This window comes from Nitrospirota bacterium (assembly GCA_016235245.1).
Classification (GTDB): Bacteria; Nitrospirota; Thermodesulfovibrionia; order Thermodesulfovibrionales; family UBA6898; genus UBA6898.
On sequence record JACRLO010000021.1, the window covers coordinates 1 to 57,538 of the forward strand.

The window sequence follows — 57,538 nt, forward strand, 5'->3', positions numbered from 1 at the left end:
ACTGCTGCTGATACTCTTTCTGTTTTTTTGTCCAATCCCCAGTCTCCAACCCCCAATTACCGTATTTATGCCTGCGGCCCCAATCTGCTGCTTAAGGCTATCGCAGAGATGGCCGGGGAATTCAGGATACCGGCGTACATCTCTATGGAGGAGCATATGGCCTGCGGCATCGGCGCCTGCCTCGGCTGTGTTGTAAAAACCCGTGACGGCTACACAAGAGTCTGCAAGGAGGGACCGGTGTTTGAGGGCAGGGAGATAATCTGGTGACGCCGGACCTCAGCGTCAGAATAGGCAGCCTTGAACTGAAAAATCCGGTCATGACAGCATCAGGCACCTTTGGATATGGCGAAGAATATGCTGAATTCCTTGATCTGGGAAGTCTGGGCGCTGTGGTCGTAAAAGGTCTTTCGCTTCTGCCAAAAGAAGGCAACCCGCCGCCGCGCATTGTCGAAACGGCCTCGGGCATGCTCAATGCCATCGGGCTTCAGAATATTGGCATTCAGCGCTTCATTGAGGAGAAGGTCCCCTTTCTCAGAACCTATGACACAAAGGTAATCGTCAATTTTTTTGGAGACTCGATCGATGAATATGTCGCTGCCGCAGAAAGGCTGAGCTCGGTGGAGGGCATCCATGCGCTTGAGATGAACATCTCCTGCCCCAACAAGCAGGCCGGATGGTGTATATTCGGCACTGACCCCAAGGTGACGACCCAGGTTGTCGGTGCCGTGAGGAAGGCGACGAAACTCCCGCTTATTGTGAAACTTTCCCCGAATGTGACCGATATATCGCTCATGGCCAGGGCCGCGGTGGATGCGGGCGCGGATGCCCTTTCCGTGATCAATACCCTGACCGGTATGGCAATCGATATCAGGACGCGAAGGCCGAAGCTTGCCAACAGAACCGGCGGCCTTTCAGGACCTGCGATCAAGCCGGTTGCAATCCGCATGGTATACGAGGTCTTTAAGGCGGTTACGGTCCCTGTCATCGGGATGGGAGGGATTATGCATGCTGAAGACGCGATCGAGTTCATCCTGGCAGGAGCTGCCGCTGTGGCGGTCGGCACCGCAAATTTTGTGAACCCAACGGCAACAATTGAGATCCTTGATGGTATAATGGCGTATATGAAGGACGAGAAGATGGGGGATATTAACCTTTTAAGAGGAGCTGCGCATGCAACCTAATTCAGTCATAACGCTCACGACGGACTTCGGACTCAACGACCCCTATGTAGGTGTCATGAAGGGGGCCATACTCAGCATCAACCCCGCAGCAAATGTCATTGACCTCAGCCATGGAATTGCCTCTCATGATATCAGGGAGGCGACTTTTACGATCGGCATGAACTATAAGTTTTTCCCTGAACGGACTGCCCATGTGGTTGTGGTAGATCCCGGTGTGGGCTCGCGGAGGCGGCCTCTCCTTGTGGTTACCGAACGGCAATATTTTATCGGTCCGGATAACGGGGTATTCTCATACATTTATAAGAAGGAAGCGAGAACGCTTCAGGTGTTCCATGTCACCGCAGACCACTATTTCCTTAAATCCACGAGTTCTACCTTCCAGGGGAGGGATGTTTTCGCCCCAGTTGCAGCGTGGCTTACCGGCGGCAAGAACGTTCAGAATTTCGGCGAAGTCGTCACCGATTATTATGCTATAGATCTTCAGATGCCGACGGTCGGCAGGGATGTGATAAAAGGCGAAATTATCCATATTGACAAGTTCGGCAATGCCACGACAAACATCAGCCAGACAGAGATCGACTCCCTTGTCAGTCAGCGCCCTGGGACATCGCTGAAAGTATTGCTCTCGGGAAAAGAGGTCCCCATGAAGATGTATTATGGCGAGGCCCTGGATAAGGAGCTTCATTCCGTGATCAACAGTTCTGAATATATCGAATTTTTTGTGAATCGGGGCTGTGCTGCTGCGCTTTTCAATATCTCGATCGGCAATCCGGTTGAGATACAGCTTATTCCGTAATCTCCTCTTTGTTTGCCACCGTGTGGTGCTTCTGAAGAATACTTGACAGATTTACTAAACTTTTATAAGGTAAATCATGCTCAGGTTATCCACAAAGGGACAGTATGGCGTCCGCGCGATGTATGAGATTGCAAAGGCCGGCAGTATTGGGCCGGTCACGATAAAGCAGATCTCCGAACGGCAGGACGTTTCAGTCTCATATCTCGAGCAGATACTCAATACACTCCGTAAATCAGGGATTATCCAGAGTGTGAAGGGGCCGGGCGGCGGCTATGTCCTTTCCCGGGAGCCGGAGAAGATCAGCATCGCCGAGATCCTCAGGGAACTGGAAGGGCCGGTAGCGATCACCTCCTGCCTTGATCCTGCCGAGGGCTGCATCCGCATTGACAGTTGCGTAACACACCTTCTCTGGAAATCGCTCGGCGAGAATATCGAGAGGTTTCTTGACAGCATGTCTCTTGACGATCTGCTTGCGGGTAATCAGCTCATGACGATACCGAAGAGGCCCAGGAAAGTCAGGCAGGGACACGCATCAGGGCGGCCCGGCAGAGCATGAAATTTGTCCAGGACGTAAAGCCTGATGTAACTACAGACATTGTTTATATGATGTGCCCCATGCATCTTCTGAAACTCGAGGAGCAGATGAAGGAACTGGAGCCGGGCCAGATACTTGAGATCATGACTGACTATGACGGCGCGCTTGAAGATATCCCTGCGTGGTGCGACAAAACAGGTAATGAATTTTTGGGAATTGACGAGACACCGGATTTCTTTAAATTTTATATAAGGAAGGGCACGAGGTGATCATGAAGAAATACTATGTTGACCATGTTGCGACAAACCCCCTTCACCCTGATGTACTTACGGCGATGATGCCGTATTTCACGGAAGAGTTTGGCAACCCCCTCAGCGTCTATGCGTATGGTATGAAGGCCAAGGAGGCGATCGAGTCGGCCCGCGGACAGGTCGCCGCACTGGTGAATGCAAAGCCTGCTGAAATTATTTTTACGGCCAGCGGTGCCGAGGCGAACAACTTTGCCCTGCGGGGCATTGCCCTTGCGCGGCAGAACGAGGGCAAGCATATTTTGGTATCGAGGATGGAGCATCATTCTATTCTCAATGCTGCGCGGTTCCTCGAAAAGAGCGGCTTTACCGTAACGTATCTGCCGGTGGACAAACAGGGTTTTGTTGATCCTGAAACCGTGAAGAAGATGATAACCAAAGAGACCACCCTGATTTCAGTCACGCATGCGAGCAGCGAAGTCGGCACGATCGAGCCGATAAAGGAGATTGTGAAGATCGCGAAAGATCAGAATATCTCTGTCCATACCGACGCAGTCGCCACAACCGGCAATATACCGGTTGATATGCCTGATCTTGGCGTTGACCTGCTGAGCATGGCTGCTCATCAGTTTTATGGACCAAAAGGCGCTGCAGCGCTCGTGGTGAAACAGGGGACGCGCATCGTTCCGCTGATCTACGGCGGCATACAGGAGTCAGGCAGGCGTGCAGGCACCGAAAATGTACCGGCGATTGTCGGTATGGGAAAAGCTGCCGAGCTTGCAAAGGCGGAACTGCAGGGCAGGATGGACTATCTCAGACCTCTCCGTGACAAGATCATTGATGTCATGGCGAATGTCGAGAGGGTCTACCTGACCGGCGACAGGAACAACAGGCTTCCGGCGCATGCGAGCTTCTGCGCGGAATATATTGAGGGGGAGGCAATGCTCCTGCTACTGGCCGCAAAAGGCATCTTTTCGGCAAGCGGGTCTGCCTGCTCTTCAAAGGCGTTAAAGGCATCGCCGGTCTTGCTCTCGATGGGCATACCGTCCGGTCTTGCTCAGGGTTCGATTGTGTTCAGTCTGGGCATGGGTAATACCCCTGAAGATATCGACTATGTTGCAGCGGAGTTCCCTGCAGTTATCAAACGGCTCAGAGAAATCTCTCCCTATTCCCAGGGGTGGGGAGATAACCAGGAAGGTGGATCATGTACAGTGACAAAGTAATGGATCATTTCACCAATCCCCGCAACGTAGGGGACATGGAAGATGCGGATGGTGTCGGCACAGAGGGAAATCCCACGTGCGGGGATGCCATGAAGATCTACATCAAAGTACAGGATGACCGCATCGTTGATGCGAAGTTCAAGACCTTTGGCTGCGGCGCAGCCATTGCCGTCAGCAGCATGGTGACCGCGATGGTGAAGGGCAAGACGCTTGATGAAGCGCTTGCCATATCCAAAGAGGCTGTTGCCAATGAACTTGGCGGACTTCCTCCTCAGAAGATGCACTGTTCCAACCTTGGCGCGGATGCACTGAAGAAGGCGATTGAGGATTACCGCTCAAAGAAGAAACCGTAGTGCATCGTTTTCCATTTTTTCGCTGCAGGCATTCTTTACAAAAGGCGAAGTGAACTGGTAAAATCCGTTGTTTGGGAGAGGTGGCCGAGTCGGTCGAAGGCAACCGCCTGCTAAGCGGTTGAATGGGTAACACCGTTCCCAGGGTTCGAATCCCTGCCTCTCCGCCATTTTTGGTTTGGAGAAAAAATTTATTTTATTTTTTTTAAGGAGGAGTCGTACATGAAAAAGCAGATTTTAGTGGCGGTATGTGGCGTCGCACTTGTATTAAGTTTTGGTGCGTGCAAAAAGAAAGAAGATAAGCCTCAGGTTCCTCAGGCCGGCGCACCAGGACAGCAGCTTCCTGCCGGTCATCAGCAGCCGGGAGCTCCCGGAGGAGAGCAGGTTACCATGCCTAAGGGTCAGACGACTGTTTCTCTCCCGGATGCCGTTAAGGGCAAGTGGAAAGCAGTTGTTGTCGTAGTTGAGGAGAAGGCCAGCAAGAAGAAGTCTGAGTACACGATTAATGTTAATAGTGACTTCAAAATACCGGGCTCAAACATCAAGCTTGCAGTCGGCGAGTTTATCCCTGATTTCAAGATGGACGGTCTTACCATCACGTCTCTCTCGAATGAGCCGAATAATCCGGCTGTCGGTCTGAAGGTAATGGAAGATGAAAAGGAAGTATTCAAGGGATGGCTGTATTCAAAGTTCCCTGCAATCCATCCGTTTGAACACCCCAAGTATGCGGTTCTGCTGAAAAGCGGCGTCAAGAAATAAGCAGTCGTTACAGGACGTGCGCCCTTAGCTCAGCTGGATAGAGCGTCAGACTACGAATCTGTAGGCCGGGGGTTCGAATCCCTCAGGGCGCGCCAGTTGAAATCCTAAGGGATTCAGAGTTGCATAGGAGCTGCAGGCAGGAAACATTGCCTTCAGCTCCTATTTTTTTATCTCTGGTCAAGCTCGTGTTATTATTACCCGATGCAGCGCGAAGAAGATATCATATATATGAGAATCGCCCTGGAAGAGGCTGTTTTTGCATTTGACAAGGGAGAGGTCCCGGTCGGTGCACTGGTCGTGCGCGGCGGGGATATCATTGGCAGTGCCCACAATCTCAGAGAAGAGACCAAAGACCCCTCGGCGCATGCAGAAATACTTGCGTTGCGCGCTGCAACCCGTGTATCAGACTCCTGGCGTCTTCTTGATGCCACCCTTTATGTCACAAAAGAGCCCTGTATCATGTGTGCAGGTGCGATTATAAATTCCCGAATCTCCCGTCTTGTGTACGGCTGCAGGGACAGCAAGGCCGGCGGCGTCGACAGTGTGTATCACCTTTTGACTGATGATCGTCTCAACCACCAGGTCGAGGTTGTTTCAGGCGTCCTTGATAACGAGGCCGCTGCATTGCTTCAGAGATTCTTCAGGGAACGAAGGTAGTTATCTTCAGTGCATTCTCTCGTGATACAATAAGCAACAATCCATGGAAGAACTGCCAAAAAGCGAAATAGAGACCATCCTTGATTCCACCTATGACGGCATGATAGCGGTGGGTCATGACGGTGTGGTTACGCTGTTCAATAAGGCCGCCGAGAGGACCACCGGGCTGAGCGCAAAGGAGATCATCGGCAGGCCTGCGGTTGAGGTGATACCCAATACCCGCCTTCATATCGTGCTTGCCGGTGGGAAACCGGAGATCGGGCAGGAGCAGAATCTCGGCAATGCAGTGATTATCACCAACAGGGTTCCCGTGCGGGATGCGGAAGGCAGGGTGAGGGGAGCCGTTGCCGTCTTCCGTGACATTACGGAAATAAAGAGACTTTCAAGCACGGTAAGCGATCTCTGGAATGTGCGCAGCCTGCTGGAGGCCGTGCTTGACTCAACATCCGACGCCATTTCCGTTGCTGACGGGCTGGGCAATAATATTATCGTCAACCCTGCGTACACGCGCATAACCGGGCTTCCGCCCGAGGCGGTCATCGGCAAGCATGCCACGGTCGATATTGCCGAGGGAGAAAGCATGCATATGAAAGTCCTCAAAACGGGAAAGCCTGTGAAAAATGTGCATATGAAGGTCGGCCCTGCCAAAAAAGAAGTTATCGTCAATGTTGCTCCGGTCTATATTGATGGAGAGATGCGGGGCAGTGTCGGCGTTATACGGGATATTTCCGAGGTTATCGCCCTTACTGAAGAGCTTGCCCACGCAAAAAAACTTATCCGACAGCTCAAGGCGCGCTACACCTGGGATGATATAATCGGCATGAGCCCGGCCATAGAACTGGCAAAGGAGCAGGCGAAAAGGGCGGCCGAGACGCCGGCAACCGTGCTTTTGCGGGGAGAAAGCGGTACAGGCAAGGAACTCTTTGCTCACGCAATTCATAATGCAAGCAGCAGGAAGAAGGGACAGTTTGTCCGGATCAACTGTGCGGCCCTGTCCGAGAATCTGCTCGAAAGTGAACTCTTCGGCTACGAAGAAGGCGCATTTACCGGCGCCATAAAGGGCGGCAGGAGAGGCCTGTTCGAGGAGGCAAGCAGGGGGACGATATTTCTCGATGAGATTGGCGAGATAAGCCTTTCGCTCCAGAAGAAACTCTTGCGTGTCCTTCAGGAAAAAGAGGTGACAAGGGTCGGCAGTGCAGTTCCCCTGCCGATTGACCTGCGGGTTATTGCAGCAACGAATGCCGATCTCGAGCGGAACGTAAGAGACGGCAGTTTCCGCGAAGACCTTTATTACCGTCTGAACGTTCTTCCCATACAGATCCCTCCCCTGAGGAATATCATAACGGATATCCCGTTTTTGGCAGGGCATATTATTTTCAAGCTTAACCAGAACTATGGCAGAGAAGTGCTGAAGATCTCTGATGAGGCCATGGAAGTCCTTCTCCATTACAACTGGCCGGGCAATGTGCGGGAGCTCGAAAACGTTATCGGCAGGGCGATGATCAATATGAGGCTCAACGAGAAAGTGATCGAGACCGAGCATCTTCCCCTGCTGGGCTGCGAAAAAATCAACCAGGCCTTCTTTACCGCAGAGCAGGGCGGCTTGCGGACCCTCGATCAGGCTGTCTCCGAAGCAGAAAGAACTGCCATCGTGAGGGCCCTTTCCCAGGCCGGAGGTAATCGTCAAAAGGCTGCCGGACTGCTCGATACTGCCCTCAGAAATCTCTATTATAAAATAAAAAAATACCGGATCAGCTAGTCTCCGGGATACGGCATCATTTCCTGCTGTCGGATATTCCTGCTGCGTTGCACGCAACGCATCGTCTTTTCCTCCCGGCCCGGTTCAGCGGTACAAGCCTTCAGAAAAGATGTATATTGACGTTGCCGCTCAAACGTGCTATCTGTAAAGAAGAATATGCGTTTAAGGATGATGGATTATGAAACCTGTGCGTATTACGGTCTCCTTTGCGATAGCTGCCATACTCTGCCTGCCGGTCTATATTCTTTTTGTTTTTTCACCTGCTGTTACACGACTTATTGAAAAGAACGCACGGGAGGAGGCTCTCAGCGTTGCTACCCACCTTACCGGCATGTTGCTGCGCGATAATGTCGTGCCGGGCCGCGATTTGCTCCCGGCCGATTTCTCCGCTGAAGTTGAAACAGTGCGAAAAGATTTCCGGATCATTATGGTCAAGGTCTATTCATCTGCGGGTGAGGTGATCTATTCATCTGATCCTTCCTTTCTCGGACAGGTTAACCGTGAGGACTATTTCAGAAATACGGTAGCCAACGGCAAGGTCTATAGCAGCATTGTAAGACAGAAAACAAAGACGCTTGAAGGCCAGACTGCTGATATTGATGTGGCAGAGACCTATGTGCCTCTTATGAATGCAGGAGTCTTTAGCGGTGCATTCGAAATATATTATGACGTCTCAGACAGGATCAATAATCTTAACGGAGTCATGTCGCATGCCTATGCTATCCTCTTTGCCGTAGTGACCCTGCTGCTTGCAGTAGCAGGGTCTGCCCTTAACAGGGCGGTCAAGAGCATGAAGGAGCGGGATATGGCGAGGAAGGAGTGGGAAAATACCTTCGATGCGGTTACAGACCCCATTATGATACTCGATCGGGAGTTCCGTATGCTTCGGGTCAACAGGGCGATGGGACAACTGCTGGACGTTGCGCCGGAGAAGGCCGTGGGAATGACCTGTTACCGTCATATCCATTGCACAGAGGAGCCGCTTGCCGACTGTCCTCACCGTAAGCTGCTGCAGGACCGCAAGGTCCACACGGAAGAGGTCTATGAAGCCCGCACGGACACTCATCATGCGGTCACCGTCTTTCCCATTTTCGATGAGAACGGTGATCTTGCTGCCTCAGTGCATTATGCGAAAGACATTACCATGAGCAAGAAAGCGGAACAGGAACTGCTCAATGCTGAGGCCAAATACCGGATTGTTGCGGATAATGCGTACGCCTGGGAGTTCTGGATGGCCCCGGATGGCAGGTACATTTATACATCTCCCTCCTGCATGAGAATAACCGGATACCAGCCGGATGAATTTACCTCTGATTCGGGACTGTTGCTGCGGATCATACACCCCGAAGACCAGGAGCGCGTTGCGGCACATCAGGCAACGGCCCAGAATCAGGCAACGGCGGACGAGATCCAGTTCCGCATTGTATGCCGTGACGGAACCATACGCTGGATGTCCCACGTCTGTCAGCCGATATACGATGAGCAGGGTAAGCACCTCGGGGTAAGAGGAAGCAATTACGATATTTCGGGGCGTAAAGAAACAGAGGCCGCACTACGGGAGAGCGAGAAGCTGTTGCGCACTATCGTTGAGTCAGAACCTGAGTGTGTGACTCTTCTGTCAAGGGAAGGGGCGATTATAATGATGAATCCTGCCGGACTTGCCATGCTGGATGCCGAATCCCTCGACGCTGTCAGGGGACATAACATCTCCGCGCTGGTCAATCCTGAATACCGCGAACCATTCAGAGGATTACTAGGGGATGTCTTTCTTGGCAGAAGCGGCAAGCTGGAATTTGAGGTTACCGGGTTCAAGGGGAGACAGTGCTGGTTCGATACCCATGCAGTGCCGCTTCGCAACGACAGAGATGAAATTATTGCACTGCTCGGCATAACACGGGATATTACAGAGCGTAAGCGCAGTGAAGAGGCGACTGAGCGTCAGCTGAAGTTTGTTACGGCACTGACTGATATCGGGATGGCGATCAGCTCCAGTCTGGATATGAGAGTCACTCTCAATATACTGCTTGACCGTCTGACCTCACAATTGGGAGTCGACGCTGCAGATGTGATGCTGCTCGATCAGGACACCCTCTATCTCAGCTGCGCAGCCGCTCTGGGGTTCGAAACATCTGCCATCCGGAAGATCAGCCTCCGGATTGGCATGGGCCATGCCGGGCGGGCAGCAATGGAGCGGCGAACGCTTATCATTACCGATCTAGGCGACACCCTTACCCACTCACTCAGGGGGGAGGGGTTCATTTCCTACATTGCGGTCCCTCTGATTTCGCAGGGCAAGATCAAGGGTGTGCTTGAAATTTTTCAGCGACAGCACTTTGAGCCTAGTGATGAATGGCTTGGCTATCTTGAACTTATCTCAGCCCATGCCTCTATTGCTATTGACAATGCGTCCATGTTCGACAGTCTTCAGCGCTCGAACATGGAACTGACGCTCTCTTATGATGCGACGCTGGAAGGGTGGGGCCGCACCCTTGAGTTCAGAGATGAGGACACTATGGGACATACGGCACGGGTTGCAGGCATGACCGTTCGTTTTGCACGGAAAATGGGCCTTGAAGAACGGGAGATCGTGCATGTCAGGAGGGGTGCTCTTCTCCATGATATCGGCAAAATCGGCATTTCAGACAACATTCTGCTGAAGCCGGGTCGTTTGAGCGATGGTGAGCGCGAGATTATGCAGCGTCATCCCGATTATGCATATCGTCTTCTGTCGCCGATTCCATTTCTTCGTCCTTCACTGGATATTCCTTACTGTCACCATGAGAAGTGGGACGGCACCGGATACCCAAGGGGCCTGAAAGGCGAGGAGATTCCTCTTTCTGCGCGCATCTTCTCCGTTGTGGATGTCTGGGACGCCCTTCTTTCTGCACGCTCCTATCGTGAGGCATGGCCGCTTGAGAAGGTTAAGGAGTATATTCGGTCCCGTTCCGGCTCAGAGTTCGACCCTGCCGTAGTGGACTGCTTCATGAAAATTCTGGATGAACAGGGACCTGATGAAATAACTAATCAGATAGATGAAGGCAATATATTGCATGCAATTAATTGCAATTATGATAATTATTGCATCTGAAGGTCAAGGAGATATGTTGATAGTAGTTTAAATTAGTCAAGTAATTTGAGTGGTTACTCATATAATTTAATCCTATTGTTTAAGTTTGCATATCTGGAACACGTCTTGCAAAGAGGTTTGCAATCAAAATCATTCAAAGCATATAATCAAATACGGTATGCTGAATCTGGCTGGCAGATAGGCCACGAAAATGCATGTACTGCCGGCATGCAGCTATCAGGTCTTCGTGTTTCAGACTCATCTGCCCGCAGCAGCGGGAACTCAGACAACGCAGGTTGAGGAGGCATCACATGGCATATCCGCTCTCACAGGGTGCCCGGTTTCGGGCAGCAGTAAAGGAAGAACGTCCGCTCCAGGTTGTTGGTGCGATCAACGCCTACGCAGCCCGTATGGCAGAGCGTTCCGGTTTTAAGGCGCTCTATCTTTCCGGCGGCGGCGTAGCTGCAAGTTCTCTTGGTGTTCCGGATCTCGGCATCAGCACCATGGACGATGTACTTACTGATCTCCGCCGCATAACTGATATCTCCGAGCTTCCTGTGCTGGTGGATATCGATACCGGCTGGGGCGGGGCATTCAATATCGCGCGGACTGTCCGCTCCATGATTACGTTTGGCGCTGCTGCCGTGCATATCGAGGACCAGGTTCAGGCCAAGCGCTGCGGCCATCGGCCAGGCAAGGCAATCGTCAGCAGGGAAGAGATGGTGGACCGCATTAAAGCAGCAGTTGATGCAAAGACTGATCCTGATTTTGTGATCATGGCGAGAACTGATGCGCTTGCGGTCGAAGGCCTTCAATCAGCGATCGACCGGGCCTGTGCCTGTGTGGAGGCCGGAGCGGATATGATATTCCCCGAGGCCATGACGGAACTGGCGATGTATAAGGAGTTCGCCGCGGCAGTGAAGGTCCCTGTCCTTGCGAATATCACCGAGTTCGGTTCAACAGAGCTTTACACGGTTGACGAACTCCGGCAGGCCGATGTTGCCCTGGTGCTCTATCCGCTTTCGGCATTCAGGGCGATGAGCAGGGCAGCACTTGCTGTGTATAACTCGATCCGCAAAGACGGAACGCAGAAGAGCACGCTGCCGATGATGCAGACACGTGCAGAACTATATGATTTTCTTGATTACCATGCTTTTGAGCAGAAGCTCGACACTATATTTTCCCGGGAGGAGACGAAATGAGCGCAGCGGAGGCAATTGAAACTGCAGCACCAAGGGTGAAGAAATCGGTCGCACTCTCAGGCGTATGCGCAGGCAATACCGCTGTCTGCACCGTAGGCCGGACCGGCAATGACCTGCATTACCGCGGGTATGACATCGTGGAGCTCGCGATGCATTCTACTTTCGAGGAAGTTTCTTTTCTCCTTGTGCATGGCGAATTGCCGACGGTGTCAGAACTAAAGGACTACAAGAAGAAACTCAGGAGCATGCGCGGTCTGCCTGCAGAACTAAAGACAGTGCTGGAACATATTCCTGCTGCTGCACATCCGATGGATGTGCTCAGGACAGGCTGTTCAGTGATCGGCACGGTCCTGCCCGAAAAAGAGGACCGCAATATTCAGGGTGCACGTGACATTATCGACCGGCTGGTTGCTTCTTTCGGGTCGATGCTTCTTTACTGGTGGCATTACAGTCAGAACGGCCGCCGCATCGAGGTAGAGACCGACGATGATACGGTCGCTGGTCATTTCCTGCATCTGCTGCACGGCAGGAAGCCGTCACCGCTTCAGGAGAAGGCCCTTGACCAGTCGCTCATCCTGTATGCCGAGCATGAATATACTGCCTCCACCTTTGCAGCCCGTGTCATCACCGGAACGCTATCGGACGTGCATTCTGCAATTACCGGGGCTATCGGCGCGCTTCGCGGGCCGAAGCACGGCGGTGCGAATGAGGCGGCCATAGAGATCCAGCGGCGCTATCGCACCCCCGACGAAGCTGAAGACGATATCAGGGTGCGCGTTGCGAACAAGGAGATCATTATCGGTTTCGGTCATCCGGTCTATACGGTCGGCGATCCGAGGAATCCGATCATTAAGGAGATTGCACGCAGACTCTGTAAGGACGGGGACAATATGAACCTGCATGCTGTTGCTGACCGTATTGAAACGGTCATGAAAAGGGAAAAGAACATGTTCCCGAACCTCGACTGGTATTCAGCGGTCTCATACCATATGATGGGAGTCCCTATTCCGATGTTCACCCCGATCTTCGTGATATCGAGGACAACGGGGTGGGGCGCTCATGTCATTGAGCAGCGTCTGGACAACAAGATCATCAGGCCGTCTGCCAACTACATCGGGATGGAGGACCGCACGTATCTGCCGATCGAAAAAAGATAAGAATACTGCTAAGCAGGGCTGAGGCTGAATATGTCTGCGTACTTCTGCCTGCAGGGAACTGATTCGTATTAAATAAATCAAGGAAAGATAACGAGGTATAACGATGAGCTCACAACTGTCAAATGTCCGCCCTGAGCCTGACAAGGTTCTGGTTGATATTGCGGAGTACGTATGCAGCTATGAAATTACGTCTGATGAGGCGTTTGAGACCGCGCGCTACTGCCTGATCGATACGCTCGGCTGCGGCCTGGAGGCATTAGGGTATCCCGCATGCACGAAACTGCTCGGCCCGATCGTTCCCGGCACTGTTGTGCCGGACGGAGCACGCGTCCCCGGCACACAGTTTCAGCTCGATCCTGTCCAGGCGGCATTCAATATTGGCGCTATGGTCCGCTGGCTCGACTTTAACGATACCTGGCTTGCTGCTGAATGGGGCCATCCTTCAGACAACCTCGGAGGAATACTTGCCGTAGCCGATTACCTGTCACGTAAGGCTGTCAGCCAGGGGAAGAAACCGCTTACGATGCGCGACGTTTTGTCTGCCATGATCAAGGCCCATGAGATCCAGGGCGTGATCGCCCTAGAAAATGCCTTTAACCGCGTTGGCCTTGACCATGTGGTACTGGTGAAGGTGGCATCTGCTGCAGTCTGCACCAGGCTTATGGGCGGCACTAGGGACGAGGTCATCGACGCCGTGTCGCAGGCGTTTGTGGATGGCCAGTCATTGAGAACATACCGACATGCTCCCAATACCGGTTCACGCAAGTCCTGGGCTGCAGGGGACGCAACCAGCAGGGCAGTACGTCTTGCCCTCTTTACGATGAAGGGCGAAATGGGCATTCCCGGGGTGCTGACCGCCAAGGGTTGGGGCTTCTATGACGCGCTTTTCAGGGGAAGTGCGTTCAGGTTTCAGCGTCCCTACGGCTCCTATGTTATGGAGCAGATACTCTTTAAGATATCCTTCCCTGCAGAATTCCATTCCCAGACCGCGGTGGAGTGTGCGATGGCACTGCATGCAACGCTGAAGGCATCGGGCAGGACTGTTGACGATATTGCCAAAATCACGATCCGCACCCATGAGGCTGCGGTGCGCATCATTGATAAAAAAGGTCCGCTCAATAATCCTGCAGACCGCGATCATTGCATACAGTATATGGTTGCAGTGCCTTTGATTTTCGGCCGGCTTACCGCATCGGACTACGAGGAGAGCATTGCAGTAGATCCCCGCATTGATGCACTTCGCGACAAGATTATATGCGTAGAGGACCCCCAGTTTACGAAGGACTATCACGATCCGGAGAAACGCTCTATCGCCAACGGTATTACGGTAGAACTGCGTAATGGCACCGTGCTCCCGGAGATGGTCATCGAATATCCGATCGGCCACCGCCGCCGCCGTACAGAAGGGATGCCGGTTCTGGTCGATAAGTTCAGGACCAACCTTACCCGTCGTTTCCCGGCAAAACAGCAGATGGCGATACTCGATGTATCTCTCGACCAGGCAAGGCTTGAGGAGATGCCGGTCAATGAATATGTCGATATGTTTGTCATATGATGTCCCGCCGGTGTTTTGCTGAAGCCCTGAAGGCTGATGCATAACCTTTTCGGTACGCTCAGGCAGTTCGATCCCGGCAATGGCAGGGTAGGGAGATACTTTTCCCTGCCCGCTCTTGCGGAAGCAGGCTTTAACAACGTTTGCCGTCTTCCTGTCTCGCTCCGTATCCTTCTTGAATCTCTGCTCAGAAACTACGACAATAAAAAAATAACAGAAGCTCATGTCAGGCAGCTTGCCGGATGGAAGCCCGATTCAGTCCGAACAGAGGAGATCCCGTTTGCCGTTGCCCGGATCCTATTGCAGGACTTCACCGGAGTGCCTCTTCTTTGTGATATGGCTGCAATGCGTGGTGTTGCCCTGCGGCAGGGAAAAGACCCTGGCATTATAGAGCCTCTTGTCCCTGTTGATCTTGTGGTGGACCATTCGGTACAGGTGGACTACTACGGCGGGACGTCTGCGCTACAGAAGAACATGGTGCTGGAGTTTGAGCGCAACAAAGAGCGCTATCAGTTTCTGAAATGGGGCATGAATGCCTTTAAGACCTTCAGGGTGGTCCCTCCCGGTATTGGCATTGTGCATCAGGTGAATCTCGAATATCTGGCGCGCGGACTTCATCAGAAGGACGGGCTGTATTATCCTGATACCCTTGTCGGCACTGACAGCCACACTACCATGATCAACAGCATAGGCGTCGTTGGCTGGGGTGTTGGCGGCATAGAGGCAGAGGCAGGTATGTTAGGCCAGCCGGTCTCTTTCCTTACGCCGGATGTTGCGGGTGTTCATCTCAGAGGCAGACTGCAGGAAGGCGTGACCGCAACGGATCTCGCACTGAGCATAACGGAGCTGCTGCGCCGGGAAAAGGTGGTAGGCAAATTCGTTGAGTTTTTCGGTGAGGGAGCCTCAGCCCTTGCACTCCCTGACCGGGCGACTGTGGCCAACATGGCTCCTGAATACGGTGCGACAATCGGCTTTTTCCCGATAGATGGCGTGACGGTCGATTTCTTCAGGTGCAGCGGCCGCACGGACGAGGAAGTATCTGCGATCGAATCATATTTCAGGGCGCAGGAACTGTTCGGGATGCCGAAGCCCGGGGAGATTGATTACTCAAGGGTGATCGACGTCGATCTTTCCGCGATTAGACCTTCTGTGGCAGGGCCGCGGCGGCCTCAGGACCGCATCGATCTTTCGGCCCTCGGAACCCGGTTTACGGAACTTTTCAGCCGGCCGGTCGAGGAAAACGGTTTTGCAAAAAAAAGCGCTGACCTGTCCCGGCGTTTCAGAACTGAGGACGGCAGCGAAATAGGCTCCGGTGATGTTATTATCGCAGCGATCACGTCCTGCACAAACACCTCTAATCCGGCAGTACTGCTTGCTGCAGGCCTGCTTGCAAAGAAAGCGGTCGAAAAGGGTCTCGTCATCGGCAAGCATGTAAAGACCTCTCTTGCACCAGGGTCCCGGATCGTTACCGACTATCTCAGGAGGGCAGGACTTCTGTCGTATCTCGAAGCATTGGGTTTCGCTGTTGCAGCATACGGCTGCACCACCTGCATTGGCAATGCAGGCCCTCTGGATGAGAGCGTTGAGGAGGCCATTGTAGCCAACGACCTTGTCTGTGCCGCAGTGCTGTCAGGCAACCGGAATTTCGAGGCCCGCATCCATGCCAACCTGCGTGCCAATTTTCTGATGAGTCCGCCGCTTGTCGTGGCCTTTGCCATTGCCGGTACGGTAATCAAGGACCTGGTTAACGAGCCTCTCGGTATTGGGAGCGACGGATCTGCCGTCTATCTGAGGGACCTCTGGCCCGGCAATGAAGAAGTTGCTGCAGTGATGAAGTATGCCACAGACCCCGATGCATTTCGACGCCTGTATGCTGACTTTACGAAGGACCATGATTTATGGAACAATGTATCGTCTGTTACTGACGAGGTCTATGACTGGCCGTCATCGACGTACATTGCAGAGCCGCCGTTCTTTGAGGATTTTACGATGCATACCGGCCGTATACCGGACATCAGGGCTGCACGGGCATTGGGCATCTTCGGAGATTCTGTCACGACCGATCATATCAGTCCTGCAGGCGCGATTCGGGCCGATTCTCCTGCGGGCAGATACCTTATCGAAAGGGGCGTTGAGAAGGCTGACTTTCAGAGCTACGGCACCCGGAGGGGCAACCACGAGGTGATGCTGCGCGGGACGTTTGCCAATGTGAGGATAAAGAACCTGATGCTGCCGCTCAGGGAAGACGGCAGTCCACAGGAAGGGGGCTATACGCTGTATCAGCCCTCAGGAGAACTGATGTCTATCTATGACGCCGCAATGAAATATGCTGCTCAGGGCACTCCGGCCATTGTGTTTGGAGGCGAGGAATATGGAACAGGTTCCTCGAGAGACTGGGCCGCCAAGGGTACTCAACTCCTTGGCATTAAGGCAGTTATTGCGAAGAGCTTTGAACGCATTCACCGCTCGAACCTCGTAGGCATGGGTATACTGCCGCTTCAGTTCGAAGGTGATTTTTCCGTCAAGTCCCTCGGCATCAGGGGCGATGAGGAGTTCGATATTGCAGGGCTGGAAGCTATCAGGCCGCAGCAGAAGATTTCGCTTGTTGTGCGTCGCAAAGACGGCAGCAGGCAGGAAGCAAGTCTGCTCTGCCGAATAGATACGCCCATAGAGGCAGATTACTTCAGGCACGGCGGGATACTTCCCTGCGTGCTGAGGGAGATTTTATCAGATCATACTGTATGATCCGTTAAGGTCCTGATAAGCAGGTCTTTGCGGTAAAGACCCTTCATAGAGTATAGGAAGAGAGTGGGAAGAAGATGAGGTTTCTGAGCAACCCGACTGGCAGAAAGATTGTGATGTCCCTTACCGGACTGATGATGATATTTTTTGCCGTAATCCATCTGCTGGGTAATATTTCGTTTTATAAGGGCCCTCAGGGCATCAACGCCTATGCAAACGTCCTGCAGGGTCTCGGCCCGCTGCTCTGGACCTCCCGGTTCGCCATGCTGACGGCCATCTTCCTGCATGGATTTTTCGGCATCCGTCTTACGCTTGAAAACAGAAGGGCAAAGTCACCGAAATACGCTGTCAATAATAACCTCAGCACGACCTTTGCAGGCAGAAGCATGATATGGACCGGGCTGCTCATAGCTTTTTATCTCGGTTATCACCTTCTTCATTTCACGCTGCAGATAATCTTCCCCGAGACTTCAGCCGCCCGGAACCCCGATGCCCTGGGCAGGCCGGATGTTTACCTGATGATGATACAGAGTTTTCATAAGCCGGCGATTGTCTTTATCTATTTTTCCGGCCTGGCTGCTCTGTCACTGCATCTCAGCCATGGCATACAGAGCATGGTTCAGACAGTGGGACTGAACAGTGAAAAGACCGTACCTTTGATGATGAAGGTTGCCGCAGTTGTTGCTGCAATCGTCTTTCTCGCCTACATATCCATCCCTGCGGGCATCATCGCCAATGCGGTGGGGAAATAGGAGTAACGATGATCCTTAACGGAAATAGCCCTTCGGGGCCGCTGGCGCAGATGTGGGACAGACGCAGGCAGGAGCTGAAGCTCGTGAATCCTGCCAACAAACGCAAATATAAGATCATTGTCGTCGGACTGGGGCTTGCGGGCGCCTCTGCCGCAGCTACCCTCGGTGAACTCGGCTATCAGGTTGAGGCGTTTTGCTTTCAGGACAGCCCCAGAAGAGGGCACAGCATTGCGGCCCAGGGTGGTATCAACGCGGCCAAGAACTATCCCAGTGACGGCGACAGCATATTCCGCCTTTTCCATGACACGATAAAAGGTGGAGACTTCAGGGCGCGTGAGTCAAACGTATACCGGCTTGCTACGCTCAGCAACCTTATCATTGACCAGTGCGTGGCGCAGGGTGTTCCCTTTGCCCGGGACTATGCAGGTTATCTTGACAACCGGTCCTTTGGTGGAGCACAGGTATCGAGGACCTTCTATGCAAGGGGGCAGACAGGACAGCAGCTCCTGCTTGGCGCATATGGCGCACTTTCCCGCCAGATACATGCCGGTACCGTCAGACTTTTTCCCAGATCTGAGATGCTCGACCTTGTGGTTGTCAACGGACAGGCCAGGGGCATAATAGTGAGGGACCTGGTCACCGGCATGGTCAACAGTTTCGCTGCTGATGCCGTATGCCTCTGCACTGGGGGTTACACAAACGTATTTAACCTCTCGACCAATGCCATGGGCTCCAACGTAACCGCGACCTTCCGCGCCTACATGAAGGGGGCCTATTTTGCGAATCCCTGCTACACGCAGATACATCCGACCTGCATACCGGTTACCGGAGAGCATCAGTCAAAACTGACGCTCATGTCCGAGTCGCTCCGCAACGACGGACGGGTCTGGGTGCCGAAGACCGGAGGGGACAAAAGAGCTCCGCGGGACATACCGGAGGGAGAGAGGGATTATTTCCTCGAAAGAAAATACCCCAGTTTCGGCAATCTTGCGCCGCGGGACATAGCCTCCCGCGCAGCGAAGGAAGTCTGCGATGAAGGCAGGGGAGTGGGGCCGGGGGGAAGAGGCGTATACCTTGATTTCGCCGATTCTATTGCACGGCTCGGGAAAGAGAAAATAGCAGAGCGATACGGCAACCTCTTTGAGATGTATCAGAAGATCACGGCAGAAAATGCGTATGACAGACCGATGCGCATCTATCCCGCGCCTCACTATGCCATGGGCGGACTCTGGGTGGACTATAACCTCCAGAGCAGCATCCCCGGACTCTTTGTCCTTGGAGAGGCCAACTTCTCGGACCATGGCGCAAACCGCCTTGGAGCCAGCGCTCTGATGCAGGGGCTTGCGGACGGGTATTTCATCATCTCCCATACCATCGCTGACCACCTTGCGCGCACAGAGCCCGGCAAGGTCAGGCCGGAGCACGAGGAGTTCAAAAGAGCGGAGGAAGGGGTCAATAGCCGCACAAAAAAACTGCTCTCGATCAAAGGGGGAAAGACGGCAAGCGATTTCCACCGGCAGCTTGGCAGTATCATGTGGGAGCATGTCGGTATGGCAAGAACCAGAGAGAGCCTTGGCATCGCCCTAGGTCGGATACCCGAGCTCAGAGCGGAGTTTTGGGAGAACGTGGCAATACCCGGCAGCGGGGCTCAACTGAACCAGGAACTCGAAAAAGCGGGGCGTGTTGCTGACTTCCTCGAGTTTGCGGAACTGATGGCCCTTGATGCGCTTCAGCGTGAAGAGTCCTGTGGCGGCCATTTTCGGGTTGAGCATCAGATGCCTGACGGAGAAGCCAGGCGCGACGACGAAAACTTCTGCTACGTGGCGGCGTGGCAGTTCAGGGGAAGAGACGGCAGCCCCGAGCTTCACAAGGAGCCGCTCATCTTTGAGAATATACCGCTTGCAACAAGGAGCTACAAGTAATGGACCTTATCTTATATATCTGGAGGCAAAACGGTCCTGAGGATATGGGCAGGCTGGAGCAGCATCGGGCGTTACATATAAGCCCTGACATGTCATTCCTTGAGATGCTCGATCAGGTAAACGAAGCCCTCATCAAAGAAGGCAGAGAACCGGTTGCTTTTGACCATGACTGCAGGGAAGGCATCTGCGGCATGTGTTCGCAGGTGATTAACGGCATTCCCCACGGCCCCCAGAAAAAAACGACGGTCTGCCAGCTCCATATGCGCAACTTCAAAGATGGCGATACTATCTATATTGAACCCTGGAAGGCGCGTGCCTTCCCGGTGATCAGAGACCTGATCGTCGACCGGAGCAGTCTTGACCGAATCGTCCAGTCGGGTGGATATGTCTCAGTGCATACCGGCGGTGTGCCTGACGCAAACGCAATCCTGATACCAAAGGAAGACGCAGACAGCGCCATGGACGCCTCAGAATGCATCGGCTGCGGCGCCTGTGTGGCTGCCTGCCCCAATGGCTCGGCCATGCTCTTTACCGCTGCAAAGGTATCTCACCTTGCGGCGCTGCCGCAGGGAAGAGTTGAGGCTGCGCGCCGGGTATGTGCCATGACTGAGGCCATGCTTCGTGAGGGGTTCGGAAACTGCAGCAACCATTATGCGTGCGAGGCGGCATGTCCCAAGGGGATCAAGGTGAAGTTCATTGCAAAACTAAACAGGGAGTACATAAAAGCTCAATTCAATACAGGGAGAAATACATGAAAAAAAAGGTGACTGTCATAGGTGCAGGCAACGTTGGTGCTTCACTGTCGCAGATGATCGTGCAGCAGGGCGGCGCTGACGTTGTGCTCTTCGATATTGCAGAGGGGGTTCCGCAGGGCAAGGCACTCGACCTTGCTGAGGCCTGTCCTCTGTGGGGTTCTTCGTCCCGCATTACCGGCACAAACGACTATGCAGAGACGGCTGGATCAGATGTAATTGTGGTAACAGCCGGTTTTCCGAGAAAGCCTGGCATGAGCAGAGACGACCTTCTTTCAGCAAATGCAGCGGTGGTCTCCGGCGTTGTCGGCCATACCGCAACGTTGTCTCCCGATGCGGTCATCATTATCGTAACCAACCCCATGGATGTCATGACTCAGTTGAGCCTGAAGGTCTCAGGCTTCGACCCCCGCAGGGTGATCGGGATGGGAGGCATCCTGGATTCAGCGAGGTTCAGGACCTTTGTGGCCTGGGAAATGGGGGCGTCGCCTCAGGATGTTGAAGCCCTTGTGCTGGGGGGCCACGGGGATCTGATGGTCCCGATGCCGCGCTTCACCACGGTTAAAGGCGTGCCTGTCACAACGCTTCTTGGCGGGGAGAGGATTAACGCACTTATTGAGAGGACAAAAAGCGGCGGCGCTGAGGTGGTCTCTCTCTTAAAGACCGGGAGCGCCTATTATGCGCCGGCTGCGGCAACCCACCAGATGGTTATGTCTGTTATCCTTGACGAAAAAAGAATGCTCCCCTGCGCAGCCTATCTGAACGGACAATACGGTACGCAGGGGGTTTATACCGGAGTGCCGGTTTTGCTGGGAGCCGACGGAGTGGAGAAGATTATTGAGCTGCCGCTGAACGATCAGGAAAGAGCAGATTTCGATCGTTCTGTGGAGGCTGTCAGGCAGCTTACGGATAAACTGAAACTGACAACATAATTGCCACAAAATACATAAATAACCAAGGAGGCTTACGATGGGCAGGTACGAGGAAGTTTTTAACAGAAGTATTCAGGACCCGGAGGGTTTCTGGGCAGAGGCTGCTGAAGCAATTGACTGGTACAAGAAGTGGGACAAAGTTCTGGACGATTCGAACAAGCCTTTTTACCGCTGGTTTTCCGGCGGTGAGATGAACACCTGCTACAATGCGGTTGACCGGCATGTCAAAGACGGCCGGGCTGAGCAGACGGCACTTATTTATGACAGTCCTGTTACCGGTTCGATACAGAAATATACCTATCGTGAACTGCTTGAAAAGGTCTCGCGGTTTGCCGGAGCGCTTAAGGATATGGGAGTAGCCAAAGGCGATACGGTCATTATTTATATGCCGATGATCCCGCAGGCAGCAATAGCAATGCTCGCCTGCGCGCGTCTGGGGGCGATTCACTCGGTGGTATTTGGCGGCTTTGCTCCGCACGAGCTTGCCATCCGCATTGACGATGCGAGGCCGCGTGTCATCATCTCCGCCTCCTGCGGCATAGAGGTAAAGAAGATTATCGAGTATAAATCGATGCTCAACAAGGCCATTGAACTTGCCGAACATAAACCGGAAAAATGCGTAATTCTGCAGCGTCCCCAGGTTGCTGCCGAGCTGACACCGGGACGTGATTTTGACTGGGATGACGTATCGGCAAAGGCGGAACCGGCTGACTGCGTACCGGTCAAGGCGACTGACCCGCTCTATATCCTCTACACCTCTGGCACAACCGGCAAGCCTAAAGGCATTGTGCGCGACAACGGCGGTCATGCCGTTGCGCTGCGCTGGAGCATGGAGAACATCTATGATACGAAACCTGGTGAGGTTTTCTGGGCTGCATCTGACGTGGGGTGGGTAGTTGGCCATTCCTACATTGTCTATGCCCCGCTTCTGGCAGGTTGCACGACCATACTGTATGAAGGAAAACCGGTCGGCACGCCTGATCCGGGAGCCTTCTGGAGGGTAATCTCTGAACACGGCGTGAAGACCCTTTTTACGGCGCCGACTGCGTTTCGGGCAATCAAGAGGGACGATCCTCAGGGTGATTACCTGAAAAAGTATGACCTGTCGAATTTCAAATATCTATTTCTGGCCGGTGAACGGCTCGATCCGGATACCTACCACTGGGCCCATAATTTACTTCACAGGCCGGTCATTGACCACTGGTGGCAGACAGAGACCGGCTGGCCGATAACCGCAAACTGCATGGGCATAGAACAGTTTCCCCTCAAACCGGGATCATCGACCATGCCTGTTCCGGGATTCGACGTTCAGATACTCGACAGCAGCGGCAAGGTTCTCGGTCCCACGCAGGAGGGACTTGTTGTTGTGAAACTGCCTCTTCCTCCGGGCACGCTGCCGACGCTCTGGCAGGCTGATGAGAGATTTTTACAGTCATATACAAAGGTATATCCCGGTTACTATTTCACGAGCGACGGGGGGTTCAGGGATGAGGATGGGTATGTCTTTATCATGGGCCGCGTTGACGATGTGATCAATGTAGCAGGTCATCGTCTTTCGACCGGTGAGATGGAAGAGATTATTTCCCAGCACCCGGATGTTGCAGAATGTGCAGTCTTTGGTGTGCATGATTCGCTTAAGGGACAGGTTCCTTTTGGCCTTGTGGTCCTGAAGGCGGGTGTCAAGACAGACAGCAGTGAGATGAAAAAAGGACTGGTGGGAATGATACGGCAGGAAATCGGCCCCATTGCCTGCTTTAACGAGGCTGCGGTTGTCGCAAGACTGCCGAAAACGCGCTCGGGAAAGATCCTGAGAGGCACGATGAGAAAAATCGCTGACGGCGAACCATTTGCCATGCCCTCGACCATCGAGGACCCTGCGGTTCTTGGTGAAATTGAGGAAACGCTCAGAAAAGCGGGGTATGCGAACAAAAAATAGCAGCGACAATGAACGAGATAAAAATGCGGCTTTCGGGCCGCATTTTTTTTATGAAGACTGGATGCCGCGAAAGCTACTTCTTATGAAAAAGGACAATGCGGTTGGTGTTGGTGCCGTCGGTGTTATTGCTGACCCCCCAGATGTTTGAGGTCTTGGTAAATTCCTGCAGGTTAATAACGATCCCTTCGCAGGAGAAGCCCGCAGCAATGCCAAGGGGCACCACAAATTCATCGAGCCTGATCGTCCCTTTTCGTACTTCGCCCACCTCAAAGGCTACCCAACCGCCCTTTTTCGTGATCCGATACAGTTCATGAAAGACCCTGCCCATGATCTCCGACCAATCTGTTATCGATTTCGGCGTAGATATACCTGAGGCGATCTTTTCGGCATCCATGCCATTGAACCAGCATCTGAGCCAGTTGTCCTTTGAATACGTGACAATGTCCAGGAAGGGCGGTGATGTTACGGTCAACTGAACGGTTTTTGATTGTATCTCTGCTGTTTTGGATGCATCACATGCCAGGAATAATGCCGTTTCCCCTGCCTTGTTCAGGTAACTCTTCTGTTCTTCTGTCACATTCCTGAGGAGGCTTTTTGTTTTTTTCAGGATGATCTGTTTAATATCCCTATATTCCGGGATTTGGTCGCGCTTTATATTTATCCTGATCTGTTCATCCTGTGTTATTGCCTGATTGGGCGGAAACGTATAGACCGAGAAAAAGCCTGAGGAGTGGCCGGTCAGGCGGTTCGTGGCAACCATGCGGATCCATCTGTCTGTCATGTCCTCAGATCCGTCCTCTTTTCTTTTCTGCAGATACTGTTTGAGTGAAAGGATTTCTGTCAGCGTATCAGCATGATAGAACATCGATAGATCTGTGTCAGGCTTGATCCGTTTCTTAAATCTGATCTGCTCAACGCGCTCTGCGATATCCTCAAAACGGGGGATGAAAAAACGCGGTATTGCCAGTATTTGATTAAGCGGATTGATGTCGTTTGAGATGATCCTGCGGCAGAGCAGTCCTGCCTCGATAACGGTTGTGCCCCGCCCGCTGAACGGATCATACACAATATCACCCTCTGATGTAAGGAGGTTGATAAAGAAGGCAGGCAACTGCGGCTTAAAGCATGCCCTGTACGATATCTCATGGATTGAAGAGGCCTGCCGCTGTCTTGCAGTCCAGAATTCATTTATATACTGAGGTATGCGGTGACCATCAAGAGAAACGGTTCGGACTATTGTTGCTGATTCATGTTGGTGAGGAACATCTGAAACGTGTATATTTCTGAATTGGCTGATATAGCTTGCAAGAGTTTCTGTATTGCCTTTTGTGCCAATCATGAGGTCAGTCCTAACGCATGGAGATAACTGGCGGAGAGGGGGGGATTCGAACCCCCGATGGAGTTGCCCCCATAACGATTTTCGAGACCGCCGCCTTCAACCGCTCAGCCACCTCTCCAAGGCGTCTATTTTACCGCAAACGTATTTACAATTGAAACCGTGATGAGGGAAAAATGATGAGCAGGCTTCTCCTGTTACTGCCCAATCCTGCGGAATAGTGATGAAATGTCGGCGAGAGCCCTGTGTTGTCAGTGAAATGCCTGTTCTTTGACCTGGATCACGGTCAGGGGCATTGAACTGACCAGTTCCTTGTCGAGATAGTGCTCAATCCAGTATGTGCCGGCTGCCCGGAACTCGATATTCAGATGCAGGGAAACATCGCGGTGTTTGTGATGAGCGTCGTTCATCGCGATCCGTGATACCGTTTCCCTGAGCGTGGTCTTCCGGTCAGGGGACAAAAGTCGTGTAATAATTTCAAATTCTCCCCGGCCTTCAGTCCATTCGGACATGAGGGCAAGACGCGGGTGAAGCACAGGGAAACTCATGGCGTAGATGTTTTCAAAAAGACCCATGAGGCTGATCTTGCCCCCCTGTTCCTGTCTCACATCATCGCAGACGATGGTGTAGCTGAGTGATGGTTTCATTGTCTCTGTCATTGGGAGCCCCTTTGTAATAGCGATAGCAGTAATAGTCTGTATTTTACCGTTCACCGGAAAAAACAACAAGAAGCCGCCGGATACCTTAGAGCGTATTCCTGCCACAATCGGATACGCTCGCAGATCTGCTGATGTATGGAAATACGCTCCGGACAAACGGTAAAATAAGCCCATGATCATTCATACGAAAAATGGAGAAATGACTGACACGTTACTGCAGTTGAGAGAAATGTTCCCCTCCCTTGCCGATGAAGCGGATTCGCTTGAGGTCCTTGTCTGCGTCAGGGAGGATGCGGTGCGGGTCAGGGCCTTTGCTGCCATGTCAGGATTCAGGACCGAACTCTGTCGTGAAGACGACCATTACCGGATCAGCATTAGCGGCAGTTCCTGCGGATGTTGCAGGTAATTCGATGAGTATTCCGTTTCAGGAAAATGAGCATATCGTGGTATTGGGAGGCGGACTGACCGGTCTTTCTGCAGGAGCTGTTCTTGCCCGGGCAGGGTTTGGGGTGCGTGTGCTTGAAGCCGACATGACGGTCGGAGGCCTCTCAAAGACGATTTATCACAACGGCTTCAGGTTTGATCTCGGCGGCCACCGGTTCTTTACGACTGACGAAAAACTGAATTATTTTATTCGGGACCTGATGCAGGATGAACTGATCACCGTGCCCCGCTCCAGCAAGATTTTCATGCGGGATACGTTTCTCGACTATCCTCTCAGACCCGCAAATGCTTTTTTTGGGCTCGGTATATCTACGAGCCTCGGTATCCTTGTTGATTTCGGCATCGAAAAATGCAGAGGCTTATTCGGCCGAAAAGACCCTGTTTCTCTTGAGGACTGGGTGATAAGAAACTTCGGCCGCACCATGTTCGATATTTACTTTAAGGTCTATAGTGAAAAGGTCTGGGGTATCGATTGCAGCAGGATCAGCGCTGAATGGGTTGACCGCAGGATCAGCGGGTTGTCGCTCGGCAGGGCGCTCAAAAATGCATTTTTCAGGGCAGGCGGGAAAAAGATTCCGACCCTCGTGGATGAGTTCTTTTATCCGAAGCTCGGTATCGGCAGGATATCTGACCGGCTTAAAGACGAGATCGAGCTGCATAATGAGGTCAGGCTTGATACCAGGGTCGAGGAGATCCATCACGACCATGGCGAGATCAAAAGCATCGCGGTGCGTCATCAGGGCAAGCGTGAGCTGATAACCGGCAGGCAGTTCATATCGAGTCTGCCCCTGACCCACGTTATCAATATGCTGCGTCCTGCTCCACCGCATCATATCCTTGAGGCGGCATCAAGACTCAGGTTTCGGGACCTTGTCGTTGTCGCCGTTATGATCGACAAAAAACGGGTTACTGATCAGACATGGATCTACATACCGGAGGAGAAAATACCTTTTGGCAGGATTCATGAGCCGACGAACTGGTCTGAGATGATGGCTCCGGAGGGCAAGACCCTGCTTGTGGTCGAATATTTCAGTTTTAAAGGTGACAGGATATGGAGCGAAACGGATGCGCACCTTCTTGAGATTACGGTCGGGCACCTTGAGAAACTCGGCTTTATCGAAAGCAGAGATGTATGCGACAGCATGGTCGTCCGCGTTCCAAAGGCCTATCCGCTTTTTGAAGTCGGCTATCATGGGCTTTGCGATGAACTCTATACGTATCTGGGGCAGTTTAAGAATCTTCATATTGCCGGAAGATCAGGCATGTTTCGCTATTACAATATGGACCATGCGATAGAGTCAGGCATCGGTGCAGCAGAGGCTGTGATACGCAGGGGTGCGCCTTCATCTGCTTCGGCAGAAGCAGATACATTCTATGCAGGCTGCAAATAATGAGATGCGCGCTGGTCATACCATCATGGGTCCCTGAGGATATCTTTTCCTCAAAGACCGCGGCATCCCAGATCAACTACTGGCAGCCACTCGGAACGCTCTATGTTGCGGCAGTGCTGAGACAGGCCGGCCATGAGGTTATCTTTGTTAATGGTGCATTTACCCTGCATGAGCAGCTTTTGAGCGAAATCCGGGCATTCAAACCGGATTTTATCGGTATCTATTCAACTACCTTTGGCTGGAACAAGGCGAAAGCTGCGGCAGCTGACATCCGAAAGATGCTTGGAGATGTTTTTATCTGCGCCGGCGGCCCGTATCCGATTGCGGTTCAGGAGAACTGTCTTCAGGATTCAGGCAATCTCTTTGATGCAATCGTCACAGGGGAGGGTGAGCAGACCTGCCTTGAGATGATCGAGAGACTTGAATCCGGCAAAGGATTTCAGGGAGTTTCAGGCGTAGCATATCGTGAAAAAGGAGAGATCGTTAAGAACCCGCCCCGACCGCTGATAGAAGATCTTGATGCGCTGCCTTTTCCAGCGCGAGACCTCCTTGGCGATTCGATGCTCTATATCCCACCCCCTGCGACGTACAAGAGAAAACCGGTGGCCGTGCTTATGACTTCGCGCGGCTGCAACAGGAAATGCATCTATTGCTTTCAGATAGACAGACAGAGACAGCGGGGTATCAGGTTTCGCAGTGTTGACAGCGTGCTGAAAGAGATCGAGCATTGCCTTGCGCTCGGCTATAAGGAGATCAAATTTATTGACGACACGCTAGCCGCTGATTATGACAGGGCAATGCAGCTTGCGCAGGAGATAAAAAAACGGAAGCTCGACTTTACCTGGTTTGCCTCTGCCTGCGTAAATCAGGTGGACAAGCCGCTGCTCCAGGCGTTCAGAGATGCCGGCTGCTGGGCTATTCTTTTTGGCGCAGAAAGCGGTGTTCAGAAGAACCTCAACACCATCAGGAAGGGCACGACCCTTGACCAGATACGCAGGGCAGTAAAGGCCGCACAGGAAGTCGGCATCCGGGTGAGCACTCCCTTCATGTTCGGCATTCCGGGGGAGACCTTTGAGGAGGGGCTCCAGACCATTGAATTTGCTCTTGACCTGAATCCTGACATTGCCAACTTTCATGCCATAACGCCCTTTCCCGGCACAGAACTTTATGACAACCTTGCCCAGTATGGTACGATCTCGGACGAGCTTTCAGACTTCACCTATCAGGGGGCAGCATTCATCCCCTTTACCATGACCAGGGAAGAGATCCTGAAACTCCGCCAGCTCGCATTTAAGCGGTTTTATTCCCGCCCCTCATTTCTGTTTAAGCGACTGCTTGAATTGAGAAGTCCCCATGAACTCATGATTGCCCTCAAGAGCCTGAGAAGCCTCTTCCATCTCTGGACCAAAAGCGAACTTTTTGAAAAGAAGAAGCGTGATGTCTCTGCATAGCCTTAATTGCTGCGAAGGGTAAACAACGGTTCCTGGATCTTTTCTCCGTGGCAGATGGGGCACCTGCCCGGTTTTTTGAGCCGCTCCCTTTTCCTGAAGATAAAGCCGCATTTCGTGCATTCAGCCGGTATGACGGTAAGATGATGGCCGGTCTTATGTGTCGAACGTCCGATATGTTCAAGGTGTTCAGATACATCCTTCTCTGAAATATGGACCTCAGCCGATAGCTCCATTGCAGAGAGGGTCTGGTCCTTTAGCAAAGACAAAATCTCCTTTCTGATCGTCTCGTGCCGTTCAGCAGGGACCGGCGGCTCCTTGGGTTTCTGCTTCCTTACCACGTGTTGTTATGAATACGCGACTGATTGTACCGGTCAGACCGGGGTGGTTTTTCTTCAGCCGGATGGCCGATTGGGATCAAGGCAAAGGGTATCACCTGCTCAGGGATGCCGAAAAGTTTGCGGAACCCGGTAACGCGATCTTCCCTGGGGTACACCCCTACCCATACTCCTCCAAGCCCGACTGCATGGATTGCCAGAAGAAGGTTCTCCGTGGCCGCCGCACAGTCCTGAACCCAGTATCCGACATGTTTTTCGAGTGACGGATCTCCGCAGACAAGGATTGCCATCGATGATTCCCGGCACATGAGGGAATGGGGGTGCAGAGAAGGTATCTGGTCTAACAGTTTTCTGTCGTTTATGACGATAAAATGCCAGGGCTGCTGGTTGCCTGCTGACGGTGCGCTCATGGCGGCCTCAAGTATGTCATGCAAGGCCTGTCCTGAAACCGCTTCTGTGGTATATTTGCGAATGCTCCTGCGTGAATAGAGTATCTCCATAGCGCTCATGATAGGCCTCCTGACCATGATTTTCGATATGCTTTCAGTATAGCAAAAGAGTATCTGGTTTGCCCTGGCCGGGCATGGAAATAGACCGCTCATAATTGGTATGCTTACATCTATGCGAAAAGAACTGCTCATCAACAAAAAACGTCTGATCTGCACCTTCATGGACCTTATCAATATCAACTCTCCATCCTTTGAAGAGGGACGCATTGGCGACCACCTTGAAGACGCATTTCGTGGCCTTGGATTCAGGGTAACCAGGCAGAGCTATGACAGATCGTTCAATATTATAGCCTTCAAGAAAGGCAGTCTGAAAAAAGCTGCACCGCTTCTGCTCAGCGCACATATGGATACAATCGAGCCGACAGAGGGCATACGCTATGCGATAAAGGGAAATGTCATAAGGTCTGTCGGCGAAACAGTCCTTGGCGCAGACGACAAAAGCGCCATAGCCCAGATTCTCGAGGCAATGACAGTGATGAAGAAGCAGGATATCCCTCATGGTGATATCGAGGTTGTCCTGACTTCAGCAGAAGAGAAGGGACTCTTTGGCGCCAAGGGCCTTGATTTCAGAAAAATAAAAAGCAGATTTGCCCTTGTGCTCGACTCAGGCGGTCCGGTCGGCAGGATCGTTGTTTCTGCTCCGACGCAGATCAGTTATGAGATGCGGGTTGTAGGGAGGCCTGCGCATGCCGGTATCGAGCCGGAGAGAGGCATCAACGCCATACGAGTTGCCGCGGAGATCATTGCGGCAGTCCCTGACGGAAGAATTGATTCAGTGACAACTGCGAATATCGGGTTAATCCGGGGAGGCACTGCGACGAATGTTGTCCCCAAAGAGGTCCTGATCCATGGTGAAGTGAGAAGCCATGATTCCGGTGCGCTGCGAACGGTCAAGAACGCTATCTTCGATTCGGCAAAAAACATTGCAAAAAAGAGAAGTGCAAAGGTGCATATCAAAGCCCGCGAAGAATACCGGACATTCAGGATCAGCGAAAAGGAGCCTTTCCTTGCCTTTATGGATTCGATATTCCTGAAGTCAGGGATAGAGCCGGAGCATACGGCGACCGGCGGCGGCTCTGACGCCAATATCTTTAATCAGCACGGGATCGTAACTCTCAACCTTTCCACCGGTATGCAGAAGGTCCACTCCCACGATGAATTTATCCATATCGACGACCTTCTGAACGGAAGCATTGTTGTTGCTGCTGCGGTCAGAGATTTCGTCGAGTTCAGGAAATAGCTGCGAATACCCGCCCGTTACGTCCGCTGATATGATAAGGAGATAATGATGAGAAAAATGAATGATAAAGAGCCGCAGGGCAAAAACGTCGTCTGGAACCTGAAGCATCTTTTTCTGGGCGACGATGATCCGCGCATTGAAGAGCAGAAGAGGCTGATCAAGAAGAAGAGTTATGCGTTTATCAATAAGTGGAAAGGGCGCAGGGATTACCTGAAAGACCCTGCCGTGCTTAAAGAGGCGCTGGATGAGTATGAGCGCTGGATGAGGAATTACGGTTCAGACGGCAATCCTGGCTATTATTTCTGGCTCAGAAACCAGATCGATCGAAATAATACTGACCTCAAGGCACAGCTCAACAAGATCGAAGAATTCAGCAGGAATATCGGCAATGATATTCAGTTTTTCCACCTCAGAATCGCAAAGATACCCCGCTCCCTGCAGAAGAAATTCCTTGCATATAAGGGTCTCCGCACATATCGTCATTACCTCGACCGTATTTTTGCAGAGTCCCAGTATATGCTCTCCGAACCGGAAGAGAAGATCATGAACCTCAAATCCTCCACTTCTTACGGCAACTGGGTAAGAATGACGTCCGACTTTCTCTCCCGTGAGGAGCGCAAGGTCCTGCTTGAAGACGGCAGTTATGCCGCAAAACCCCTTCCGGATATCTCAAGCCTGACGAAAAGCAGAAACAGGAAAGTGCGTGATACTGCTGCAAAGGCGTTCAATGATATCATGAGCTGCAACGTCGATATCGCAGAGGTCGAGATCAACTCCGTGCTTGCGAACAAGAAAGTTGACGATGAACTGAGAGGGGTCCCCCGGCCGGATCTGCTTAGGCATATCAGCGATGACATGGAGAGTGAGACGGTCGATGCGCTGATACGGGCTGTTTCCGGGCGCTATGATATCTCCCGCCGCTTTTATGAACTGAAGGCCGAACTCATGGGTGTAAGGGTCCTGAAATATCATGAGAGAAATGTTGAATACGGCTCGATAGAGACGAAATATCCGTATGACAGATCAGTGAAACTTACCAGAAAGGTCTTTGCCGGTCTTGATCCGCAGTTTGCCGATATTTTTGACGGGTTTCTCGGCAGCGGGCAGTTCGACGTGTATCCGAGAAAGGGCAAGGGCAGCGGCGCCTTCTGTGTGCATCATCTTATATCCCAGCCGACCTATATCCTTCTGAACCACACGGGTATTCTCTCTGATGTGCTGACGCTTGCTCATGAGCTTGGCCATGGTATCAATAATGAGCTGATCCGGCAGAAGCATCATGCACTGAACTTCGGCACGCCTACTTCGACTGCGGAAGTTGCCAGCACCTTTATGGAAGACTTTGTCTTGAAGGAGATCCTGCGGCAGGCTGATGACGAACTCAGACTGAGCATCATGATGATGAAACTCAACGATGAAGTCTCAACCATCTGCAGGCAGGTTGCCTGCTACCAATTCGAGCAGGAGCTTCACCTTATCTTTAGAGCGAAGGGCTACCTTTCGAAGCTTGAGATCGGCAAGCTCTTCCAGAAGCATATGGCGGCTTATATGGGCGATGCAGTTGAGCAGTCAGCAGGATCCGAGAACTGGTGGGTCTACTGGAGTCATATTCGCCAGTTCTTTTATGTGTATTCCTACGCCGGCGGGCTCCTTATCTCAAAGTCGCTTCAGAACTCTGTTCAGGGGGACCCGAAGTTCATTACGAAGGTAAAGGAATTTCTGTCCGCAGGTCTTTCGGACAGCCCGAAGAATATATTCATGAAGATGGGCATTGATATCACAGACCGCGGGTTCTGGGATAAAGGACTGGATGAGATTGAAGTCCTGCTTCAGGAGACAAGGGAATTAGCATTGAAACTGAAGAAGATCAGAAAGAAACGATAATGCTTGCTGCGGTCGGAGCGTCTGACGTCTGCGCTATTTAAGGACGATATGGAAGCCGATTACCGTACGGAAATCCTTGCTGGTCTTCTTTGTCGGGTCCTGCCGGCTTGGCGCTGTGCAATCCATATAGGTGCTGAGACCATCACCGACAGGGATGCTGAATTCCCGTGCGGTGTTTACTGATTGGGCTTTATTCATCATGAGTCCGGTTGCTTTAAGATTGATGGCGGATGCAAGGTCTTTCGTTGAATCGTCAGCCATTGCAGCGGATGCAAGAAAAAGAGACAGGACGGTAAAAACCAGGAGGGATACGTATCTCAGAAGGGTAATGGTATTCACGACTTTTTTATGTTATCACAATGTTCGTGAAAACACCGTTAAATTTTCTTCATTTTTAATAGTATCTTGGAACTATTCAATCATAAACAAATATTGTCAGGAGCATAAAGATGTGTGAATTCTGCACAAAGCACGGAGAAGGAAAGATCTGGTATAAGAATGCGGCAAACTATGGACAGGATCTCCTGTCTGACCTCAACCGCCGTAACTATATAGAGACTTTCTTGCTGCCGATCGAGGAGATCCGCGAACTGGTGCGGAAGGCCAGGACCGTGGTCCGCATGCCCTGTGCCTGCCGCTGGGATATCGAAAAAAAAGAAGTCCGCTGCTGTTATGCGATCAGCTATGGCCCTGAGCCCTGGTATAACGCCATAGATATGAGCTACTTTGGCACTGCACCAGATCAGGGTCTTGAATCCCTGAACGCTGACCTTGCGCTAAGGCAGATGGAGGAGATGGAAGAGCAGGGGGCGATCCATACCATCTGGACCATGATGACGCCTTTTATCGGTGCCATCTGCAACTGCTCCGCAGAGGGCTGTCTTGCCATGACAACCCTCTCAAAAATTCATGTCGAGACCATGGCTCGGGCTGAATATGCGGCACGGGTCGATGAAACGATCTGCAGCGGATGTGGTCTCTGTGATACGGTCTGTCACTTTGACGCTATCGACAGTATTGAGGTGAGCGGAAGGTCGGTCAGCCGCATTGACAAGGGAAAATGTTTCGGCTGCGGAATATGCCGCAGGTCCTGCAGTCTGAATGCTATCTCGCTGGAATTAAGGTAACGGCAGAGCGTTCCGGCTTATTGCCAAAAACGCTTCTTTTTCAGGATCTGAAAGAGGTTGCTGTAGTCATCGGTCCAGACGCGCATCGCAGGATCTGATTTCAGCGTTCCTGCAGCCTTGGCAATTTCAGGAGATTTCAGCGGCGCTGAGGTCATCAAAACCCAGTCTGAAGAATAGATCTCCTCAGTTTCGTCTTCCGTGCTGCTGATCATGACCGCCTGCTTGCCAAGTGCGCTGCCGAGTTTTTCGACAACCGGTTCCAGATTAAGGTGGGCATTGGAAATGTGCAGCGCAAGGACTCCATCGGGCCCGAGGTGGCGGAAATAAAGCTCAAGCGCCTGTGTGGTAAGCAGATGGGCGGGAATGGAGTCTCCGGAGAACGCATCTACTACCAGCAGGTCATATATCCGGTCCTTTTCCTGCTCAAGAGAAAGACGGGCGTCTCCAAGAATAATCTCTGCAGTGCCGCGGCAATCCGACAGATAGGTAAACTCTTCCCTGGCGAGCTTCTCGACAAGGGGATTGATCTCATAAAAGCGGAAGAGGTCGCCAGGTTCGGCGTATGCTGCCAGAGTTCCGGCGCCGAGGCCTACAACACCGACCTGCAGCGAAGGTTTTCTGAGATGCTTTATCGCCATGCCGACACCGGATTCCGGAGCGTAATAGGCTATCGGATCACGCCGCCACTCAGGATCGATGAACTGAACTCCGTGGGTAATCGAGCCATGGACAAGTCTTCGGGTCTCGATCTCCTCTCCTTTGTCGTATTCGTTGACGCGCAGCATGCCGTAGAAATTTCTGACCATGGCCCGGGCGGTCTGCTGGTAGGTATAGACATAGTAGCCGCAGGCGAGTATGACCCCAACCACCAGAAGGGTGCCTGCCACATTGTACCACCTTCTCCGGATATGAACGATAAAGAGAAGGATCGCGCAGGCAGCAAGTGAAGCCGGCAGTTCATAATATCCTGAAAAGAGCGTGGGGGCTGCAAGACCTACGATAAGGCCTCCCAGTGCACCGCCGGCTGACAGCATGAGGTAGAACGAGGTAAGAAACCGTGAATGGGGCTTCCGCTTTACCAGTTCGCCATGACAGAACATACAGCAGGCGAAGAGTCCGGCGGAAAACGAGATGATGACCAGCATCAGGCTCATCCTGGCATTCCAGTTGACCAGTCCGTATGCCATTACCCCTAATGCCATGGCAATGATCCAGAGATACGCGTTTCTGCTGTACAGGTTCTCATAATCAAAACAGAGAATAAAGCTCAGGAGATAAAGACTTAGCGGCAGTATCCAGAGAAACGGGATAGAAGTGACATTCTGCGTGAGATGATTGGTCACAGCAAGGAGCATGGTCGAGGCGCAGGCGGCAAGGGCAAGCCAGAGCAGTTTTTCCGTAAAGGACGGAGACTGGCATTCGGGATGGTCTGTTGCAGACTGTTCGCTGACCGAACAGATATCATCTGCCCTTACATGCCTGCTGATCCAAGCCGTGGCGATGGCAATAATCACAAATACGGCATATGCCGACGACCAGCCGGTTGACTGCTGCCTGATCGTAATTGTCGGTTCAACAAGAAAAGGATAGACAAGCAGTCCCAGCAGTGATGCCAGGTTGGAAAGGGCAAAGAGGCGATAGGGCAGCGCTGTCTTATATTTTCTGCTGTACCAGGCCTGAAGAAGCGGGCTTGTCGTGGAGAGCAGGAAATACGGGAGTCCGACAGAGACGGTCAGCAGGCCAAGGATGCGCAGAATCGGAGCTTCACTGCCCGTCGGCTTCCAGCCGGAAGCAGGAACAATGGGCAATATAAGAAGGCTTGTGCAGAGCAGAACTGCATGAGTCAGCATCTGGAGCCTGGGCTTCAGATAACGCACGAGGATGTGTGCATAGATATAACCTGCCAGCAGCCAGGTCTGAAAAAATAGCATACAGGTGATCCAGACTGCGGCAGAGCCACCAAACCAGGGGAGGATCATCTTGGCGATCATCGGCTGTATCTGGAAGAGCAGAAAAGCACCAATAAATATTGTTCCGGCATACATAAGCATGGCACCTATATTATACGAAGTGAATACCAAACGCTAACTTCGCAGAGCGCTGCCGCACAAATCAATGGCTAAACCGCACAACTGATGGGGTGACCTAGCGGTCTAATATTTCGCGGACTTTACGGAGGAGGTCTATGGGAGACAGAGGTTTCATGATAAAATCGAGATGAGAGTCCAGAAGGGTCTCTTTATTTATAATGTCCGCAGTATAGCCGCTTGCAAACAGCGCACGAATATCCGGGTTGAGCGCTTTTATGTCGTCATAGGCTTCCTTGCCGTTTTTGACCGGCATCAGCATATCGAGGATCACCAGCCGTATTGCATCGTTATTGGCCCTGAATTTCTCGATGGCATCAGCACCGTCTTCAGCAAGAATCACTGTATAGCCAAACTCAGACAAAACAGTGCTGGCCAGCCTTCTGAGAGCTTCGTCATCCTCGGCAACTAATATGGTTTCGCAGCCGCCCTTGGGCAAATCATTCATTGATCAGCAACTTCCCTTATGGAGAATTGATGGTTTACGACAAAACAGATCGTATCTCTGAGAACTGAATCATTTTACTGCTCTAAGCAGCATTATCTCAAGCAGACTGAGCAGGATTCCCCAAAAAAAAAGAGCCCCCTGCAGAATTCAGGGGGCTCTTTTAAAAAATAAGGAAAGGTATTTAGAACAGCCCGCTCACCTTTCCGGTGTCAGTGTCCACGTCAATTCTCCTGAATGCCGGGTTGGATGCTGTTCCGGGCATCAGGGTGATGGTGCCTGCGCACGGGCAGAGGAACTTGGCGCCGGAGTAAATCAGGATATCTCTGATCGGCAGCGTCCAGCCCTTCGGAACTCCCTTGAGCGTTGGGTCGTGTGACAGGCTCAGGTGTGTCTTGACCATCATGGTGGCATAGTCGGCATACTGGGGATCGTCTTCAAGCATCTTGGCCTTTGCCTCGGCTTCAGGCAGCCAGGAAACGCCGTCAGCGCCGTAGACCTCTTTGGCGATAAGCGCTACGCGGTCGCGCAGCTTCATCTCAAGCGGATAGAGGAACCTGAAGTCGTTGTCTTCCTTGCAGGCGTCAATGACTGCGTCGGCCAGTTCCAGCGCGCCGTCACCACCTTTGAGCCAGTGCTGTGATTCAGCGCAGCGGGCTCCGGCAGCTTCAGCAGCCCTCTTGACAGCGGCAACTTCGGCATCGGTGTCCGTATAGAACCGGTTTACGCAGACAACCGGATTGATGCCTGATTTGCGGATAACATTGATCATATGGACCATGTTGGCGCAGCCTTTTTCGACCAGTCCGATATTCTCCTTCGTGTATTCGTCTGACAAAGCCTTGCCGGCAACTACCTTGGGGCCGCCGCCATGCATCTTCAGGGCGCGGACCGTGGTGGTGAGCACCGAGACATTAGGCTTGAGGCCGCCTATGCGCGCCTTGACGTTCCAGAACTTCTCGAAACCGATGTCTGCGGCAAAGCCTGACTCGGTCACGTGATAGTCGAACATCTTCAGTCCTATACGGTCAGCAATGATCGAGGACTGCCCCACTGCGATATTGGCAAAAGGACCGGCATGTACGAGGCAGGGGTTGTATTCTGCCGTGCACATAAGCGTAGGGTTGATGGTGTTGCGCATGAAAGCAGCCATGGCATTGCCGACTTCAAGATCGCCTGTGGTAACAGGCTTGCCGCTCTTATCAAAGGCAACCGTGATATTGTTGAGGCGTTGTTTCAGGTCTGCGAGGTCGTTGGCAATTGCCAGGATGGCCATGCATTCGGAACCGACTGCGATACCAAACTTCGACTGCATCATATAGCCGTCTGTCCTGCCGCCCATGCCGATTATGATATTGCGCAGACTCTGGGCGCAGAAGTCGATGATCCATCCCATTTCCACACGGGTAGGATCAATGTCAAGACGCCGCATTTTGGTAAGCCGCTGCAACTGCTCGTCATTGTAGTTGCGCTCGTGCTGCATGCGCGACGTCATAGCCACCATCGCCAGGTTGTGCGCGTTCATGATGTCATTGATATCGCCTGTGAGGCCCAGGGAAAATTCGGTCATCGGGATCAAAAGGGAGTTTCCGCCGCCTGCAGCCGTCCCCTTAACATTCATGGTAGGGCCGCCGGAGGGCTGACTGAGCGTGCCGCCGACATTCATGCCGCGCTTTCCGAGGCCTTCCATCAGGCCGCAGGACGTGGTGCTTTTGCCTTCTCCCAGAGGCGTAGGGGTTATGGCAGTCACCTCAATGTATTTACCGTCAGGGTTGCCTTTGAGACGGTTAAAGATCTTGAGAAAGTCTAATTTGGCCAGGCGGCCCATAGGAAGTATCTCGTCCTTCTGTAGTCCCAGTTTTTCGCGCCACTGCTCAGGGGAAGGCATATTCTTTTCCGCTTCCTCGGAAATCTGCCAGTCGGCTAACTTCGTTGCATCATACGGCATTTGAACCTCCTCGTGATGAATTAATTGTTATTAAAATGAATACCTGCTATAAAAACAGGCACAAAGAAAGACGATTTTTTTCAATAGTTGCGTTCAGTTGCGAGATTATAGCAGTATTGTCGGATAATCTTCAATATAAATAAAGCTCATAAGCTTATAAGTTAAGAAAGCATGGATTTTCTGAAAAAATATAGTATATAGTATCTATTCCGGAGGTGATCATGATCAGAAATAAAATTGTATATCCCCTGATATTTCTTTTTGTTTTGACGTCGTATGTACAGGCAACGTTTCTTCTTGACCGTGTTGTCGCTGTCGTCAATCAGGACGTTATCACCTGGAGCGAACTCTACCGCTTTATGGAAGTTGACGCCTCCCCGGCGGTGAAGGCCCTGCCCGAGGAGGAGAGAAAAAAGATTTTTCTCAATAACGAGACCCTTTTTCTCGAAAGTCTTATTGAGTTAAGGCTGCAGGTCCAGGAGGCGGCAAACAGCAGGGTAAAGGTTGTAGGTGAGGAAGTAAAGGAGACCATCGAGGGGATCAAAAAGAAATACGGCATGACGGATTCCCAGTTTCAGGATTCTCTGAAGTCGGAGGGGTATACCTTTGAGGAATACAAAAGGCGTCTTGTCGACCAGTTGCTGCAGAGCAAGATTGTGAATCAGCAGGTCCGCAGTAAAGTCCTGGTAAGTGATGCTGATGTTGATAATTTCATGAAGGAGAATAAGGATATGAGCAGCAGCGCCGGCTCTTATCATATCCGCCAGATCTTTTTCAAAAAGCCGAAGGATCCGGCCGAAAGGGCCTTGGTAGAAGAAAAGGCACTTGCAGTGTATGCAAAGGCCGGGCAGGGTCAGGATTTCGCTGAATTGGCACGCCTGCATTCCGAGGATGCAACCAGGAATTCGGGAGGAGATCTCGGGTATATTGAAAAGGGAATTTTAGGGAAGGAGTTTCTCGGCGCACTGTCTGCCATGAAGCAGGGGGATGTAAGTAAACCCTTCTGGAGTGACAGAGGTATGCATATACTCATGCTTGAGGAGACGGCTGCTCCGAGATCTGCGGCTGAGCTTAAAGAGGACGCGAAGATACAGCTTCAGGAGAAGCTCTTTAACGAAAAATACAAGGCCTGGATCAAGTCGCTGCGCGAGAAATCGTTTATCGATATCCGGCTCTGATTTGGCTGCAAGGTCTTAACGCCTGAGCTATTTTCAAAAGGAGGGGTCATGGAACTGATGAGTGTCGGCGTTCTTGCCTCAGGGAGGGGGTCGAATTTTCAATCTATTATCGATGCCATAGAAGCGGGCAGTCTTAAGGCGAAGATCGTTCTTTTGATTACGGACAACCCCAATGCCTTTGCCATTGAGCGGGCAAAGAAGCACGGCATCGAAACGCTTATCATGGTCCCGAAGCAATATGCCGGGCGAAGCGATTACTATACGGCTGTTGTGAGGGAACTGAAGATCCGGGAGGTTGGGCTGGTGGTGCTTGCCGGCTTCATGAGGATCATCGGCAAACCGCTTATCGAGGCGTACCGGGACAGGGTCATGAATATCCATCCTGCCCTCCTGCCGTCATTTCCCGGACTGCACGGCCAGAAACAGGCTCAGGACTACGGGGTCAGAATATCGGGTTGTACGGTGCATTTTGTTGACGAAGGCATGGATACGGGCCCCATCATTATTCAGGCGGCAGTCCCTGTTTCCTTTGAAGATACGGAAGAGTCCCTTTCTGAACGAATACTGAAGCTCGAACATAAGATATTCCCTGAGGCGATCAGACTTTTTTCCGAAGGCAGGCTTGAAGTCGTAGGCAGGAAAGTAAAAATTGCCGGTGCTGCTCCGGACAAGAGTTCTCTCGTCTTCCCCCCGCTTGATTAGCCCTGAAGAAACCGATATCAGCCTCATGGGGCTGATCAGAAAAGGCGATGCAAAGGCCTTTGAACTCCTTGTTGCCCGCCATCAGCGTGCTGTTTATAATATTGCCCTTCGCTTTCTTCGCGATTCAGACGAGGCAGAGGATCTGACGCAGGATGTTTTCATCCGGATCTATAAGGCGGCAGCAACGTATAGCCCTGAGGCCAAATTCACGACCTGGCTTTATACCATCGTCAGAAATCTCTGTTTTAACGTCCTCAGGAGCAGGAAACAGGCTGTACTCATGTCAGTTGACGATGAGGCTATGCCGGAGCTTTCAGAAAAGGGCGACAATCCTCTGGAGCGTATCACCAGGCAGGAGGTAAGGGAAAGGGTGATGCATGCCGTGGGCAAACTGCCTGACAATATGAGGCTGGCTGTGCTTTTGAGCAAGTATCAGGGCCTCTCGTATGACGAGATTGCCGGCGTTATGGGTTGCTCCGTAACGGCGATCAAGCTCAGGGTGCATCGGGCAAAGGCTATTCTTGCGGCAGAGCTTTCCGATTTAAGAGATGAAACCGGGGACAATTAGCAGTGTTTAATAGCCAGGAGGTCAGACATGGACTGTAAAGAAATTCAGGATAACCTGTCAGCATATATAGACCGGGAGCTGCCATCAGCAAACCAGGAAACCGTCAGGACGCACCTTGCAGACTGCGGGCAATGTGCCTTGCAGTACGCACGACTGCGCAGGGGTTGGCAGGCCCTTGATGCGTGGGAAGACGTCACTGCTCCAGAGAGGATGCGAAAGAAGATTCTCGAGTCTGTGAGGCCGCAGAGGAAGCCGGTCTGGTGGCGCGCAGTAATGTCTTCAGCTGCTGTCCTTATTCTTGTTTTTGGCATTGCCGTATATTATTCCGGCCAATCGTCATTGCAGAATATTGCCAATAATCAGCCATCTCTCCAGACAGCTGCCGGCGCTTTCAGTGAGGATGAAATCATAGCAAACCTTCTCCTTCTCCAGGAAAATGACTTTTTTGATACCCTGGACGAGCTCGTCAGGATAGGTGATCTCCCCTTTGCCGAAGAACCGTCTCATGGGATAAAGGAGCCTGACAGAAGCTCCCTGGATATGGTCTGCACATGAAAAACCTGATACGCATTCTGGGCATGGGTCTGCTGCTGGCGATCGCGTTTGTCGAAGCTGCAGCAGGCGCTGACAGCAGGGAGATGGATAACAGAGGGCGCTGGCAATCCATGCCTCCGGAGGAAAAGAGGAGGGTGATAGAGAATTACCGTCAGTGGAAGAGCCGGCCTCGTGAAAACAGAGATAGATTGCAACGCAACCTGGACGCCTACCAAGAGCTTAGCCCGGAGGAAAGGCAGATGCTGAGACAGAGGTATCGGGCGTACAAGGGCCTTGAACCTGCCGGAAAAGAGAGACTGAGGGAGCGTCTGCATAGAGTGGATCCTCATGCTCCGGACAACAGCCAGGAGATAATGAGAAGGTTCAGGAGATCGCAGGGCCTGCCACCTGAGGAGAGGATGAGACGTCTTGAGCGGTCACGGTTCTGGAAAGAACTTAGCAATGAGGAGAGAGAAACGTATAAAAAGCTTTTGTTTCCTGATAATTAAGGTATATTACTTAACTTACTGCTTTATGTTGATCTGTTTTCTCTGTATTTCTCCCTCCAGCTGTTTTCCGTAATACGCATTCAATCAAAATATATTGAAGCAGCAGGTCATAGGGGCTATAATCACTACTGAATGAGACTGAAACATAAAATAGCTGGTTTCATGATCCTTATCCAGACCGTAATCATTGCCACGGTCATGTTTGGGACTATACGCAGTGAAGTGGACATGACCTATTCGTCCATGGCTTCGTATGGCAGGATGATGGCAAAAGTGATTGCAGGAAGGCTGATCAGTGAGATCATGGTCAACGATTCCACAAAGAGCGCAGACCTGGAGCGTTTTATTGACATTGTTATGTCCTTTGATGCAAGGATCGCCTGCGTTGTGGTATCGGACAGAAACAGAAACGTGCTTGCAGGACAGATCAATCGGACGTGGGTCGATTATGAGGGGACCAGGGATGCAGCGCTTGTGCAGCTCGTTCAGGGCGCGGAAGCCTACCGCAAATTCAAGTCAGTTGCCGTGGCTATAGATTCAGACGGACAGCATATCGGAGATATCAGGATCATCTTCAGTCTGGTTCCCCTGCAGAAGCAGATACTCCTTTCAGTCCTTCTCTGGATGAGCGCGGGCATTGCCCTTGCAGGCCTCGGTGTAGCCGGGGCGTTCATCATCTCAAAAAAGATAACGGACCCTCTTGGCAGCGTTGCGGGTGCAATGAAGCGTGTTGAGGATGGGGACCTTGAGCAGCGCGTGGAGATCAGGACAAAGGATGAGGTCGCTGATATGGCCCATGCCTTCAATAAGATGGTTGAGGGGCTGAAAGAGCGCGAGTTCATCAAGAACACCTTCTCCAAGTATGTATCAAGCCAGGTTGCAGAGAGGATCCTGAAGGAAAAGGATTTTCTGAACCTCAAGGGCGAAAAAAGGGTAGTGACCGTGTTGTTTGCCGATATTCGGGGATTCACGCCTCTTGCAGAGTCCCTGCCGCCGGAAAAGGTGCTCGATATCCTGAACAGATACTTCAGCAAAATGGTTGATATTGTGTTTCGGTACGGCGGGCTGCTCAATAAATTCATTGGCGATGCCATCATGGTTCTCTACAATGCACCGCTAGACCAGAGGTATCATGAACTCAGGGCCATCCTTACAGGCATCGAAATGCAGAAGGAAATAGCACGTATCAATGAAGAGAGAAGGCAGCATGGAGACATCCAGGTCAACATGGGGATCGGCATCAATACCGGCGATGCCGTTGCCGGCAACGTAGGTTCGGAACTGCGGCTTGAATACACGGTAATAGGAGCTGGCGTGAACCTTGCCCAGCGCATAGAATCGCATACGGCAAAAGGGCAGCTCCTTATCAGCGAAAGCACGTATAATGCTGTTAAGGACCACGTTGAGGTGGTCAGGCTCGAACCCATGCAGGTCAAGGGTATCTCAGAACCTGTCCAGCTCTATGCTGTGATCAATGCAGACATTCCGGAGGATTTCAATGAAATCGCATAAGGTCATTATACTGCTGCTTGCCGCCTCTTTTCTGGTCCCTGCATGCTCCAAAGACCGTTCGCAGGAAGAGAAGATCAGAATCACTATTGATAAGCCTGATGCGCAGAGACCGCAGGAGGCTTCCCCCAGGGCGGAAGTTCCGGAGAGAAAATCTTCAACTGAATCTCAGCAAAGCGAGGTGAGGCCAAAGACGTCAAAACCTGAACCAGCACCTGAGGGGGAGCCTCTCAAACCGGAAAGGAGGGATGAAAGGACTGCACGTCCTCCGGCTCAGGTCAGATCGCTCGATTTCAGGCATGTTGCTGAACATCTCGATACAACGAAGTATTCAAGGCAGCAGATAAAGGCATACTTTCTGTCCATACGCGGGAAGAGAGTTTCCTGGGCAGGGACCGTGTATCAGGTGCGAATCGGCAGAAACGGATACAAGATCCTGGTCGAAAACCGGACTGCGCCGGCGCGAGCCGGTTATAATATCGTGCTTGTCAATAGAGGCCCTTCAAACATCGGGCATATCGCCAACGGGACTGAGATCAGATTCAGCGGCGTTATCAGAGATGTTGGAGCTGCGAGGCCCGGCTCAGGCCCGGTGATAGTGCTCGTGGACACGAAGATACAGAATTGAGATCAGAAGGATATATATCATGAGAATTTCGGCTGGAGAGTTTAAGGGAAGAAAGATCGGCTCGAAGAAGCTCTTTGTCAAGAGGGCAGGCAAGGACGACCTCAGACCGACACCGGCAAAGGTGCGCGAGGCTATCTTTGATATCCTGCGAAACGAGGTCGAGGGTGCATCCTGGCTCGATCTGTATGCCGGCACTGGCACGGTTGGCATCGAAGCTTTGTCCCGCGGGGCTGAGAATGCCGTCTTTGTCGAATCGGTCCGCCCCAGGGCAAAGGCAATCAGTGACCTGATCGATAAGCTCAATCTGGCAGCAAGGGCGTCAGTGCATTGTGAAGAGGCTGAAGCATTCCTCAGGAGAGCTTCGATGACCGGAGAGACCTATGACATTATTTTTGCCGACCCGCCTTATGCGTCATCTGAAATAGAGAAAATACTTCCTTTGATCGACAAATATGGTATGTTAGATGCGCAGGGTCTGCTGCTGTGCGAGCATGGAGCGAAAGCGATTGTCCCCGAGGCCGTTGGCGGACTTAAGCTGAAGAAACAATACCGGTATGGCGACACAAGACTTGCCCTGTACAGGAAAGAACTATGAGCGAAAGATTAGGCATATATCCCGGCACGTTTGACCCTTTCACGAACGGTCACCTTGACCTTGTGCGAAGAGGTCTGAGGATATTCGACCGTCTTATCGTGGGCGTTGCTCCGAGCCCGAAGAAGAACCCCCTGTTTTCGGTTGAGGAGCGTCTCATCCTGATCCGCAAAACGCTGAAGGGATATAAAGGGGTTTCTGCAGAGAGGTTCGACGGTCTGCTGGTGGATTATGTAGCAGACAGAAAAGGGGCTGCTATTATCAGGGGTCTGCGCGCGGTATCGGATTTTGAGTATGAACTGCAGATGGCGCTTATGAACCGGCGCCTTTCATCAGACATCGAGACGGTCTTTATGATGCCGAGCGAAGAATACTCCTATCTTACTGCTACGATCGTTAAGGAGATGGCGTCCCTCGGCGGCTCAGTCCGCGGCCTGGTGCCTCCTCATGTCGAAAAGGCTTTAACAAAGAAGTTCCGGAAACAGTAAAGCCCTTTGATGTCCCAGATCTACATTCTCCTTTCCATATTTCTCTGGAGTTCCATCGGCATCGTTTTCAGGATTGCTGATCTGCCGGTGCATATTTTCCTCTTCTATTCCCTGCTGATAGCTGTGGTTGTACAGTCGCTTATCGCATGGAACAGGGGATACCTTACGGAAATAACGGACAGAAAGAAGCTGACCGCACCAGTGCTGTTAGGTCTGGTCAGTCTTCTCAACAGTCTCGCTTTTTTTTATGCATTCAAAACAACGACGATATCAAATGCGGTATTGACTCATTATACTGCTCCCATTATCGTTGCTGTTCTGGCTGCCCTTTTCCTGAAGGAAAAGATTACCAGGATCCTTATCGGCGCTATCGCAATTTCATCCATGGGCCTCTGGATCATGCTTGACGGTTTTTCGACTCCGCGTGGGCATATGACCGGCGTATTGTCCGGCCTTGCTTCAGGAATTGCCTATGCGGTTATTATTATCCTCGCAAGGAAGTATGCCAGTGGGTATCGTCCCTTCATGCTTACCTATATCGTAAATATTACTATGGTGGTCTGCCTTGCTCCCTTTGTCAGGCAATTCCCCATGCATGCACTCTGGAGCTTTCTTGTCATGGGTCTGATCCATTCGATCGTAGCGCCGATGCTCTACTATCGCGGCCTCCAGGATGTTTCTGCTGGCAGGGCCGCGGTGCTCGGCTATCTGGAGCCGGTATGTGCAATCCTGCTGAGTATGATCTTTCTCGGGGAGCTGCCGGGCCACAATTCGCTGCTTGGCGGGGTGCTCATACTTTTTTCCGGATTTATGACGATCAGGTCGGCAGCTTAAAAGGAGTCCAATGATAGTTTGTGAACTGTTTGCGAGCATTCAGGGAGAATCAACTTATGCGGGAACTCCCTGCACCTTCATCCGGCTGAGCGGCTGTAATCTCCGCTGCTCCTACTGCGATACCGCCTACTCCTATGATAAGGGAACGGAGATCTCCATAGACCGGATTATGGATAAAGTTGCGGAGGCAGGACACCGTCTGGTGGAAATTACCGGCGGTGAACCGCTGCTGCAGCATCATGAAGTGGCTGAGCTTACGAAGCGCCTGCTCGATGCAGGATTCCGCGTGCTTATTGAGACCAACGGCACGCTGGATATCAGTTGTCTGGACAGCAGGGCGGTCGTGATTATGGATATAAAAACGCCGTCAAGCGGCATGAGCGGAAAAAACAATCTTGCCAATTTGGCGCATATAAAGCCGGAAGATGAGATCAAATTCGTTATCGGCGACAGAAACGACTATGAGTGGTCACAGAAGATTGTGCTGGAAGAAGGGCTGGAGAGACGCTGCACGGTCCTTTTTTCTCCGGCAGCAGGCAGTATCAGTCCGCGGGAGCTTGCAGGCTGGATTCTTCAGGACAGGCTTGAAGTACGGCTCAACATGCAGCTGCATAAGATCATATTTTCGCCTGACGAAAGAGGAGTATAAAAAGTTTTCTAAATATCCCGATGGATGATATGCGGCTCCAGGTTTCCCTTTGCCATGAATTTTGAAATTTCCTCGGCAATGGCAGGGGAACGGTGTCGTCCCCCGGTGCAGCCAAAGGCGATCGACAGGTACGATTTGCCCTCCCGGATATAGTGGGGAATGAGAAAGCCCAGAAGGTCCTTCACTTTCTTCATGAACTGTTTTGTGGTCGGCTGAGAAAAGACAAAATCGGAAACCTTCCTGTCCCTGCCGGTAAGTTCCCTGAGTCCCGGCACAAAATGCGGGTTCGGAAGAAACCGCACATCAAAGAGCAGGTCGATGTTCTGCGGGATACCGTATTTAAAGCCGAAGGATATGATGCTGACCGCAAGATCTTTATGTCCGGCTGCCGGAGCATAGAGGGACGTTATCAGTTTCCGCAGTTCATGCGGAGAGAGAGTGGATGTATCAATCACCCTGTCTGCGTTTGCCTTGAGCCCTGAAAGGACCTTCTTCTCGGCCATGATCGCTTCTTCGAGACTGCCGCCAAGCGGGTGAGGTCTTCTCGTCTCCTTGAATCTTCTGACGAGCACCGCAGGTTCTGCTTCGAGAAACAGGATCTGGAGCGAAAACTTTTTTTTGAGCAATGCAACAGCGGCGTTGCTATCTTTAAGGTATTCCTTTTCGCGTATATCAATCCCGATCGCGATATGTCTTGACCCGCTCTGTTGTGAGATCTTGCCGATCAGGGAACTGATGAGGGATACCGGAATATTGTCGACACAATAAAATCCTGAGTCCTCTACAGCCCGAAGGGCTACGGTTTTCCCTGAGCCGGAAAGACCGCTGACGATAAGGATGCGAGCTCCCCGGCCGCTTTTTCTGGCTGCAGCCGGGGCCTTCGCACTATCCGTTTTCTTTTTCGCTGCCATCTGCAGGATGCTACTGAGGCTCAATCAGTCCGAAATTGCCGTCTTTTCTGCGATAAATAACATTGATTACATTGCTCTTGTCATTCATGAAGACGAAGAAGTCTTTGTCAAGGAGTTCCATCTGCATTGCTGCTTCGTCAGGGTTCATGGGTTTGAGGTCAAACCGCTTATTTTTTATGATCTTTCCGCCTTCATGTGCAGCCGGCTCCCGTTCTGTCAATTCTGACTGTTTTGACGCGCCTTTCCGGTAAGAACTGTGCTTTTCCTTGTACTTCTTCACCTGCCGGTCGAGTTTTTCTGAGACCTCGTCGATGGAAGAATAGATCTCGCCGGTCACGCTTTCCGCCTGAATAAGCACGCCGTTCGTTTTCAGCAGGACCTCCGCCTTGTGCCGGTATTTCTCGACGCTGAGGGTAACGGTTGCGTCCGATCCTTCGGGAAGAAATTTCTCGAATTTCCTGATCTTCTCCTCCGAATAGTTTTTGAGGGCTGGTGTTACTTCAAGGTGTCTGCCGTTTACGATGATGTTCATGATTATCTCCTTTCTGTGGGAGGATAGGGTGGAGATCCTATCTTCTCCTCTGGCTCTGCGGGGGAATCTTCAGTTCCTCCCGGTACTTTGCTATGGTCCTTCTTGCGATGGTTATATTCTTGCTCTTGAAGATATCGACGATCTTCATATCACTGAGCGGGCTGGTTGCTGCCTCTTCCAGAATGATCGTCTTTATCATATCTTTTACCGAGGTAGAAGAAAGCTCTCCTGAGTCGCTTGGAATGGCATTGCTGAAGAAGTATTTAAACCCGTAGATGCCGCGGGGACAGGCTAGATACTTGGTGGAGGTTACCCTGCTGACCGTGCTTTCATGGAGGTTCAGTTCCGTTGCGATATCCTTGAGGTTGAGCGGTCTCAGATGACTGACGCCTGCTTCAAAAAAATCCTTCTGGTAGTTCAGGATACATTCCGTAACGCGGTAGATCGTCTTGTTCCGGTGATCGAGGCTCTTGATCAGGTCTTTTGCAGCGCGGAGCTTTTCCTCCAAAAAGTGACGCTCTTCTTTGGGCACCAGGTTCTTCTGCTGGAGCAGCCGCAGATAGTAGCTGTTTATTCTGAGCTTCGGCATGCCTTCGTCGTTCAATACGATCTGATATCCTTCGTCCGTTTTGAAGATATACACATCAGGAGTGATGTAGTTGGTCGCATCCGTAGAAAAACTGCGTGCGGGCTTCGGATTCAGCCCTTCAATGACCTTGACGGCAGCCATAATCTCCTCAAGCGTCACATTGCAGGTCTTTGCCACCTGTTGATATTTCTTCCGGCTGATCAGCTCAAGATGGCTGAGTATAAGCGTCTCGACAAGGGTGCCGGTGAGGTTGAGAGGCCGGAGCTGGAGCTGGAGGCATTCCCTGAGGTCACGGGCGGCTATACCGGGAGGGTCAAAGCTCTGTACAAGCATGAGCGCCTCCTGCACGATCTCGGGAGTCGACTGGGAAGTCTGCTGGAGCTCATCCGCGTGAAGCAGGAGATACCCTTTCTCGTCAATATTGCCGATAATGACTTCCGCCACTCTTCGCACATCATCTTCATCCCTGCTATGGCGAAGCTGCATGATGAGATGGTCATAAAGGTCCGGTGCGGTGCTCAGGTAATATTCAAAGGATGGATGTGTTGTCGTGCCGGGTGTGAAATACCCGAGATCTCTGCCGTCAGAACGGCGCTCGTCAAAATAATCATCGGTAGTAAAACTGGCAAGGCCTTCAAGGGGAAGTTCTGCGTCATCCCGGTCGTCATCTGCAGGTTCTAGAGAATCTTTCTCCTCAGAAGAAAGCTCCTCTAGAGAAAGATTTTCGACTGATTCCTCGAGGAACGGGTTTTCTGTCAGCTCGGTCGTAAGCGTCTGGGAAAGCTCAAGCTGCGGCATCTGAAGGAGCTTGATCGCCATCTGGAGCTGGGGGGTGAGAACCAGCTTCTGGCCGAGCTTGATTTCCAGGCGGTTCTGCAGAGCCATTAGAGCCTGAACTCCTCGCCGAGATAGGCCTCTTTTACTTTGGGGGTCGCAATCAGCTTTTCCGGTGTGCCTTCTTCGAGGATCTCACCTTCGCTGATAATATATGCCCTGTCGGTGATCGAGAGGGTATCCCTCACATTATGGTCCGTGATGATGATGCCGAGACCTTTTGATCTGAGGTAGATCATCATCTTCTTCAGTTCTATGATCGCCAGCGGGTCTATGCCTGCAAAGGGCTCGTCAAACAGTATGAACGTAGGCCTTGTTGCCAGGGCGCGTGCAATTTCGGTCCGTCTTCTTTCGCCTCCGGACAGTTTGTATCCGTCCCTTTTTGAGAATTCGGTAAGATTGAATTCGCGGAGAAGACTCTTGAGCTCCGTCTCGATCTCATCCCTGCCCAGGCCCTTGATCTCAAGCACAGCCCTGAGGTTATCCTCAACCGAAAGTTTTCTGAAGATCGACGGCTCCTGCGGCAGATAACTGATACCTCTTCTGGCCCGCTGATACATGGGGAGATTACTGATGTCCTGGCTGTCAAGGAGAATTCTTCCCCCCTCGGGCCTGACAAGACCGAGAATGCTGTAAAACGTGGTTGTCTTTCCAGCGCCGTTTGGACCAAGAAGTCCGACGATCTCGGAGGTGGAGACATAAAGATCGACATTCTTTATGACAAGCCTTTTGCCGTAATTCTTTTGAAGACCTTTAACCTCAAGGAGGTGCATTACCGGTCCTGCCTGCTCTTCATGATTACCTTGCTTCCGCCTTCCACAAAGGACCGGTCGTCATCCACGAAATAGGTTATCCTGTTTCCGGAGACAACATTCTGGCCGTCAAAGGCCCGCGGGCTGCCCGAAAATACGATCCTCTCGGGCGACTCTGCAAAGTAGGTGGCTTCCTGGGATGTCATCACCTTGTCTTCCTTCTGCACCTTCACATTCCCCTTTGATTCGATCTTCGTTATATCTCCGCCAGGGTCAGTGTAGTGCACCAGCATCCAGTCCGCAGACATCGTCATCTCAGAGGTCTTGGCGTCCACATTTTTTTCAAAAAGGGCGGTATGGGCCTGGTTGTCTGCGGTCAGTGTCTCGGAGGTCACCGTCACAGGACCTTTTACTTTTGACCGTGAACTTCCGGAGGTCCTGGCGCTCTCGGCAAGCTTCGTTTTTTGGGCAGGATTTGGCGCTTCGGAAAATGAAATGCCGGGAAGGAGTACAAGGGAAAAAAGACTAACGGTTAAAAGTAGCTTTGACATCTTTCAGTATCCTCACTTTATGGTCGTTATTTTCCGCCTGCATGCCTTTTCCTTCGAGTTCGAACTTCTTCCCCTCGATTCGTACATCTCCGGCAGTATCAAGACTTCCCCTGCTGCCGTCAATACGGGCATTGCTCGTGGTGAGTGCAAAATTGCTGTTCTTCGCATGCAGAACTCCGTCTACGGATATCTGCCGGGTTTCCATGTCGTACACCCCTTTATCAGCCAAAACGGTCATACCATGCCCCTGAAGTTTCACCTCAACGCCGCTCAGCAGGGCTTCTTTTCCGTCTCTGGACATATCCGCTCTTTTTGCCCACAATATCCAGTCAGTTACACCATTTTTCCTGTTAACAATCTTCAGCCCCTCGAAAAAGGAATCGCCCTTGAGCTGAACATCGAGCTTAGTCCCTTTTTCCGAGCGAATAAGGAGAAAAAAAGCCAGTGAGGCGCAAATAAGAATGACGAAAAGAGACTTTTTAGTCATGAAAAAAGTTTATCATAAGGCAGGTTAGTTAGTAAAGGCAAAAAGTATGCCAGCGCATCAGGCCGGATGGCTCAAGAGTGCACTTCTCATGATCTCCACAGGTGGAATGCTGCCTGTCCAGAGCTCAAAGGCAAGGGCTCCCTGCCACAGCAGCATGCCCGCACCTGAGACGGTTTTGCAGCCCTTCGCGTCTGCCCGGCTTAGAAGTGGAGTTTTATGGTAGATCAGATCGCAGACGACCACGGAAGGAGTTAACATATCAGGATCAAGCGGCATTTGATCGCACTGCCTGAGGCCCAACGGAGTCGCATTGATTATGATATCGAAACCCCCAAGATGCCCGATATCCGAAGCTGCTGTAACCGTCCCCCCTGCGGAGGAAAGATCCGCTGCCAGCGCCTCCGCCTTTTCCCTGCTCCTGTTATAGAGTGTCAGGACCTTCGCCTCTTTGCTGAGGTAAAAGCCGATGGCCCGCGATGAGCCGCCTGCGCCAATAATCAGGACTTGCTTGCCTGCCGCAGCAACCCCCAGCTCTTCGAGGGAGCGCATAAAACCCTTGCCGTCAGTGTTATATCCGGACAGTTTCCCTCCCCGGTTTACGATCGTGTTGACTGCCCTGATAACGGCGGCTTCTTTATCGATGGCGTCAAGCAGAGGGAGAACAGCCTCCTTGTGGGGGATGGTAAGGTTTGCACCGATGAAAGAGAGAGCCCGGATCGACTCGACTGCCTGCTTCAGCGCCTCAGGGGCCACGGAAAAGGGCAGGTAGCAGTAGTCTAACCCCAGATGACTAAACGCCGCATTCTGCATCACCGGGGAGAGTGTATGTTCAACAGGATATCCAAAAAGGGCGGCAACTCTGGTCTTTCCGGTGATGCGCATGGTTATCCGAGCCCTGCAAGCGTATCGATAAAGCCCTGGGGCGTGCCGTCCGTTGTCACGACTTTCAGGCCTGTTGCCTCTTCGAGATCCCTCAGGGAGACATTATCAAGAAAGAGGGTATCGCCCTCCCTGAGAACAACATCGGGGACCACAAGAACATCGCAGTTATCACTGTTATCGTGAAGCGCCGAAATAACGTCTCTGCCGGTCAGCAGCCCGGTGACTGTTACGGTTTCGCCGAAGTAGGCATTTTTTACCGGAATTACATCTACCGGCAGCTGTTCCTTCTCAGCAAGACGGCCGATGAATTTTTTCAGGTAAGGATAGAAGGATGTTCCGGTAAAGGTCAGCACCCGGTTTTTATTGCTGATCGTCCGGGGAATCTTCAGTTTGCGCGCCTGACTGATAAACAGGGGCACCAGGCCTACACCGTTTTCGATCTGCGGAAGCTCTCCATATTCCTGCACCGGCGGAAAAGGTGCTTCTGCCTTGATAAACATTTCATCTGCACAGTACACGATCGCCTCGCCATGCTTTTTTCTGAACCGCTTCTGGAAGGCACTCACGATATCAAGCGTTTTCAGCGCCGATTCTTTTGATACCGGGGTGAGCTGCATCTTACGGTGTTTTGTAAGCCCCACAGGAACCACGGCAATCGACGATACATACGGATAGAACCGGTAGATATCCCGGATTGTAGACTGCAATTCCCTTCCGTCATTCAGTCCGGGACAGACAACGATCTGGATATGCATCCTGATCTTGTGGTCGGCAAAGAATTTGAGCTCCTTGAGGATATCCAATGCCCTGGGGTTTCCTAACATCCTGTTTCTGAGCGCCTTGTTGGTCGAATGCACCGAGATGTACATGGGACTGAGCCGCTGCTCGACAATCCGTTTCTTCTCTTCGACCGTGATGTTGGAGAGAGTTGTGTAATTGCCATACAGAAATGAAAGCCGGTAGTCTTCATCCTTGATATAGAGCGGTTTTCTGAGCCCTTTTGGAAGCTGCCTGACAAAACAGAAGATGCAGTTATTTTTGCAAATTTTGACTTTCATCGGCTTAAACGATATGCCAAGGTCAGCGCCGCTGTCAGAAAATATGCTGATTTTCTTCCTGACCCCGTCGCGACGGAAGCCGATGTTCAGTTCATCCTCATCTTTATGGAACATGAAATCAATGACATCGCGCATGGGCGAGGAATTGACCGTGCATACAATATCACCGGCACGGAGGCCGGCGGCTTCTGCAATGCTGCCGGCAGTGATACTCTCGACCGTGATGCCCCTGTCAGATCGCATCGGCGAGCCTCAGTCCGTTGTAGATATACTGAATCCCCGAGATGCCGGTCACTAGTGCAGTGACCGCAAAAAGCAGCTCCTGCTGAGGAATTTTTGAGGACAGGTTAATGCTCAGCAGTACCAGAGCAAGCGTTATAAGCTGCAGGGCAATGGCCGTCTTGCCGAGCATCACAGGCTCTATCGTTGAGCGGTGACTGAGCAGATACAGCAGAAACCAGCCGATAACCACAATGAGATCCCGGCTGATGACCGTTATCGTAAGCCAGAGCGGAATCCATCCCTGGACCGAAAACAGGATAAAGGAGGAGATGAGGAGGGCCTTGTCAGCAAGCGGATCAAGGAATTGCCCCAGGGCAGTCTTCTGGTTGGTGACCCTTGCAATAAAACCGTCGAGCAGGTCGGTCAGTGCGGCTATAACGAACAGAGCGAGCGCAGACCGGTGCTTCTGGTAAATAACGGCAGTGACGAACATCGGTATAATAATAATGCGTGCAACCGTCAGCATGTTCGGCAGATTCAAAATTCTCAAATAAAACGTTCTCCAAAGAGTATTTATATGTATAGGTGGAAATCGTATCGAAAAATCAGGGAATATTAAACGGCGCCTCGTTAAAGTCCATTGCCAGCCCCAGGGTATTATAACAGACAATATTCTTTTTTCCAGAGGCATACGACAGCAGCATGGAAGCATGGCAGGTTTCGACCCTGAAGCCGTATTTTTTCGCCTGGTCAAGGGAATCCCTGAAATACCGCAAAGCCGCAGCATTCTTCCCCTGAAGCAGCGCGAGTTCGCCAAAGCCGAGTTGGCAGTAGATAAGTCCGCGCGGATCCTTTGTCTTTTTAAAGAACCCCTGAGCCTCTTTGAATAGTTTTTCGGCTGCCGTATGATCGTGGAGCATTTTATGGGTCGTCCCCATGCTCCAGAGCGTATAGGAGTAGCTGACCCTGTCGCCGATCTTTTTATAGAGGGTTGACGCTTTTGCAAAGGATGCCAGGGCTTTCCGGTAATCTCCCATCATCCTGTGCGCATTGCCGATTCCGCAGTGAGAATAGGCAGTGCCAAAGGTATCGCAGAGGCCGTGAAATATCTCATTTGCGGAAAGATAATAGGCAAGTGATTCCTCGAATTTGCCCGCTATGCGGGAACTGCCGCCCAGACCGCAGAGGCAGTATCCGATACCGGAATGAGAACGCAGCGCCTGAAAGGCCCTGAATGCTTCTTTGTAGGTCTTGAGTGCTCCCGGAACGTCCCCTTTTATTCTCAGGGAACCTGCCATTGACCAGAGCGTGAAGGCAACGCCTTCCCTGTCCCGTTTTTTTCGGTAGAACTTCAGCGCCTGAGTGAGCATGGTCAGCGCATACTTCCAGTCTCCTCTGCCGCGCCGTGAAAGTCCGATACCGGCCTTTGCGTCCGCTACGGCCTCTTCATTGCCGATCTTCTTCGCCATGGTGACTGCATCGGCGTAGGCCTTTTCCGAGCGCTCAAAATCGCCTACCATCCGGTTTACATCGCCAATAGACAAGAGGCATGCAACGGCGCTCTCCTGGTTCTTTTCCGTCAGACTTTTTTTCAGGGCCTGCCTAAACACGAGCAGGGCTTGAGGATACCGGCTTTTCTGTCTGAGCAGTTCTGCCTCTTCAAAGAGCTTATCGATTTCTGAGGTTATCATTGAGTTTCTCCATGGTTATTTTGTAATCGCCCGACTCAAAGAATGCAGAGCCCATAACAAGAATGTCAGCGCCTGCGTCAGCGATCTCTTTAGCATTGTCCTGTTTTACCCCTCCGTCGATCTCGATAAGCGCACCGGAACCACAAGTCATGATCATATCCTTGACCTTCCTGATCTTCTCCATGGTCGCCGGGATAAATTTCTGTCCGCCAAAGCCGGGATTCACCGACATGAGGAGTACAAGGTCGATATCTGCAATGATGTTTTCGAGCTGCGCTACTGGCGTTGCCGGGTTGATTGAGACTCCTGCCCTGATCCCCTTTTCCCTGATCCACTGTACAGATCGATGCAGATGCACCGAAGCTTCAGCATGCACGGTAAGATAGTCTGCCCCTGCGTTTGCAAAATCTGCAAGGAATTTATCAGGGTCTTCGATCATGAGATGCACGTCAAGCGGCAGCTTTGTGATCTTTCTGATGGCTGCCACAATAGCTGGCCCAATGGTGATATTCGGCACAAAATGACCGTCCATAATATCAAGGTGGATAAGGTGAGCTCCTGCTGCTTCTGCTGCGTGTATCTCCTCCCCAAGGCGCATGAAATCCGCCGAGAGAATGGATGGGGCAATCTGGATCATGGTGTCGTAACCTCTTTCATTTCAAGGTAGAGTTTTTCGCTGTTCTTTATCACTGCACCCGGCTTCGGTCTCTGGTTCTTGACAATGCTGCCTGTCCCCTGCGTTTCGATCTCAAGTCCCATCTTCTGCGCCACTTCCCGGACATCTTCTATCTGCCTGCCCTGGAAATCCGGGCAATAATATGTCTGATCATGGGGACCTGCGCTCACCAATACGGTGATCACGTCAGTGAGCTTGTCGTCAGGTTCAGGTCTTTGGGCCACGACGAGTCCCTTTTCGATACCATCTGAGTGGACATTGATAACCTTGCCGATCCTGAGCCCCTTCTGTACAAGGATGGACTCAGCGTTTTGAAGGGTTTCGTTTACGAGCAGCGGAATCGAAAGGACCTTTGGCCCCTTGCTGATAACAACCCTGATGGCACGTTTTTCCTTTACGGTTTTTCCCGGCGGAACATCCTGCCGGACGATCTTGCCCAAAGGGATGACAGAATCAAAGTCTTCTCCTTCAATTTTCAGATCAAGCCCGGCTTTTCCAAGAACCTTGTCCGCTTCGATTACGGTCATATTCATGATCGAAGGCACCTCGACCGTTCTGCTGAAGCTCAGGATCTTGAAGGTGAGGAACCCGAAGGTCAAACCGAAAACGACAAAAAGCACAAAAAAGAGGGACACCCTCAGAAAACTGTTCATGCCTTTCTGCACAATATTGCTCCAAAAAAGCCGTCCATGCTGTCTTTATGGGGAAAAGTCCTGAATAAGCCGTCTGTCACAAATGGTTTCATGTATACCTGATCAGCATCTATAATACGGAATTCATCTGTTGTCTTCAAGAACTCCCTGATGACCTGTTCGCCCTCTTCAGGTTCGATCGAACAGACCGAGTAGACAATCCGGCCGCCCTTACGCAGAAAAGGGGTGACGGCATGCAGCAGCTCTTTCTGTTTTTTCCCGAATGCAACTATGTCTTTCAAGGTATGACGATATTTCACATCAGGGTTGCGCCTGATTACGCCGGTGGAGGAGCAGGGTGCATCGAGGAGGATCCTGTCAAAAGCCCCGAGGCCCTTCAGTTCACCAATATCGGCCCTGATAGCCTCTGCTGATTGAACGCCAAGGGCCGCGATACTTTCCTTGAGTTTCAGAATCCTCTGCGGGTCTTTCTCTACCGCAATGATCTCGCCCTCATCCTCCATCATCTGGGCAATGTGGGTTGTCTTGCCGCCCGGAGCAGCACATGCGTCGAGCACCCTTTCTCCTTTTTCGGGAGCCAAAAGACAGCTGATCAGCTGAGACGCCTCATCCTGAACGGCAAAAAGGCCGTAAAAGGAGGAGAGGTCCTGGTATGAAGTCTCACCGCCTATGACAATGCCGTCCGGCGAATATCGGACCGGTTCGGCTGAAACACCCTTTTCAGTAAGTCCATGAAGCAGTTCCTGACGAGAGATCCTGAGCGTATTTGCTCTGAGGACAAGGGGCGGTATGCGGTTATTTGCTTCCGCCAGGAGCCGGGCTTCATCCGCGCCATAGCGGGTGAGCCAGCGTCTGACCATCCAGTCCTGATGTGAGGTATTTATCGATATATCCTTGACGATATCATCATAAACCAGGGGCAGCACTGTCTTGTCCTTTCCGCGAAGCAGGTTCCTGAGCACGGCATTGACCAGGGACGGCTTGCCGCCGCGCTTTTCCATCTCGACCGATTCGTTGACAACGGCATAGCCAGGCACCCGCATGAAGAGGATCTGATACAGCGCGATGCGGAGGTTGTTGGTCGTCTCGTCGCTGAGTGTTTTGGTATTTTTAATGAACGTCCCGATGATC

The 57,538-nt window shown here is 51.8% G+C and carries 58 protein-coding genes and 3 tRNA genes (1 of these 61 cut by a window edge); 39 read left to right on the forward strand and 22 right to left on the reverse strand.

All coding sequences use genetic code 11. The features are described from left to right. The 22 genes from HZB31_10055 to HZB31_10160 form a co-directional block, all read left to right on the forward strand. Positions 1-267: dihydroorotate dehydrogenase electron transfer subunit (locus tag HZB31_10055; protein ID MBI5848271.1), on the forward strand; the 267-nt coding region annotated here is incomplete at its 5' end. Next, the gene (locus HZB31_10060; GenBank protein MBI5848272.1) at positions 261-1,181 is read left to right on the forward strand and encodes a dihydroorotate dehydrogenase; all 921 of its coding nucleotides are present in this window, start codon (positions 261-263) and stop codon (positions 1,179-1,181) included. The genes HZB31_10055 and HZB31_10060, both read left to right, overlap by 7 nt. Next, positions 1,171-1,977 (forward strand): SAM-dependent chlorinase/fluorinase, encoded by an 807-nt coding sequence (locus tag HZB31_10065; GenBank protein MBI5848273.1) that lies wholly within the window; start codon positions 1,171-1,173, stop codon positions 1,975-1,977. Before HZB31_10060 ends, HZB31_10065 begins: the two co-directional genes overlap by 11 nt. A 76-nt stretch (positions 1,978-2,053) precedes the next feature. Further along, positions 2,054-2,533, forward strand: coding sequence for an Rrf2 family transcriptional regulator (locus HZB31_10070; GenBank protein ID MBI5848274.1), 480 nt, complete (start codon positions 2,054-2,056; stop codon positions 2,531-2,533). Continuing rightward, positions 2,530-2,781: a sulfurtransferase TusA family protein gene (locus HZB31_10075; GenBank protein MBI5848275.1), complete on the forward strand. Its 252-nt coding sequence runs from the start codon at positions 2,530-2,532 to the stop codon at positions 2,779-2,781. Before HZB31_10070 ends, HZB31_10075 begins: the two co-directional genes overlap by 4 nt. 2 nt (positions 2,782-2,783) lie before the next feature. Beyond that, positions 2,784-3,983 (forward strand): cysteine desulfurase, encoded by a 1,200-nt coding sequence (locus HZB31_10080; protein MBI5848276.1) that lies wholly within the window; start codon positions 2,784-2,786, stop codon positions 3,981-3,983. Then, positions 3,965-4,336, forward strand: a complete 372-nt coding sequence (nifU, locus tag HZB31_10085; GenBank protein ID MBI5848277.1) for a Fe-S cluster assembly scaffold protein NifU — start codon at positions 3,965-3,967, stop codon at positions 4,334-4,336. The genes HZB31_10080 and nifU overlap by 19 nt, the downstream gene beginning before the upstream one ends. Before the next feature lie 74 nt (positions 4,337-4,410). Further along, positions 4,411-4,503: transfer RNA gene (locus HZB31_10090), tRNA-Ser, on the forward strand. Between the two features lie 52 nt (positions 4,504-4,555). Continuing rightward, positions 4,556-5,092 (forward strand): DUF2155 domain-containing protein, encoded by a 537-nt coding sequence (locus HZB31_10095; protein ID MBI5848278.1) that lies wholly within the window; start codon positions 4,556-4,558, stop codon positions 5,090-5,092. A gap of 18 nt (positions 5,093-5,110) precedes the next feature. After that, positions 5,111-5,187, forward strand: a tRNA-Arg gene (locus tag HZB31_10100). Between the two features lie 106 nt (positions 5,188-5,293). Further along, positions 5,294-5,749 (forward strand): nucleoside deaminase, encoded by a 456-nt coding sequence (locus HZB31_10105; protein MBI5848279.1) that lies wholly within the window; start codon positions 5,294-5,296, stop codon positions 5,747-5,749. 43 nt (positions 5,750-5,792) lie between these two features. Next, a complete protein-coding gene (locus tag HZB31_10110) occupies positions 5,793-7,508 on the forward strand; it encodes a sigma-54-dependent transcriptional regulator (protein MBI5848280.1) in 1,716 nt (571 codons plus the stop codon). A 178-nt stretch (positions 7,509-7,686) separates the two neighbouring features. Further along, positions 7,687-10,596: a PAS domain S-box protein gene (locus HZB31_10115; GenBank protein MBI5848281.1), complete on the forward strand. Its 2,910-nt coding sequence runs from the start codon at positions 7,687-7,689 to the stop codon at positions 10,594-10,596. A gap of 290 nt (positions 10,597-10,886) precedes the next feature. Further along, positions 10,887-11,777 (forward strand): methylisocitrate lyase, encoded by an 891-nt coding sequence (gene prpB, locus HZB31_10120; protein ID MBI5848282.1) that lies wholly within the window; start codon positions 10,887-10,889, stop codon positions 11,775-11,777. Continuing rightward, positions 11,774-12,934, forward strand: coding sequence for a 2-methylcitrate synthase (prpC, locus tag HZB31_10125; protein ID MBI5848283.1), 1,161 nt, complete (start codon positions 11,774-11,776; stop codon positions 12,932-12,934). The genes prpB and prpC overlap by 4 nt, the downstream gene beginning before the upstream one ends. 103 nt (positions 12,935-13,037) lie before the next feature. Then, on the forward strand, positions 13,038-14,489 hold the full coding sequence (locus HZB31_10130; protein MBI5848284.1) for a bifunctional 2-methylcitrate dehydratase/aconitate hydratase: 1,452 nt from the start codon (positions 13,038-13,040) through the stop codon (positions 14,487-14,489). Positions 14,490-14,522: 33 nt separating this feature from the next. Further along, positions 14,523-17,231 (forward strand): aconitate hydratase AcnA, encoded by a 2,709-nt coding sequence (gene acnA / locus HZB31_10135; protein MBI5848285.1) that lies wholly within the window; start codon positions 14,523-14,525, stop codon positions 17,229-17,231. Between the two features lie 74 nt (positions 17,232-17,305). Next, positions 17,306-17,980: a succinate dehydrogenase cytochrome b subunit gene (locus HZB31_10140; GenBank protein MBI5848286.1), complete on the forward strand. Its 675-nt coding sequence runs from the start codon at positions 17,306-17,308 to the stop codon at positions 17,978-17,980. Between the two features lie 8 nt (positions 17,981-17,988). Next, entirely contained in the window at positions 17,989-19,902 is a 1,914-nt protein-coding gene (locus HZB31_10145; GenBank protein MBI5848287.1) for a fumarate reductase/succinate dehydrogenase flavoprotein subunit, read from the forward strand. Then, entirely contained in the window at positions 19,902-20,657 is a 756-nt protein-coding gene (locus tag HZB31_10150; GenBank protein ID MBI5848288.1) for a succinate dehydrogenase/fumarate reductase iron-sulfur subunit, read from the forward strand. Before HZB31_10145 ends, HZB31_10150 begins: the two co-directional genes overlap by 1 nt. Further along, the gene (mdh, locus tag HZB31_10155) at positions 20,654-21,586 is read left to right on the forward strand and encodes a malate dehydrogenase (protein ID MBI5848289.1); all 933 of its coding nucleotides are present in this window, start codon (positions 20,654-20,656) and stop codon (positions 21,584-21,586) included. Before HZB31_10150 ends, mdh begins: the two co-directional genes overlap by 4 nt. 37 nt (positions 21,587-21,623) lie before the next feature. Next, positions 21,624-23,522 carry a propionyl-CoA synthetase gene (locus HZB31_10160; protein ID MBI5848290.1) on the forward strand — a complete coding sequence of 633 codons (1,899 nt, stop codon included), beginning with the start codon at positions 21,624-21,626 and terminating at the stop codon, positions 23,520-23,522. Between the two features lie 73 nt (positions 23,523-23,595). Here HZB31_10160 and HZB31_10165 read toward each other — a convergent pair whose 3' ends face one another. From HZB31_10165 to HZB31_10175, 3 genes are all read right to left on the reverse strand, one after another. After that, the gene (locus HZB31_10165) at positions 23,596-24,861 is read right to left on the reverse strand and encodes a site-specific DNA-methyltransferase (GenBank protein MBI5848291.1); all 1,266 of its coding nucleotides are present in this window, start codon (positions 24,859-24,861) and stop codon (positions 23,596-23,598) included. Positions 24,862-24,889: 28 nt separating this feature from the next. After that, positions 24,890-24,979: transfer RNA gene (locus HZB31_10170), tRNA-Ser, on the reverse strand. A gap of 130 nt (positions 24,980-25,109) precedes the next feature. Then, on the reverse strand, positions 25,110-25,517 hold the full coding sequence (locus tag HZB31_10175; protein ID MBI5848292.1) for a hypothetical protein: 408 nt from the start codon (positions 25,515-25,517) through the stop codon (positions 25,110-25,112). Positions 25,518-25,716: 199 nt separating this feature from the next. On the opposite strand from HZB31_10175, the gene HZB31_10180 reads away from it, so the two are divergent. The 3 genes from HZB31_10180 to HZB31_10190 are packed head-to-tail and all read left to right on the forward strand — an operon-like array spanning position 25,717 to position 28,803. Then, positions 25,717-25,923, forward strand: coding sequence for a hypothetical protein (locus HZB31_10180; GenBank protein ID MBI5848293.1), 207 nt, complete (start codon positions 25,717-25,719; stop codon positions 25,921-25,923). A gap of 4 nt (positions 25,924-25,927) precedes the next feature. Further along, positions 25,928-27,352, forward strand: coding sequence for an FAD-dependent oxidoreductase (locus tag HZB31_10185; GenBank protein MBI5848294.1), 1,425 nt, complete (start codon positions 25,928-25,930; stop codon positions 27,350-27,352). Further along, positions 27,352-28,803, forward strand: a complete 1,452-nt coding sequence (locus tag HZB31_10190) for a radical SAM protein (protein MBI5848295.1) — start codon at positions 27,352-27,354, stop codon at positions 28,801-28,803. Before HZB31_10185 ends, HZB31_10190 begins: the two co-directional genes overlap by 1 nt. 2 nt (positions 28,804-28,805) lie before the next feature. On the opposite strand, the gene HZB31_10195 is transcribed toward HZB31_10190, so the two are convergent. Next, positions 28,806-29,141 (reverse strand): ArsR family transcriptional regulator, encoded by a 336-nt coding sequence (locus HZB31_10195; protein MBI5848296.1) that lies wholly within the window; start codon positions 29,139-29,141, stop codon positions 28,806-28,808. Next, complete coding sequence (locus HZB31_10200) at positions 29,135-29,647, reverse strand: nitroreductase family protein (protein ID MBI5848297.1); 513 nt, start codon at positions 29,645-29,647, stop codon at positions 29,135-29,137. Before HZB31_10200 ends, HZB31_10195 begins: the two co-directional genes overlap by 7 nt. Positions 29,648-29,747: 100 nt before the next feature. Between HZB31_10200 and HZB31_10205 the strand changes: the two genes are divergently transcribed. Beyond that, positions 29,748-30,887, forward strand: a complete 1,140-nt coding sequence (locus HZB31_10205) for a M20/M25/M40 family metallo-hydrolase (protein MBI5848298.1) — start codon at positions 29,748-29,750, stop codon at positions 30,885-30,887. 57 nt (positions 30,888-30,944) lie between these two features. Continuing rightward, the gene (locus HZB31_10210) at positions 30,945-32,771 is read left to right on the forward strand and encodes a M3 family oligoendopeptidase (GenBank protein ID MBI5848299.1); all 1,827 of its coding nucleotides are present in this window, start codon (positions 30,945-30,947) and stop codon (positions 32,769-32,771) included. A gap of 33 nt (positions 32,772-32,804) precedes the next feature. On the opposite strand, the gene HZB31_10215 is transcribed toward HZB31_10210, so the two are convergent. Next, positions 32,805-33,110, reverse strand: coding sequence for a hypothetical protein (locus tag HZB31_10215; GenBank protein ID MBI5848300.1), 306 nt, complete (start codon positions 33,108-33,110; stop codon positions 32,805-32,807). A gap of 110 nt (positions 33,111-33,220) precedes the next feature. Between HZB31_10215 and HZB31_10220 the strand changes: the two genes are divergently transcribed. Continuing rightward, a complete protein-coding gene (locus tag HZB31_10220) occupies positions 33,221-33,898 on the forward strand; it encodes a hypothetical protein (GenBank protein ID MBI5848301.1) in 678 nt (225 codons plus the stop codon). A gap of 17 nt (positions 33,899-33,915) precedes the next feature. Here the strand turns inward: HZB31_10220 and HZB31_10225 are convergent, their stop codons facing one another. The 3 genes from HZB31_10225 to HZB31_10235 form a co-directional block, all read right to left on the reverse strand. Then, positions 33,916-35,949 carry a fused MFS/spermidine synthase gene (locus HZB31_10225; protein MBI5848302.1) on the reverse strand — a complete coding sequence of 678 codons (2,034 nt, stop codon included), beginning with the start codon at positions 35,947-35,949 and terminating at the stop codon, positions 33,916-33,918. A 94-nt stretch (positions 35,950-36,043) separates the two neighbouring features. Then, positions 36,044-36,433 carry a response regulator gene (locus HZB31_10230; GenBank protein MBI5848303.1) on the reverse strand — a complete coding sequence of 130 codons (390 nt, stop codon included), beginning with the start codon at positions 36,431-36,433 and terminating at the stop codon, positions 36,044-36,046. A 181-nt stretch (positions 36,434-36,614) separates the two neighbouring features. Further along, complete coding sequence (locus HZB31_10235; protein MBI5848304.1) at positions 36,615-38,378, reverse strand: formate--tetrahydrofolate ligase; 1,764 nt, start codon at positions 38,376-38,378, stop codon at positions 36,615-36,617. A 221-nt stretch (positions 38,379-38,599) separates the two neighbouring features. Between HZB31_10235 and HZB31_10240 the strand changes: the two genes are divergently transcribed. The 11 genes from HZB31_10240 (at position 38,600) to HZB31_10290 (ending at position 46,569) form a co-directional block, all read left to right on the forward strand. Continuing rightward, on the forward strand, positions 38,600-39,556 hold the full coding sequence (locus HZB31_10240; protein ID MBI5848305.1) for a peptidylprolyl isomerase: 957 nt from the start codon (positions 38,600-38,602) through the stop codon (positions 39,554-39,556). Between the two features lie 48 nt (positions 39,557-39,604). Then, the gene (locus tag HZB31_10245; protein ID MBI5848306.1) at positions 39,605-40,258 is read left to right on the forward strand and encodes a phosphoribosylglycinamide formyltransferase; all 654 of its coding nucleotides are present in this window, start codon (positions 39,605-39,607) and stop codon (positions 40,256-40,258) included. Between the two features lie 25 nt (positions 40,259-40,283). Continuing rightward, positions 40,284-40,826 carry a sigma-70 family RNA polymerase sigma factor gene (locus HZB31_10250; protein MBI5848307.1) on the forward strand — a complete coding sequence of 181 codons (543 nt, stop codon included), beginning with the start codon at positions 40,284-40,286 and terminating at the stop codon, positions 40,824-40,826. Between the two features lie 27 nt (positions 40,827-40,853). Continuing rightward, the gene (locus HZB31_10255; protein MBI5848308.1) at positions 40,854-41,381 is read left to right on the forward strand and encodes a zf-HC2 domain-containing protein; all 528 of its coding nucleotides are present in this window, start codon (positions 40,854-40,856) and stop codon (positions 41,379-41,381) included. Next, complete coding sequence (locus HZB31_10260) at positions 41,378-41,869, forward strand: DUF3106 domain-containing protein (protein ID MBI5848309.1); 492 nt, start codon at positions 41,378-41,380, stop codon at positions 41,867-41,869. The genes HZB31_10255 and HZB31_10260 overlap by 4 nt, the downstream gene beginning before the upstream one ends. Before the next feature lie 162 nt (positions 41,870-42,031). Beyond that, positions 42,032-43,381: an adenylate/guanylate cyclase domain-containing protein gene (locus HZB31_10265; GenBank protein MBI5848310.1), complete on the forward strand. Its 1,350-nt coding sequence runs from the start codon at positions 42,032-42,034 to the stop codon at positions 43,379-43,381. After that, positions 43,368-44,006: a hypothetical protein gene (locus tag HZB31_10270; GenBank protein ID MBI5848311.1), complete on the forward strand. Its 639-nt coding sequence runs from the start codon at positions 43,368-43,370 to the stop codon at positions 44,004-44,006. Before HZB31_10265 ends, HZB31_10270 begins: the two co-directional genes overlap by 14 nt. Positions 44,007-44,025: 19 nt before the next feature. Next, a complete protein-coding gene (gene rsmD, locus HZB31_10275; GenBank protein ID MBI5848312.1) occupies positions 44,026-44,601 on the forward strand; it encodes a 16S rRNA (guanine(966)-N(2))-methyltransferase RsmD in 576 nt (191 codons plus the stop codon). Next, a complete protein-coding gene (gene coaD / locus HZB31_10280; GenBank protein MBI5848313.1) occupies positions 44,598-45,086 on the forward strand; it encodes a pantetheine-phosphate adenylyltransferase in 489 nt (162 codons plus the stop codon). The genes rsmD and coaD overlap by 4 nt, the downstream gene beginning before the upstream one ends. A gap of 9 nt (positions 45,087-45,095) precedes the next feature. After that, positions 45,096-45,920, forward strand: a complete 825-nt coding sequence (locus HZB31_10285) for a DMT family transporter (protein ID MBI5848314.1) — start codon at positions 45,096-45,098, stop codon at positions 45,918-45,920. A 10-nt stretch (positions 45,921-45,930) separates the two neighbouring features. After that, complete coding sequence (locus HZB31_10290) at positions 45,931-46,569, forward strand: radical SAM protein (protein ID MBI5848315.1); 639 nt, start codon at positions 45,931-45,933, stop codon at positions 46,567-46,569. 8 nt (positions 46,570-46,577) lie between these two features. Here HZB31_10290 and rapZ read toward each other — a convergent pair whose 3' ends face one another. The 13 genes in view from rapZ to rsmB are tightly spaced (at most 57 nt apart) and all read right to left on the reverse strand, a layout consistent with a single transcriptional unit that may run on beyond the window. Continuing rightward, entirely contained in the window at positions 46,578-47,480 is a 903-nt protein-coding gene (gene rapZ, locus HZB31_10295; GenBank protein ID MBI5848316.1) for an RNase adapter RapZ, read from the reverse strand. A gap of 10 nt (positions 47,481-47,490) precedes the next feature. After that, on the reverse strand, positions 47,491-48,012 hold the full coding sequence (gene raiA / locus HZB31_10300) for a ribosome-associated translation inhibitor RaiA (protein MBI5848317.1): 522 nt from the start codon (positions 48,010-48,012) through the stop codon (positions 47,491-47,493). A gap of 37 nt (positions 48,013-48,049) precedes the next feature. Further along, positions 48,050-49,486 (reverse strand): RNA polymerase factor sigma-54, encoded by a 1,437-nt coding sequence (rpoN, locus tag HZB31_10305; protein ID MBI5848318.1) that lies wholly within the window; start codon positions 49,484-49,486, stop codon positions 48,050-48,052. After that, a complete protein-coding gene (gene lptB, locus HZB31_10310; GenBank protein ID MBI5848319.1) occupies positions 49,486-50,208 on the reverse strand; it encodes an LPS export ABC transporter ATP-binding protein in 723 nt (240 codons plus the stop codon). The genes rpoN and lptB overlap by 1 nt, the downstream gene beginning before the upstream one ends. Then, positions 50,208-50,738 carry a hypothetical protein gene (locus HZB31_10315; GenBank protein ID MBI5848320.1) on the reverse strand — a complete coding sequence of 177 codons (531 nt, stop codon included), beginning with the start codon at positions 50,736-50,738 and terminating at the stop codon, positions 50,208-50,210. Before HZB31_10315 ends, lptB begins: the two co-directional genes overlap by 1 nt. Continuing rightward, on the reverse strand, positions 50,713-51,225 hold the full coding sequence (gene lptC, locus HZB31_10320; protein MBI5848321.1) for an LPS export ABC transporter periplasmic protein LptC: 513 nt from the start codon (positions 51,223-51,225) through the stop codon (positions 50,713-50,715). The genes HZB31_10315 and lptC overlap by 26 nt, the downstream gene beginning before the upstream one ends. A 57-nt stretch (positions 51,226-51,282) precedes the next feature. Further along, complete coding sequence (locus HZB31_10325; protein ID MBI5848322.1) at positions 51,283-52,107, reverse strand: shikimate dehydrogenase; 825 nt, start codon at positions 52,105-52,107, stop codon at positions 51,283-51,285. 2 nt (positions 52,108-52,109) lie between these two features. After that, positions 52,110-53,408, reverse strand: coding sequence for a DUF512 domain-containing protein (locus tag HZB31_10330; protein ID MBI5848323.1), 1,299 nt, complete (start codon positions 53,406-53,408; stop codon positions 52,110-52,112). Further along, positions 53,398-53,937 (reverse strand): CDP-diacylglycerol--glycerol-3-phosphate 3-phosphatidyltransferase, encoded by a 540-nt coding sequence (gene pgsA, locus HZB31_10335; GenBank protein MBI5848324.1) that lies wholly within the window; start codon positions 53,935-53,937, stop codon positions 53,398-53,400. The genes HZB31_10330 and pgsA overlap by 11 nt, the downstream gene beginning before the upstream one ends. A gap of 55 nt (positions 53,938-53,992) precedes the next feature. After that, the gene (locus HZB31_10340) at positions 53,993-55,078 is read right to left on the reverse strand and encodes a tetratricopeptide repeat protein (GenBank protein ID MBI5848325.1); all 1,086 of its coding nucleotides are present in this window, start codon (positions 55,076-55,078) and stop codon (positions 53,993-53,995) included. Further along, entirely contained in the window at positions 55,056-55,715 is a 660-nt protein-coding gene (locus HZB31_10345) for a ribulose-phosphate 3-epimerase (protein MBI5848326.1), read from the reverse strand. Before HZB31_10345 ends, HZB31_10340 begins: the two co-directional genes overlap by 23 nt. Beyond that, the gene (locus tag HZB31_10350) at positions 55,712-56,407 is read right to left on the reverse strand and encodes a PASTA domain-containing protein (GenBank protein MBI5848327.1); all 696 of its coding nucleotides are present in this window, start codon (positions 56,405-56,407) and stop codon (positions 55,712-55,714) included. Before HZB31_10350 ends, HZB31_10345 begins: the two co-directional genes overlap by 4 nt. Next, positions 56,404-57,538, reverse strand: partial view of a 16S rRNA (cytosine(967)-C(5))-methyltransferase RsmB gene (gene rsmB / locus HZB31_10355; GenBank protein ID MBI5848328.1) — the 3' portion only. Its footprint extends 170 nt past the window's final position; the window shows 1,135 of its 1,305 coding nt (coding positions 171-1,305); its start codon lies beyond the right edge, outside the window — the gene reads right to left on this strand; it ends in the stop codon at positions 56,404-56,406. Before rsmB ends, HZB31_10350 begins: the two co-directional genes overlap by 4 nt.

Coding starts and splice junctions, on each gene's coding strand:
- HZB31_10210 (MBI5848299.1), top strand. CDS start 30,945: ATGAATGATAAAGAGCCGCAGGGCAAAAACGTCGTCTGGAACCTGAAG.
- HZB31_10190 (MBI5848295.1), top strand. CDS start 27,352: ATGAGATGCGCGCTGGTCATACCATCATGGGTCCCTGAGGATATCTTT.
- HZB31_10240 (MBI5848305.1), top strand. CDS start 38,600: ATGATCAGAAATAAAATTGTATATCCCCTGATATTTCTTTTTGTTTTG.
- HZB31_10145 (MBI5848287.1), top strand. CDS start 17,989: ATGATCCTTAACGGAAATAGCCCTTCGGGGCCGCTGGCGCAGATGTGG.
- HZB31_10115 (MBI5848281.1), top strand. CDS start 7,687: ATGAAACCTGTGCGTATTACGGTCTCCTTTGCGATAGCTGCCATACTC.
- HZB31_10290 (MBI5848315.1), top strand. CDS start 45,931: ATGATAGTTTGTGAACTGTTTGCGAGCATTCAGGGAGAATCAACTTAT.
- HZB31_10205 (MBI5848298.1), top strand. CDS start 29,748: ATGCTTACATCTATGCGAAAAGAACTGCTCATCAACAAAAAACGTCTG.
- HZB31_10350 (MBI5848327.1), bottom strand. CDS start 56,407: ATGAACAGTTTTCTGAGGGTGTCCCTCTTTTTTGTGCTTTTTGTCGTT.
- rapZ (MBI5848316.1), bottom strand. CDS start 47,480: ATGGCAGCGAAAAAGAAAACGGATAGTGCGAAGGCCCCGGCTGCAGCC.
- HZB31_10255 (MBI5848308.1), top strand. CDS start 40,854: ATGGACTGTAAAGAAATTCAGGATAACCTGTCAGCATATATAGACCGG.
- HZB31_10185 (MBI5848294.1), top strand. CDS start 25,928: ATGAGTATTCCGTTTCAGGAAAATGAGCATATCGTGGTATTGGGAGGC.
- HZB31_10110 (MBI5848280.1), top strand. CDS start 5,793: ATGGAAGAACTGCCAAAAAGCGAAATAGAGACCATCCTTGATTCCACC.
- HZB31_10200 (MBI5848297.1), bottom strand. CDS start 29,647: ATGAGCGCTATGGAGATACTCTATTCACGCAGGAGCATTCGCAAATAT.
- HZB31_10130 (MBI5848284.1), top strand. CDS start 13,038: ATGAGCTCACAACTGTCAAATGTCCGCCCTGAGCCTGACAAGGTTCTG.
- mdh (MBI5848289.1), top strand. CDS start 20,654: ATGAAAAAAAAGGTGACTGTCATAGGTGCAGGCAACGTTGGTGCTTCA.
- HZB31_10180 (MBI5848293.1), top strand. CDS start 25,717: ATGACTGACACGTTACTGCAGTTGAGAGAAATGTTCCCCTCCCTTGCC.
- HZB31_10235 (MBI5848304.1), bottom strand. CDS start 38,378: ATGCCGTATGATGCAACGAAGTTAGCCGACTGGCAGATTTCCGAGGAA.
- HZB31_10245 (MBI5848306.1), top strand. CDS start 39,605: ATGGAACTGATGAGTGTCGGCGTTCTTGCCTCAGGGAGGGGGTCGAAT.
- HZB31_10075 (MBI5848275.1), top strand. CDS start 2,530: ATGAAATTTGTCCAGGACGTAAAGCCTGATGTAACTACAGACATTGTT.
- HZB31_10315 (MBI5848320.1), bottom strand. CDS start 50,738: ATGTCAAAGCTACTTTTAACCGTTAGTCTTTTTTCCCTTGTACTCCTT.
- HZB31_10070 (MBI5848274.1), top strand. CDS start 2,054: ATGCTCAGGTTATCCACAAAGGGACAGTATGGCGTCCGCGCGATGTAT.
- coaD (MBI5848313.1), top strand. CDS start 44,598: ATGAGCGAAAGATTAGGCATATATCCCGGCACGTTTGACCCTTTCACG.
- HZB31_10330 (MBI5848323.1), bottom strand. CDS start 53,408: ATGCGATCTGACAGGGGCATCACGGTCGAGAGTATCACTGCCGGCAGC.
- HZB31_10265 (MBI5848310.1), top strand. CDS start 42,032: ATGATCCTTATCCAGACCGTAATCATTGCCACGGTCATGTTTGGGACT.
- HZB31_10175 (MBI5848292.1), bottom strand. CDS start 25,517: ATGACAGAGACAATGAAACCATCACTCAGCTACACCATCGTCTGCGAT.
- HZB31_10250 (MBI5848307.1), top strand. CDS start 40,284: ATGGGGCTGATCAGAAAAGGCGATGCAAAGGCCTTTGAACTCCTTGTT.
- HZB31_10080 (MBI5848276.1), top strand. CDS start 2,784: ATGAAGAAATACTATGTTGACCATGTTGCGACAAACCCCCTTCACCCT.
- HZB31_10105 (MBI5848279.1), top strand. CDS start 5,294: ATGCAGCGCGAAGAAGATATCATATATATGAGAATCGCCCTGGAAGAG.
- lptC (MBI5848321.1), bottom strand. CDS start 51,225: ATGACTAAAAAGTCTCTTTTCGTCATTCTTATTTGCGCCTCACTGGCT.
- HZB31_10285 (MBI5848314.1), top strand. CDS start 45,096: ATGTCCCAGATCTACATTCTCCTTTCCATATTTCTCTGGAGTTCCATC.
- HZB31_10220 (MBI5848301.1), top strand. CDS start 33,221: ATGTGTGAATTCTGCACAAAGCACGGAGAAGGAAAGATCTGGTATAAG.
- prpC (MBI5848283.1), top strand. CDS start 11,774: ATGAGCGCAGCGGAGGCAATTGAAACTGCAGCACCAAGGGTGAAGAAA.
- raiA (MBI5848317.1), bottom strand. CDS start 48,012: ATGAACATCATCGTAAACGGCAGACACCTTGAAGTAACACCAGCCCTC.
- HZB31_10230 (MBI5848303.1), bottom strand. CDS start 36,433: ATGAATGATTTGCCCAAGGGCGGCTGCGAAACCATATTAGTTGCCGAG.
- rsmD (MBI5848312.1), top strand. CDS start 44,026: ATGAGAATTTCGGCTGGAGAGTTTAAGGGAAGAAAGATCGGCTCGAAG.
- prpB (MBI5848282.1), top strand. CDS start 10,887: ATGGCATATCCGCTCTCACAGGGTGCCCGGTTTCGGGCAGCAGTAAAG.
- HZB31_10095 (MBI5848278.1), top strand. CDS start 4,556: ATGAAAAAGCAGATTTTAGTGGCGGTATGTGGCGTCGCACTTGTATTA.
- rpoN (MBI5848318.1), bottom strand. CDS start 49,486: ATGGCTCTGCAGAACCGCCTGGAAATCAAGCTCGGCCAGAAGCTGGTT.
- HZB31_10150 (MBI5848288.1), top strand. CDS start 19,902: ATGGACCTTATCTTATATATCTGGAGGCAAAACGGTCCTGAGGATATG.
- HZB31_10225 (MBI5848302.1), bottom strand. CDS start 35,949: ATGCTTATGTATGCCGGAACAATATTTATTGGTGCTTTTCTGCTCTTC.
- HZB31_10325 (MBI5848322.1), bottom strand. CDS start 52,107: ATGCGCATCACCGGAAAGACCAGAGTTGCCGCCCTTTTTGGATATCCT.
- HZB31_10270 (MBI5848311.1), top strand. CDS start 43,368: ATGAAATCGCATAAGGTCATTATACTGCTGCTTGCCGCCTCTTTTCTG.
- HZB31_10065 (MBI5848273.1), top strand. CDS start 1,171: ATGCAACCTAATTCAGTCATAACGCTCACGACGGACTTCGGACTCAAC.
- nifU (MBI5848277.1), top strand. CDS start 3,965: ATGTACAGTGACAAAGTAATGGATCATTTCACCAATCCCCGCAACGTA.
- HZB31_10345 (MBI5848326.1), bottom strand. CDS start 55,715: ATGATCCAGATTGCCCCATCCATTCTCTCGGCGGATTTCATGCGCCTT.
- HZB31_10160 (MBI5848290.1), top strand. CDS start 21,624: ATGGGCAGGTACGAGGAAGTTTTTAACAGAAGTATTCAGGACCCGGAG.
- lptB (MBI5848319.1), bottom strand. CDS start 50,208: ATGCACCTCCTTGAGGTTAAAGGTCTTCAAAAGAATTACGGCAAAAGG.
- HZB31_10340 (MBI5848325.1), bottom strand. CDS start 55,078: ATGATAACCTCAGAAATCGATAAGCTCTTTGAAGAGGCAGAACTGCTC.
- HZB31_10260 (MBI5848309.1), top strand. CDS start 41,378: ATGAAAAACCTGATACGCATTCTGGGCATGGGTCTGCTGCTGGCGATC.
- HZB31_10165 (MBI5848291.1), bottom strand. CDS start 24,861: ATGATTGGCACAAAAGGCAATACAGAAACTCTTGCAAGCTATATCAGC.
- HZB31_10140 (MBI5848286.1), top strand. CDS start 17,306: ATGAGGTTTCTGAGCAACCCGACTGGCAGAAAGATTGTGATGTCCCTT.